Source organism: Catellatospora sichuanensis (assembly GCF_007483665.1).
GTDB classification, from domain to species: domain Bacteria; phylum Actinomycetota; class Actinomycetes; order Mycobacteriales; family Micromonosporaceae; genus Catellatospora; species Catellatospora sichuanensis.
In genome coordinates this window covers 1-57,671 of sequence record NZ_VIQO01000031.1, presented here as the reverse complement: position 1 = coordinate 57,671, position 57,671 = coordinate 1, and the positions used below count along the sequence as shown (strand labels likewise).

Here is a 57,671-nt window from a genome sequence, read left to right as displayed (position 1 = left end):
CCTGCCGAACTTCCTCGGCTTCGCCGTGCTCACGCTCGTGCCGGTGATCGCGGCCTTCGCCCTGTCGTTCATGGAGTGGGACTCCTACAACCCACCCGAGTGGGTCGGCCTGGACAACTTCCAGCGGCTGCTCAACGACGAATCCACCAAGATCGCGCTGCGTAACACGGCCTTCTACGCCCTCGGGCACGTGCCGCTGACCATGCTCGCCGCGCTCGGCCTGGCACTGCTGCTCAACCGCAAGATCGCCGGCGTCGGCTTCTTCCGCGCCGCGGCGTTCTTCCCGTACATCACCTCCATGGTCGCGGTCGCCGTCGTCTGGAACATGCTGTTCCACCCGCAGTTCGGGCCGGTCAACCAGTTCCTGCAGTTCGTCGGCGTCGACAGCCCGCCTGGCTGGACGACCAGCACCACGTGGGCCATGCCCGCGATCATCCTCACCAGCGTGTGGCGCGACATGGGCTACTACATGGTGCTGTTCCTGGCCGGGCTGCAAGCCATTCCGGTCGAGCAGTACGAAGCCGCCAAGGTCGACGGCGCCGGCACCTGGCAGCGCTTCCGCGCCGTCACCCTGCCCGGGCTGCGGCCGGTCACCTTCCTCGTGCTCATCCTGCTGACCGTGCAGAGCTTCAAGGTCTTCGACCTCGTCGTCGTCATGACCGACGGCGGCCCGGGCCGCGCCACCCTGGTGCTGTCCCAGCAGATCTACCGCCGGGGCATCATCGAGGGCGAGTTCGGCTACGCCTCGGCGATCTCGCTGGTGCTGTTCCTGCTCGTGCTGGTCTTCACCCTCGTCCAGTTCTGGTTCAACAACCGCAGGGAGCGCCGATGACCACCGTTGACACGGCCGCAGCCCCGCGCGCACGCGGCCCGCTCGCCCTGCTCCGCCGGGTCGCGCTGTACGCGTTGCTCACGGCGGCCGCGCTGCTGATCCTGGTCCCGTTCCTGTGGATGGTCAGCGCGTCGCTCAAGCGCAACAACGACGTCTTCACCATCCCGATCCAGTGGATCCCCAGGGACTTCCAATGGGCCAACTTCACCGAGATCTGGACTCGGGTGCCGCTGGCGACCTACCTCGGCAACACCGTTTTCCTCAGCCTCGTCATCACGTTCCTGCAGGTGCTGACCGGCAGCTTCGCCGCGTACGGGTTCGCCAAGGTGCGCTTCCGCGGCCGTGACACGCTGTTCATGATGTACGTCGCGACCATCGCCGTGCCGTGGCAGGCGTACATGATCCCGCAGTACATCATGATGCAGAAGGCCGAGCTGACCGACACGTTCTGGTCGCTGATCCTGCTGCAGGCGTTCGGCGCGTTCGGCGTCTTCCTGATGCGCCAGTACTACCTGACCATCCCCGACGAACTGTGCGAAGCGGCCCGCGTCGACGGCCTCAGCGAGTACGGCATCTGGGCGCGGATCATGCTGCCGCTGTCGAAACCGGCGCTGGCTAGCCTGGCCCTGCTCACCTTCGTCAACACCTGGAACGACTACATGGGGCCGTTCATCTACCTGACCAGCAACGACCTGTGGACGATCCAGCTCGGCCTGCGCTCGTTCGTCGGCCAGTTCGACGCCGACTACGCGATGATCATGACGGGTTCGGTGCTGTCCGTCCTGCCTATCACGATCATCTTCCTGCTCGGCCAGCGCCACTTCATCCAGGGCATCGCCTCCTCCGGCATGAAGGGGTGAACTGACATGCGACTGCTCGCCCGGCTGCCCTACGACACCGTCTTCGGCACGGTGTACGCCGGGCTGAAGATCAACCTCTGCCTGGTCGCCGCCGGCCTGCCGCTGCTGGCGGCATTCGCCCTCACCGGCAGCCCCCTGCAGGCCTGGCCGTTCTACACCGCGCTGTCAGCGGTCTGTGGTCCGGCCGTCGCCGCCGCGTTCGCCGCGTTCCGGGGCCTGTCCGAGGGCGAATACAGCGTCGGCCGGGCATTCTGGGCGGCCTACCGGGCGACATTCGGCCGGGCGCTGGCCGTCGCCGGGGCCGCAGCCGCCGCAGTAATCGTGCTCGCCGCGGACTTTCAGCTCGCCCTCGGCGGTCCGTTCGGCGCGGTGACCCCGATGCTCGCGCTGCTCATCGCGCTCGTCGTCGCAACGGCCACCGCACTGCTGGCCGCAAACGCCAAACTGACCTGGAAAACCACGCTGGCCTGCGCCTACCTGTCGATCCGCTACTGGTATCTCAGCCTGGCCAACCTCGCCATCCTGGGCATCCTGGCCGCCGCAGTCGTCGCCAAACCGGCGATCGGGCTGTTCCTGCTGCCCGCCCCCGCCCTCTACGCGGTCTGGGCCAACGCCCGCCACCTCACCGCGACGGTCACCGCCCGGTAGAGCCGCCGCGGCGCGAGACACCCACCCGCGGGGGCTCGCGCCGCGCACCGGCGTTCGCGGGCCGCAGCCGTCGGGGCTCAGGTTTCCGGATTCGACCGCAGGTACGCGAGTACGGCCAGGACCCGCCGGTTCGTGTCGTCGGTCGGTGCGAGCCCGAGTTTGGCGAGGATGTTGCCGACGTGCTTGCCCACCGCCGCCTCGGTGACCGTCAGCCGCCGGGCGATCGCGGCGTTCGAGTGGCCCTCGGCGACCAGCGCCAGCACCTCCCGTTCGCGCGGGGACAGCTCGGCGACCGGGTCGCGGCGATGGCGCAGCAGACGGCGTACCACGTCCGGGTCGATCACGGTGCCGCCGTCCACGACGGCGCGCAGCGCCCCGACGAAGTCGGCGACGTCGACGACCCGGTCCTTGAGCAGGTAGCCGACGCGCCGCCCGTCGCCGCTGTCGAGCAACTGCGCGGCGTATTCGGCCTGCACGTACTGGCTGAGCACGACGACCGCCCGGTTCGGATCCGCGGCACGCAGCTCCAACGCGGCACGCAGTCCCTCGTCGGTGAAGCCGGGCGGCATCCGGATGTCGGTGATCACGAGGTCCGGGTCCTCGGCCGTCACGGCGTCGAGCAGCGCGGCGGCATCGCCGACCGCGGCCACCACCGTGAACCCGAAGCGCGCCAGCACCCCGGTCAGCCCTTCGCGCAGCAGGACCCCGTCCTCGGCCAGCACGACCCTGGTCACGGCAGGCACGGCAGCTCCACGCGTACGAGCGTAGGGCCTCCGGCCGGGCTGGACAGCAGCAGCCGCCCGCCGACCGCCGCGACCCGGTCGGCCAGGCCGGTCAGACCGGTGCCACGGGCCGGGTCGGCGCCGCCCTCGCCCCCGTCGCGGACCTCGACGACCAGTGTGTCGCCGTGGCGGGCGAGCCGGACCGCCGCCGTCGCGGTCCGGGCGTGCTTGGCGACGTTGCCGAGCGCCTCGGAGGCGGCGAAGTACGCGGTGTTCTCGACCCGCGACGGGTAGCGGTCGGCGACCCCGGGTTCGACGGTCACCGTGACGTCGAGCGGGCTGCGCTCGGCCAGGTCGCGCAGCGCGGCGGGCAGGCCGAGGTCGGCCAGCGCCTGCGGGCTGATTCCGTGCACGAGGTCGCGCAGCAGCACCATCAGGTCCTTGGCCTCGGCGTGCGCCCGGTCCAGGGCCGCCGCGGCGGGGGTGTCGTCGGGCAGGTCCAGCCGCGCGACGCCGAGCTGCAGCGTGAGGCTGGTGAGACGGTGCTGCGCGCCGTCGTGCAGGTCGCGTTCGATGCGGCGGCGTTCGGCGTCGAACGCGTCGACGAGCCTGGTCCGGGAGCGGGCCACGTCCCGCAGTTCGGCCTGCCCGCCACCGCCGAGCAGCACCCGGGCGCAGGCGGCGTGGCCGGCGGCGAGCAGCCCGGTCAGGTAGGCCAGTACGGGCAGCAGGGCCAGTCCGAGCAGCACGTACGGGATCGTCTGCGCGGGGGTGGTGATCTGCCACGGGCCGAGGGTGACCGTGTCGCCGATGCCGTCGATGCCTTTGCCGTCCTTGAGCACCAGCAACGGGCTGATGACCAGGATGCCGACGACGAACGTGGCGAAGGCCAGCAATCCGTACGCGAGCGGCGCGACCGTCGCCAGCAGCAGCAGATACAGCAGCTCGCGCCAGGAGGCGGGCTCGGCGTAGCGGGCCCCGAGCCAGGACGTCGCGGTGCTGACCCGGGGTGCCGGTTCGACCGGGCGCGGGTCGGCGATGCCCAGGCGGCGACGTTCCAGCGCGGCGAACGGGGCCGCGAGCAGCGTGCCGACCGCGGTCAGCCCGCTCGTCGCGAGCGCGGCCACCACCAGCAGCATCGGGGTGTGCAGCCCGCCCTCGGTGGTTTGCACGACCACAGCCGCCCAGGGCAGCGTGACCGGCGACAGCAGCAGCGCCGCGACGCCGACGACGGGCAGCGCGGTCAGGACGTAGAGCAGAGCGCGCCAGGGCCATTCCGAGATCAGGAAGCGGCGCGAGATGAGGGCGTCGAGGAGATGATGTGGCTGCTCAGTGGGCATGTGGACACGCTAGCCAGCGTGGGCGGCTCGGCCCAGCCGTCCAGGGGGCGGATCCGAGGTAGTGCCAGCCATACCTCCGGTGACTGCCGTCACGGGCAGTCTGGTCGGCGGCCTCGGCGCAGATCATGGTGGGCGTTCGGGCTAGCGGCCGGAATCCGTCGGAGCCGACCGCCAGAATGTGCGGATGCCGGAGCACACGGGGACCCGTCTCGCACGCATCGCCGAGAAACTCGCCGCCGTCGCCGACAGCGACAGGCCACTTTCCCTACCGGAGGAGGAGCACGGTTACAGGCTCGGCGCATGCCTACCGGAGGAAGAGGTCGCGGCCTTCGAGGCGGCACACGGGGTCGACCTTCCTGAGGAGTACCGCCGGTTCCTGATCGAGGTCGGTGACGGCGGAGCCGGCCCAAGCTACGGGCTGGCCCCGCTCGCTGATGCGTGCAGTCCCGGCAGGTGCGGCACCGGCCACCTCGCAAGGCCGAGCGCCTACCGGCCCGGCGTTCGCTACCGGCAGTACTGGGACGGCTGGGACTTCTACGACATGGCGCGGGCCGGCCACGACTTCGTCGCCGACGGAACGCTGACGGTGGTCAACCACGGCTGCACCCTGACCACCCAGCTGATCGTGTCCGGTCCGTCCCGCGGTCGCCTGTTCAACGTGGACACCGACGGGATCGGGCCGTATGTACTCGAGGACGAGGACTTCCTCGCGTGGTACGAACGGTGGCTCGATGAGCTGACCGCAGGGTACAGGCTGGACTGGTTCGGCGAATATCTCCCCGGTGACGAACCCGTCCTCGTGACGATCCTCACCGAGGACCCGTCGCCCGACCGCCGCACCCGAGCGGCCCGTTCGTTGATCAAGCTGCCTTATGCGTGCGACGCCACGAACCGGATCGTGCTGTCGGAGGCCGCGGTCGAAGCGTTCGTCCAAGCGCTGCGGGCCGATCCCGATCCGATGGTCCGGCGCGAGATCCTGCGCTTCGGGCGGGACCACGGGGTCCTCGAACTCGCCGAAGCCGCCCGAGACGTTTTGAGCGCGCCCGAGCCCGCCGTCCGAAACGCGGCGATCCGCACCCTCACCGCGTTGGGGCACGCCGACCTGGTCGGCCTGGCGACGTCGCTGCTGTCGGATCCGGTGGCAGAGGTACGCAGGGCGGCGGTCGAGGCGCTCGGACAGAGCGGCGGAGCCGACCTGCGGCCGATGCTCGCCGACGAATCGCACCTGGTCCACGGGCCATCGCTCCAGACGGTGACCGCATCCGACGCCCTCATGCTCGCAGACCAGCCGGACGACGGGGTATGTCACGCCGCTGCCGATACTGCGCGGCCCAGAACCGGCGAGCCGACCCCGGAGCCGTTCACCAGATGGCCCGCTGACCCGTGGGTCGTCGTCCCTTGAGGATGATGAGCCGGCCACGCTCGGGCGGTCCGGCTGGTGACGCGGTCGATGGTGGTGCCGATCAGCGCCGAGAACGCCAGACCCAGCACGCCCGATCGCGATGCCGATACGCATGGTCGCCATGTCGGCTCCGCGCAGGAGGTCGACCGGCAGCGGGGCCACCCGCGGTTCACCCCGCCCGTAGGGCGTGATCGGCCCGCGCTATCCGGTGAGGAGGTTCCCGTCGAGGGTGATGGTCTCGGCGATGCGGATCAGGTCCTCGAACCGCAGCGGTACCAGCCGCATGTCGTGCTCGATGATCACCATCCGGGTGTCGTCGAGGAACACCCGCAGCGCCGGGCGCTCGTCGGTGCCGGTGCGCTGCGCGGAAAGCCAGCCGACGGTGAACTCCGGCGCCCCGACGATGTGCTCGGCCTGCTGGAGACCGGCGCACAGGGTGTCGAAGGCCGATGCCGGGTCGGTGGCCGGCGCCGTACCTGCCCGCACACAGATCCAGTCGGGGTTCATCGACCAGAGCTGGTATCCGGCCGGCGCGAGGCCCAGCCGCAGGCGTGAGGTCACAGGTTGCGCGCCCGGTCGCAGCCCCTCGGCGAAGGCCTGCGCCTGTGCCACGGTGAGCAGACTGTTGCTGGTCAGCTGCAACCAGCGGCCGTCGCGCTGCCACCACAGGTCGAGCTGCAGCCCTTGGTCCCAGGCGGTGCCGCGCATCAGGAAAGCCGACGTGCCCCCGATCGTGATCGTCTCCGTTGCCTGCGGCATGTGCGGGCGCGCGTCGGTCGCCCGAAGCTCCAAGCTGTTCCACAGCCGCGTCGGGTCGGCGAACGTGAGCACCAGCGCGGAGTCCGTCACCGCGGGCGTGCTGGGCATCCCGGCCAGCGGGCCCGGTAGCACGGTCGGCACGTACGGAAAGGCTGCCGGTGCGGCCGTGAACGGGGCCAGCGGCAGCACGCTGGGCGACGGCGACGGCGTGACGACCGGCGGCGGGGTGTGCGGGAGCAGCAGCGGCACCAGCAGCGCGAGCACGATCAGCACCAGCGCGGCCGCGCCCGCGGCGATCCCGCGGTGACGCCGCTGCGCGGCCCGCCGCCGCACCGCGGCGACCGGCACCGACGGCGGCGTCTGCGCCGCACCGGGGACGGGGACCGCCAGCCGCAAGCGCAGCTGCGCCAGCCCGCGGTGCGCGTGCACCCGCACCGTGGCAGGCGAGCAGCCCATGAGTTCGGCGATCTGCCGGTCGTCGAGGTCCTCGAAGAACCGCAGTGCCAGCACCGTGCGCGGGCCTCGGGGCAGCGTGGCCAGCAGATGCCACAGCTCGGAGCGTTCCGCGTGCCGCTGCGCGAAGTCCGCCCCGCAGGCCGTGTCGGGCGGCTGCTCGACCGCCGCCTCGCGGCTGGAACGCCGCCGCCACCAGGTCGAGTTGGCCCAGATCAGCCCGCGGCGCAGGTAGAGGTCCGGGTCACCGTCGGCGATGCGCCGCCAGCGCGGGTACGCCTTGGCGAGCACGTCCTGCACCAGGTCCTCGGCCAGGTGGAGGTCACCGCACAGCACGTGCGCGAAGCGCACCAGGTGCCCGGACCGGGCCTGGACGTACTCCTCGAAGTCGGTGTGCACGGCTCTCCTCGGCTCGCGTCGGCTGCTGTGCAGTACGACTACGCGAGACCCGCCGGATGTTTACCAGATCCCGGGGTGCCGCGGCGCGTCCACCGCGGACAGGCCGCGCCGGGGAAGCGGGGCGCCGCCACGATGCTGCGGCGCCCCGCGTCTCGGCCGGGTCAGACCCGGGTGATGCGGATGGCGTCGGCGATGACCAGGCCCGTGCCGTTGGTCCACCGGCTGACGCCGACCTTGTTCTCGTCCCCGGCGGTCAGCGTGAACGTGCCCAGCGTGCGCCACGCGCCGCCGTTGAACCGCTGGTCGACGTTGACCGTCTGGTTCCCGCTCGCGGTGACGATCACATACGGGGCCTTGGTGCTGTACCCCGACAGCGACGGCCACCACGCGTCGACGCGGTAGGTGCCGGTCTCCGGGATCGCGAACTTGTACCAGGCCGCGTCGCTGGCCGACACCGGGTCGGCGAACCGGTAGTCGGCCCCGTACCGCTGCACCGAGTACGACGACAGGCCCCAGTTCGCGCTCGCGGTGAACCGCCCCTCGGTGGTGTTGTCGACGATCGCCGACCACGCCGTGGACGGGTTGTCCGGATCACCCGACGGCGGCGTCAACGCCGTGCCCACCGCGTACGGGCGGCCGAAGTTCGGGGTGCCGTCACCGTTCCAGCTGATCTTCTGCGCGCGGGTGGTGCGGCCCGCGTACGTGTACGCCGAGGTGGTCTTGCCGTGGTAGATGATCCAGTCCTCGGTGCCGTCCGGCGACTTGAAGAACCCGTTGTGGCCCGGCCCGAACACGCCCGCGGCGTCGTTGCGCCAGAACACCGGACCCGCGTGCTGGACCCAGTTGCCCGGCACCAGCGGGTCGGCGCCGTCGGCGATCGACTTCATCCACAGCTGGTAGTCGGGCTTGCCGGTGTCGCAGGTGGAGTAGACCAGGAACAGCCGCCCGCTGCCGCGCAGCCCGACCGCGCCTTCGCGCACCTCCGTGCAGCCGCCGCTGGCCGGCAGCGCCATCCGCGAACCCGTCGTCGACCAGGGCGAGTCCATGCGCTGCAGGTAGATCTGCGCCGGGCCGCCCATGCCGCGGCCGGGACCGCTCCACGCGAAGTACATCTGCCCGTTGTGCACGAACGGCTCACCGTCGATCGCGTACTCGCCGTGGTCGGCGATGCGCGCCTTGAAGTGATACGGCCCCAGCGGGTCGTCGCCGTCGGACTCGATCACATACGTGCGGTGGTTGGCGTCGACGCCGTTGCTGGCCGTGTAGTAGACGTACCAGCGCTGCCCGAACCGGTACAGGCCCGGCGCCCACATCTGCTGGTTGCGGCTCGGGTCGCTGTCGCGCCAGACCGTGTGCTCACCGGCCGTCGCCAGCCCCTTGAGCGTCGGCGACTTCCAGATCCCGATCCGGTCCCCGAGCGTGGTCGCCAGGTAGTAGTTGCCGTTGACGTAGGTCAGCGTCGGGTCCGCGCTGCCGTTGAGGGGGTTGGTGAACGTGCCGGCCGCCAGCGCGGGCGCAGCGGGTATGAGCAGCACGAGCGTCATGAACAGCAAAGCCAGGCGTCGCATCGGGTCAACTCCCGTCTCGGGATGGTGGAGCTCGGATGCGACAGAGCATGCGACCCGTCCATCGAGCCGTGCCACTCGCTTCGGGCAGGACCGAAGCGTGCCGCGACCACCCGTACATCGCCGCATCGCCATCGCTGATTGCCCGTATTGCCGGTCTCGGGTAGAGTCCGCGCAGCGGAGGCCTGACCATGCTGCGTTTACACTTCACCGCCGCAGACCTGGGCTCGCTGCGGCTCGCCTCGGGTGCCGACCCGCTGTGGGAAACCCTGCTCAGCCAGCATGCGTTGACCAGCGGGCACGGCCCGCCGGCCCTCGGCCCATGGCGTCGGCATGCGATGACCCGCCTCACCCCTGCGATGCGCGCCCTGCTGAGCCTGGCCCCGCCCACCGGCTACTCGCCCGACTTCCTGACCCCGACCCGCGGGCTCCACGACGTCGACGAAAGCCTCGATGCGGGCCTGGCCGAAGTGCTGGCCACGCCGATCGACCACCTGCGTACGGATCTGCGGCGGGTCCTGCCGCGGCACTGCCCGCGCGCGCGGACCGAACGGCTGGCCGACGGCGACCGCGCCGCGATGGCCGCACTGGCCGCCGCGATGCGCTCCTACTTCGAAGCGGTGCTCGCCGGCCACTGGGAGCTGATCTCGGGGCAGGTGGCCGGCGCACGGGCGCGCGGGGCACGGTTCATGGTCGACGGGGGTGTCGACCGGCTGCTGACGACGCTGCATCCGACTATCCGGTGGGACCCGCCGACGCTGCACGTCGCCTATCCCGAGGACCGCGACATCCATCTCGCCGGCCGCGGGCTGGTGCTGCTGCCGTCGTACTTCTGCCGGGGCACGCCGGTGACGCTGCGGGCCACCGACCGGCCGCCGGTGCTGGTGTACCCGATCGACCACGACCCCGACTGGGACGCCGAACGGACCCCGCCGCCCGGCGGCGAGCTGGTCGCGCTGCTGGGCAACACCCGTGCCGCGGTGCTGCGCGCGGCCCAGCTGCACCCGCACGGCTGCACCACCACCGAACTCGCCCGCCGGGTCCGCATCTCGCTGTCCAGCGCCAGCGAGCACGCCACCACGCTGCGCCGGGCGGGACTGCTGCGGACCCGCCCGTACGGCAGGCACATGCTGCACGTCGTGACCCCGCTGGGCCGCGCGCTGCTCACCGGACGTCCCGGCCCGCCGCAGTCGTGGTGAGCGGGCTCGCAGCAGTGCCGGCCGCTGCTCGCGGTGCCCCGACGGCCGGCCCGGCGCATCACTCGACGGTGATCACCACCTTGCCGCGGGCGCGTCCTGTCTCGACGTAACGGACCGCTTCGGGCAGCTCCGCGAACGAGTACCGGCGGTCGACGGCGGTGGTGACGGCGCCGCTGTCGAAGTGCGCGGTCAGCTCCACCAGGTCGCGGCCGCTGGCCGGGCCGATCGGGGTTGCGGTGATGACCGCCCGCTGCGAGGCCAGCTTGCCCATCGCCGTGACGGCGAGCATGTGGTCGACCGGCCTGAACCAGCGTCCCGCGTCGCCGCCGACGACGACATAGACGCCCGCCGGGAGCAGCACGCGCCGGGCGGCCCAGGCGGACGGGCTGCCGGCGATGTCCACGAGCGCGTCGAAGCCGCGGGCGACCCGGGTGAAGTCCTGCGCGGTGTAGTCGATCACGTGGTTCGCGCCGAGGGATCGGACGAGGTCCGCGTTGCGGGTGCTGCACACGGCGGTGACCTCCGCGCCCGCTGCTCGGGCCAGCTGCAAGGCGAACGTCCCGACGCCGCCGGAGGCCCCGTTGACGAGGACCCGCTGCCCTGATCGGACCTTGGCGTCGTCGCGGATCGCGACGAGCGCGGTCACGGCCGCCATCGGCACCGCGGCGGCCTGCTCGAAGGAGAGGCTGCGAGGTTTGGGTGCCAGCTGGTCCTCGGGAACGCAGGTGTACTGGGCGAAGCCGCCGCCTTTCACGAGGGCGTAGACCTCGTCGCCGGGCCGGAACCGGGTGACTCCGGTGCCGACCGCGGCCACCTCACCCGCGACGTCGCAGCCCAGGATCGGGCGGGTCGGTCGACGTCTGCCGAGGCCGCCGTCCATGAACCGGGCGACGACCGGCTCGCCGCGCAGGTGGTGCCAGTCGTAGGGGTTGATCGAGGTGGCGCGGATCCGGACGAGCACCTCGCCGGCCCCGGGCGCAGGCTCGTCGATGTCGGTGAGGTGCAGATTCTCGGGCGGCCCGAAGGAGTGGAGCACGTACGCCTTCATCGAGGTCTCCTGACCTTACGTTGTAAGTCTTACGTTGTAAGGTAGCCTTACGCCGTAAGGCGGTCAATAAGGGGAGACCCCTAGGTCCTATCGACGTCGATTCGTCGGGCAACGACACCGGCGCGGTGCCTGCTCAGGCGCCGATGTGCCCTCCGTCGCCCGTACCGAGCAGCGGCTCGGCGAGCCGGCGCGCGAGATCGTCCGGCACCGGCCACAACCGGCGACGCCGGGCATGGTCCTCCTCGCCCTGACGCTGCGCACGGCCTATCCCGGGCACCGCCGCGGCGAGGGCGATCAGCGCCACGACAAGCCCGCAGCCGAGCAGCACCGCGTCGAGAACCGCACCGGCGCCGGCCGCGAACGGCAGAGCGACGCCGAGGCAGAGCGCGGCGAGCCCGGCCAGGATGGCGACCATCCACCACAGGGGAGTGAAGGGATGCTCGTCGCGAAGATGATCGAGCATCTGCCGGTCGGTGGGACGGCGACGGCGGTACGCGTCGGCTGCGGCGAACAGCTCCGTCCGGCCCCGCAGCGCCCAAACCGCACGAGCGCCGACCCAGACGACGGGCAGCACCAACACGGCCGCCGCAATGAGGCTTGCGACCAAGGCACGGGACACCTCGAACCAGTCGGTGGCGGCCGCCACCACCACGACCAGCGTCACCGTCGCGAGCACGGCGCACACCGCACCCGCCGTCAGCAGCCACCGACGGCCGCGGCGCACGCGCTCACTGAGGGGGAACTCGACCTCGTCCAACACCTTCTCCGTTCAGATCGCCGCAGCAGGTCACGGCCGGGCACATTGTGCCCGACGATCTCCACCGGCTCACGGCGAGCAGGTGTCAGCGCCGCCGGTCGAGGCCGTCGAGGAGCAGGTCCAGCCCGAACTCGAACTCCGACTGGTCGTCGCACCAGCCCAGCGTCGAGTCGGGGTCGTCGTGCATGACCTCGGCCAGCATGCCGACGAGATTCGGCAGCCGGACGGCCATGCTCGCCAGCACCGGATCAGGTTCACCCGTCGTCGGCCCACCGCTCGGGGTGAACAGCTCCTGGCTGAATCCCAGCGCCCGGCTGCCGAACGCGTGCATCGCGTGATGGGCCAGGTCGTTGGAGAACCCGCCGTCACGCATGATGCCGACCAGGCCGTCGTAGTACAGCAGCACCGCAGGGCTGGTCGTGGTCCGCGACTCGAACACCGCAGGCGCCCACGGATGCCGCAGCAGCACCTGCCGGGCCGTCAGGATGCGCTCGCGGGCCGCGCTCTTCCACGCCGCGCCGCGGGTCGGCACCGCGATCCGGCCGACGGCCTCGTTGATCTCAGCCGCGATGACGTCGACGACGCCGTCGAGGACCTGGTCCTTGTTGGCCACGTGATGGTAGAGCGACATCGCCTCGGCCCCGAGGCTCTCGGCCAGTCGGCGCATCGTCACGGCGGCGATGCCGCCCTCGTCGGCGAGCTCGATCGCCGCCCGCAGCACGCGTTCCCGGCTCAACGCAGGCCGTGACTCGGTGCGCCTGCTTCGGGTAGCCAACGACATCAAGCCCTTCACTCGCAGCTCATCGTACAGGCAAGGCTACGGGCACCCGGTCGCGCGAGGTTCCGCCGACCGCCTGCCCCCGCCGGGGAACCGACACGCGCCGCCGACCGCCGATGATGCGTTACGGCAGGTCTGTAATTCCCGGTGCGCGGCTCGACAAGTACCCGTCGACAGCGCGACTCACGGAGGTGCCATGCGAGAACGGGAAGAACGACTGACGGAGCTGTTCCGCCGACATGCCGACGACATCCATGCCTACGCGTCCTGGCGCGTCGGCCGCCAGGACGCCCCGGACGTGGTCGGTGAAGTGTTCCTGGCCGCCTGGCGGTCCCTGGACCGGATCAGGGCCGGCGAGGAACGCGGCTGGCTGTTCGGCGCGGCCCGCAACGTCGTGCTGGCCCGCCGCCGCCACGGGGCCGCGTCGGCCGCACTGGACCGGCGCATGCTCACGCTGGCCGTCGACGAGTCCGAGCGGGACGGCGTCGCCGACGATGTCGCACAACGCGACCAGGTGTGCCGAGCGCTGGACACGCTGGGGGAGCGCGACCGCGAAGTGCTGGTCACCGCGACCTGGTTCGACCTGACCCCGGCCGAGGCCGCCCGGGTCCTGGACATCTCCCGGCCGACCTACCTGGTCCGGCTGCACCGCGCCCGCAACCGCTTCCGCTCGGCGTACCAGCAGGTCGCCGAAGCGGAAGGCAACCACCCGTCGGCCGCCCGCAATCCGTTGGCAGTGTGAGGAGCACCATGAACATCGACGAACTGATTCGCACCGCTAGGCCGCACACCTCCGCCGGCTGGGCCGGCAGCGACCGGGGACAGCAGGTGCTCGAAGGCGTCGTCGCCGCTACGCCGGCCGATCGCACCGCACGGGCCACGACGGGCCGGACACGGCGGCCCGCGCTGCGGATCGCCATGGCCGCAGCACTGCCCGCGGCCGCCCTGACCGCCGCGGCCGCGGTCTTCCTGGCCGGTGGCACCGGCACGACACCGCCTCGGGCCGAGGGCACGACATCGCCACGGGTCGACGCCACGGCACCGGCCACCGCAGCTCCGGCGCCGCAGACAGCTCGACAGTTCTTCCTGGTCGCCGCGGCACGGACCGAGGCCGGCGCCGCGACCCGCGGCCGCTACTGGGTGCTGTCCAAGGAGCACGCGGAACCGATCCAGGTCGGCCCGGCGACCCGCCCCTACGACATCCTGTACCCGCTGGGGATCGAGTACTGGGACGCGATGAGCCCCGCGTACGCCAGCACGGCCCGCAGGCGCAACGGCGCGGCCGGACCGATCACGGCCGAAGACATCGCGGCCTGGAAAGCAGACGGCTCCCCGACACGGTGGACACTGGCCGACGGAAAGCTCGTCATCACCACCGAGCCCGGACCGTGGATGCCGATGGCCGGCCGCCCCGCGCCCCGCGGTTCCCGGGAGCAGGCACACCAGCTGCCGACCTATGAGCTGGCCGGCGGTCAGGTCACCCTCGCCCAGCTGAACGCGCTGCCCACCGAACCGCGGACGCTGCGGCGCAAGCTGTCCGACATGCTCGGCCGCAGCGAGGTGCAGCTTGCCAACGACCACACCCTGTTCGTGGCCGTGAAGCAGCTCGTCTCCGACCTGCCGGTGTCCCCGCAGGTGAGGGCAGCCGCCTACCGGACGCTCGCCGAGGTCAAGGGCGCCACCATGCTGGGCACCGTCCAGGACCGGAACGGGCGTACCGGCACCGCGGTCGGTTTCGTCCGCAAGGACGACGGGGGCAGGTGGTACCAGACCCGCCTGATCGTCGACCTGGCCACCGGGCAGGCACTCGCGGAGGAGATCTGGGACCTCGGCTCGGGCCGCAAGCCGGCCGCCACCGGCACGCTGCGCAGCAGCGATCTCGTGGTGCGGGCCGAGTTCACCGACGACGCTCCGCCGACGACGGAGAAGTAGCAGCACCGGCCTGGCGGTGATGCGAGCGGGGGAGCTCGCCGCCCGGCCGGTCACGGCCGCGGCGTCCACGGGGCGCCGCGGCCCTGACGTGGGCGGGGCGGCGGGCTCAGCGGCCGCTGTCCTGAAGCGTGATCTCGGCGCCGGCCAGGACGCGGCCGTTGACCTGGATGTCGATGCGGTGCGGTCCCGGGTACAGGCGGCGCACGCTGACGTGCTGGAACGTGTGGCGGCGGGTGACCTGCCGGGGGAGGCCGGGTTCGATGTCGGCCGTGGTCAGCTTGAACACCTTCGGTGCGCGGGGTCCGCGTGCTCCGGCGTGGTGCACGACGTAGTCGACGGCGACCCGCACGCTGGTGTCTGCGGCGAGCGTGAACGCGATGGTGACCTGCCCGCCGATGGCCAGTGTGCCCGGCGTGACGGTGAGGTCGGTGACCGTGACGTCCGCGCCGTGGTCGAAACCGAGCAGTCCCAGCGCCTCCGGGTGGCCCTGCTTGATCAGGGAGCGCAGCGCGTGGCGGATCACCCACGCGGTGCCCTCGCCGCCGGTGGCGGCCCAGCGCCGGGCCGTGGCCAGGGCGACGTCGGGATGGTCCTTGGTGATGTCGTTGAGGTGGTTGGCGACCGAGCGCCGTACGTAGAGCTCGGGGTCGTCATGCAGCCGGTCGAGCACCGGGATGGTGACCTGCGGGTCGGCCAGCACCGGCACCCGCGACGCCCACGGCAGCCGGGGCCGGGAGCCTTCCGAGGCCAGCCGGCGCAGGTGCTGGTCGGGGTCGGCGGCCCAGGCGTGCAGCTGGGCGAGGGCGCGTTGCGGGTGCGCGGCCAGGTAGGGGCGGATCGCGAACTCGGCGGTGGCGTACGGGGTCAGCGCGGCGAGGGTGGCCAGCGCGTCGTCGGGGTGGTCCAGACCGTGTACGGCGACGTAGTCGGTGGCGGGCCAGCCGCTCCACATGTCCAGCGGGGTTGCGGTGACGGCTTCGCGCAGGACGCGTGCGGCGTGCGGGAACGGCTGCGGCAGGAACGCGGCCAGCTGCGCGGACACGGCCGACACGCGCTGCTTGAGCGCGAGTGGCGCCAGCCCGCTGCCCGCGGCGGCCAGGAAGTCCGCGCCGGCGAACGCGGGGTGGACGCGGGTGACGGCCGTGGCCAGCCGGGTGATGCTGGCGTCGTTGACGTGGTCCTTCAGATCGGCCATGCCTGTTCCCCTAAGTGCCCTGCTCGGTCCGGCGCCCTGTTCGCGCCGGTGGGAACAGTAGACACGACCCCTCTGACATGCTCGAATGCGGCGGCGCGGTCAGCGCGGGCTGAAGCGGGCCCAGAGCCGGTCGAGGGTACGGGCGGCGACGTCGCCGATCGTGTCGGTGGCGAGGTTCAGCAGTGAGTAAGGCTGGAACCCTGGCCCTTCAGGGCCGGGAGGAAAGCCGTCACCCAGCGGGACGTTTCTGGTTTTCGATGTATTCCTTGACCACGGCCAGTGGGGCTCCGCCGCAGGAGCCAGCGAAGTACGACGGCGACCACAGGTGTCCGCCCCACAGGTAGCGGGCCAGGTGGATACGGAACTCCTGGCGCAGATAGCGGGCCGAGACGCCTTTGAGGCTGTTGACCAGTTTCGAGATCGGCACGGCAGGTGGGTAGTGCACGAGCAGGTGGACGTGGTCGGTTTCGCCGTTGAACTCACGTAACTCCGCGCCGAAGTCGGCGCACACCGCACGCATGATCTCCTCGCAGCGGCTGAGGATCGGGGCGGTCAACGCCCCACGTCGGTACTTGGTAGTGAAGACCAAGTGCGCATGCAGGTTGGAGACAACGCTACGGCCACGCCGCACGTCCGGGTCGGGTGTCCATCTTGGTGACACAGACCAAATGTTACAGTGACCCGGTGAAGCTGGTTGTCCAGATTAAACTCCAGCCCACGTCGGAGCAGGAGTCGGCGCTGGCGGCGACACTGCGCGCGTGCAACACCGCGGCGTCCCAGGTAGCCGTTGTGGCCCGCCAGAGCGGCGCCTACCGCAACTACGACCTCCGCAAGCACGTCTACCAGGCCATCAAGGACCAGCATCGGCTCGGCGCGCAAGCGGCCCAGCACGTCATCAAGAAGGTCAGCGACTCGTACAAGACGTTGAAGGCCAACATCCGGGCCGGCAACCTCGGCAAGCCGGGCTCGAAACGCCGGGCGAACGCCGAAACCAAGCCGATCTCGTTCCGGTGGGATGCCGCGCAGCCCTACGACGCGCGGATGCTGTCCTGGCGGCCAGACGCTCGCACCGTGTCGATCTGGACCGTCGACGGCAGGCTCAAGACCGTGGCGTACACCGGGTCACCGCAGCAGCTCAAAGCCGTCGCCACCCTGCCGATCGGAGAGTCCGACCTCGTCCACCGTGACGGCATGTGGCTCCTCTACGCGAGCGTCGAGGTGGCCGAGCCGGAACTGATCGACCCGTGCGGGTTCCTCGGCGTGGACCTGGGCATCGCGAACATCGCCTACGACTGCGACGGTACCCGCTACGCCGGAACCAGGCTCAACGGTTACCGGCGGCGGCAGCTGCGGCTACGCAAGCGGCTGCAGGCAAAGGGCACCAAATCGGCCCGCCGGCTGCTCGCCCGGCGCCGCCGCAAGGAAACACGGCACGCCGCGAACGTCAACCACGCCATTGCCAAGACCATCGTGACCGAGGCTGTACGCACCGGCCGCGGGATCGCCGTCGAGAACCTGACGGGGATCCGCGACCGGGTCCGGCTCCGAAAGCCCCAACGGGTCACCCTGTCGTCATGGTCGTTCGGCCAGCTCGGCGTATTCCTGACCTACAAGGCACGCCGGGCCGGTGTGCCGCTGGTCCAAGTCGACCCCCGCTACACCTCGCAGACCTGCAACCGGTGCGGGCACCGCGACAAACGCAACCGCCCCGACCAGGAAACCTTCACCTGTAGGTCGTGCGGGGTCGTTGCCCACGCCGATCACAATGCAGCCCTCAACATCGCCCAGCGCGGTGTCGAGCGCTGGGGCGCAGTCAACCGCCCACACGCGGCCTAACCTCGCAGCCAGCGAGGGAAGAGACCTGCAAGCCTGGCCCTTCAGGGCCGGATAGTTGACAACAGGGTCAGTGGTTCGGCTGGCGCGGGCTGGGGCAGCGGCCGCAGGTCCGGCACCTGGGCACGCACCTGGTCGTGGAAGCGGCGGGCGAGTTCGGGCGCGTCGGCGTTGTCTGGGGTGTGGATGAACACGGTCGGCGAGCGGCCTTCGCGCAGCCAGCCGGTGACCGTTTCGACCCAGGGCTGCCAGCCCTCGACGGTCGCGGCGGTGTCGTCGCGGCCCAGGTAGCGGATGATCGGCCGGTCGGTGAGCGCGCGGGAGCGGTGCGGCATGCGTGGTTTCTTGGTCCACGCGTCACGTTCGGCGTCGCTGGTCGGCGGGGACCGGAAGAACGCCACGGTGTCGAACGGGACCCATTCGGCGTCCGCCGCGGCGAGCACGTCCTCGAGCTGCCGTATGGCGCGGGCGTCGTCGAAGAACTCGCGGTGGCGGACCTCGACGGCATACCGGTGGTCGGCGGGCAGGCGGCGCAGGAACGCGGCCAGTACGGGCACGTCGGCGGGGGTGAACGAGCCGGGCAGCTGCAGCCAGACGGCGTGGGTGCGCGGGCCCAGCGGCTCGATCGCGTCCAGGAAGGCGCGCAGTTCGGCGTCGGCGTCGGTGAGGCGGCGTTCGTGGGTGATCGGCTTGGGCAGTTTGACCACGAACCGGAAGTCCGGGTCGGTCTGCTGCGCCCAGGAGACCACGGTGCCGCGTGCCGGGGTGGCGTAGAAGGTCGTGTTGCCTTCGACGGCGTTGCACCACCCGGCGTACGCACGCAGGCGCTCGTCGGCCGGGAGCGGGTGCGGCAGGAATCGTCCCTGCCAGGCCTTGAGGCTCCACATCGCGCAGCCGACGTGCAGGCGTGGGGTGTCCGTGCCGGTCACTTGTCGTCCGGGGTGGCGGGTGCGGCCTGGGGCAGGCGGGCCTTGCCGCGCCGGGTGGCCGGTGCGGACGGCGGCGGCACGACCGGGCCGATGTCGCCGTCCGGGGCTTCGTCGAGGTCGACGATGACGGGGGCGTGGTCGCTGGGGCCGGTGCCTTTGCGGGCATGCCGGTCCACCCAGGCGGCCTTGACCCGGTCGGCGACCGGCGTGCCGGCGAGCACCAGGTCGATGCGCATGCCGAGGTCCTGGTGGAACATGCCCGCGCGGTAGTCCCAGTAGGAGAAGACCCGTTTGTCGGGCCAGTGGTCGCGGACGACGTCGTGCAGCCCGGCGGCTTGCAGGTCGGCCAGTGCGGCGCGTTCCGGGGCCGTGACGTGGGTCTGGCCGACGAACGCGTCCGGGTCGAACACGTCGGCGTCGGTCGGGGCGATGTTGATGTCGCCGGCCACGATCACGGCGTCGGGTCCGGCGGCGACGGTGTCGCGCAGCGCGGCGAGCCAGGCGAGTTTGTACTGGTAGTGGTCGGAGTCCGGGGTGCGGCCGTTGGGGACGTACACCGAGTGCACGCGGATCCCGCCGCAGGTCGCCGACAGGGCCCGTGCCTCGGGATGGGGGAAGCCGGGGCCGTCGGGGATGCCGACCACGACGTCGTCGAGTCCCACCCGGGACAGGATCGCCACACCGTTCCAGCGCGCCTCGCCGTGCACCGCGTACTCGTACCCGCGGTCGGCGAGTTCCTTGCTCAGCAGTTCGGTGAAGGCGGCGTCGCCGAGTTTGGTCTCCTGCAGGCAGAGCACGTCGGGTCGCCGCTGGTCCAGCCACGGCAGGAGCCGGGGCAGTCGCTGCTTGACCGAGTTCACGTTCCAGGTCGTCACCCGCATTTGATCCACGATATACGCGCCGCGGCGGTGGTGGAGCCGGTGGTGGCACACGTGAACGCGGCGGGGACCAGCCCCGCCGCGTTCGCGCTGTGGTGCTTCAGCAGGCGTTGGTGCGGAAGTCCGACACCGCCGTGCCGCCGTAGCCGCAGGTGAACGGCGTGAAGCGGGCGTCCTGGTTGAGGTATCGCTTGAACCACGAGACCAGGGCACGCGACAGGGTCGAGTTGGTCGACTGCGGGAAGAAGTGGCTGGCGCCGTTCAGTTCGACGTAGCTCTTGGGCCCGCTGACGGAGTTGTAGAACGGGATGGAGTGGGAGCCGACCGAGGCGATCGTGTCGCTCTCGCCGCCGACGATCTGCACGGCCTCGTTGATCCCGCTCCAGGTCTTGTCGCTGTTCCACGGCGCGATCGGCACGCCGGCCTTGACGTTGCCGGTGGTGTCGGCAGCCAGGGCCTCCAGGGTGCCGCCGCCGCCCATGGAGTGGCCGGCCACGCCGCGGCGGCTCCCGTCGGCCCGGGAGGTGATGGCGCTCGGGGCCGAGTTCACGGCCCAGTTCAGCGCGGCGAGCAGCTGGCTGCCCCGACTGGCCGGCTGGTCGTAGAGGCCGTTGGTCTCGATGCCGACGACGACGAAGCCCCACGAGGCCAGGCGCGGGCCGATCCAGCTGATGCTGGACCAGCGGGCGGTGAAGCCGGGGGACACGGCGACGACCGGGTAGCGGCCGGAGGTGGTCGGGTAGTACGCCACGCCGCCGCCGAAGCCGGAGACGAGGCTGGAGATGTTGTACGTGGAGACGGAGAAGCTGCCGTTGCCGGTGATGTTGGACGAGGTCGGCGCTTGGCCGATCTCGTCGGCGAACGCGGGCGAGGCAGTGCCGAGGGCGGTTCCGCCGGCCAGAGCGGTGGCGACGAAGGCGGTGGCGATCAGGCGGGTGAGCCGCCGGCGGGGGGACGAGATGGATAGCTGCACTGTTCCACTCCTGACGGTGAGGAACCAGCTGCCCAGCAGCGGTGCTGCGGGGGACGGGCGGCTGGTCGATCGAGCAGTGGAGTCAGTTTCATCGATGTTAACGGAACGGGCATCGGCAGAATCACCGGTCGAACCGGTGGCAGCCCGGCGATGCGGGTAAAGCGGGAGATGGGCGCAATTACCGGCTGGCGCCGTGCCGGGGCGGCGGGGCGGTGCTGGTGCGCACTTCAAGGCGGGTCGGTACCAGCGCGGTGCCGTGTTCGGTCTCGCCGCGTTCGATCTGGCGCAGGATGCCCTCGACGCAGCGGCGGCCGACCTCGGCGAAGTCCTGGTGCACGGTGGTCAGCGGCGGGATGAAGCTGCTCGCGTCCGGGATGTCGTCGAAGCCGACGACGCTGACGTCGGCGGGCACGGAGCGGCCCCGCTCGTGCAGGGCGCGCAGGACGCCGAGGGCCATCTGGTCGTTGGCGGCGAAGACGGCGGTGCAGCCGGGTTCGTCGGCCAGGGCGAGACCGGCGCGGTAGCCCGATTCGGCGGACCAGTCGCCGCGCAGCGGCGGGGGGATCTCGCGCCCGGCGGCGGCGAGGGTGTCGCGCCAGGCCTGGGCGCGCCGTCCGCTGGCGAACGACTCTTCGGGTCCGGCGACGTGCCACACCGTGCGGTGGCCCAGTTCGAGCAGGTGTGCGACCGCCTGGCGGGCGCCGTCGGCCTGGTCGGTGTCCACGACGGTGTAACGGTCCCCGGCGTCGGAGTCGACGACGACCACCTGCACGTTCGGCGGCAGCGTCACGGTCGCCGCGTCGAGCAGGTGCACTTCCATGATCACGATGACGCCGTCGACGGCGAGTTCGCCGAGCCGCGTGAACGCGCCGAGCACGCTGTCCTGGGTGGGCATCGCGACGGGGATGAGCGTGATGGCGTATCCCTGCAGTGCCGCGTGCGTGGCGATGGCCTCCAGCGTGCGGCTGTTGCCGGTGCTGGACAGGGTGAACAGGATCACGCCGATGGTGCGGAACTGGCCGCTCTTGAGCGCGCGGGCGGCGCTGTTGGGCCGGTAGTCCAGCTGTTTCATCGCCGCGAGGACCTGCTGGCGGGTGGTGCCGACCACGCTGGGGTGCCCGTTGGCCACGCGGGAGACGGTCTGCGAGGAGACGCCGGCGAGCTTGGCCACGTCGGCCATCGACACCCGGGGCGCCTTCGGCCGGCTCATCGTGTGCTCCCTTCGTGCGGCGTGTCCGGGGGGTCAGGTGCTTCGTGTAACGAATCCGAAACCGCTTCTTGACGCCCCTTCGGCGTCGGTGACACTATCACCGAGCTGATGTTTACGTAAACATTACGCATCGTTACAGAACCTTACCCTTTCGTGCATGCGCGGAGTGGTGGTGGCGACAGCGCTATGTTTGCGTAAACATCTGGTCTGACCAGCCATTCTTGAGACCTGTCGGAAGGAGGAGACATGACGGTGCTTGCCCCTCCGACCATCTCGCGCACCGGTCAAGCCGACCGGGGGAGACCGCGCCGCCGCCGGTCCTGGACCGGCTGGGCGTTCGTCGGCCCGTTCATGGCGGTGTTCGCCTTCGTCTTCGTCGCGCCCATCGCCTACGCGATCTACCTGAGCGTCTTCCGGACCCGGCTGATCGGCGGCACCAGCTTCGTCGGCCTGGACAACTACCAGCAGGTGTTCACCGACCCGCAGTTCTGGTCGGGGACCTGGCGGGTGACGCTGTTCCTGCTGGTCCAGGTGCCGATCATGCTGTTCCTGGCGCTGCTGGTCGCCCTTGCCATCGACAGCGGCAGGCTCTACGGCAAGGCCTTCTTCCGGGTCGCCGTGTTCATGCCGTACGCCGTGCCCGCCGTGGTCGCGACGCTGATGTGGGGCTTCATGTACGGCTCCCGGTTCGGGCTGATCGGCAACATCAACGACGCGTTCGGGGTCTCGCTGCCCGACCCGCTCTCCCCGGACCTGGTGCTCGCCTCCATCGGCAACATCGTCACCTGGGAGTTCGTCGGCTACAACATGCTGATCTTCTACAGCGCGCTGCAGGTCGTGCCGAGGTCGCTGTACGAGGCCGCCGAACTCGACGGCGCGAGCCAACTGCAGGTCATCCGGTCGATCAAACTCCCGGCGATCCGCGGCGCGCTGCTCATCGCGACGATCTTCTCGATCATCGGCAGCTTCCAGCTGTTCTGCGAGCCCGTGATCCTGCAGAGCCTCGCGCCCAACGCGATCACCACGTACTTCACCCCGAACATGTACGCGTACTCGCTGTCGTTCTCCGGCCAGCAGTACAACTACTCCGCGACCGTCGCGATCGTCATGGGCATCCTCACCATGATCGTCGCCTACGCCGTCCAACTGCGTGGCACGCGGAAGGACCGGTAGCCATGACGACGCACCCCCACCCCACGACCGCGGCCGCCCCCAAGCCGGCGCCGACCACCCGCACCCCCCGCAAGGCCGTACGCCGCGCTCACCAGCGGCGCAGCCCGCTGCTGACCGCGCTCACCGCGCTCATGCTGATCTACAGCCTGGTGCCGCTGGTCTGGCTGGTCATCAACGCCAGCAAGACGCAGGAGGGCCTGTTCAGCTCGTTCGGGCTGTGGTTCGCCGGCGACTTCTCGCTGTTCCAGAACATCCGCGACACGCTCACCTACGACAACGGCGTCTTCGTCCGCTGGCTGCTCAACACCGTGCTCTACGTGGTGCTGGGCGCGGGCGGCGCGACCGCGCTGGCGACCCTCGGCGGGTACGCCCTGGCGAAGTTCGACTTCCCCGGCAAGCGCGGCGTCTTCGCCGTCGTCATCGGCGCGGTCGCGGTGCCGAGCACCGCCCTGGCCGTGCCCACCTTCCTGATGTTCTCCAAGCTCGGGCTGACCAACACGCCCTGGGCCGTGATCATCCCCTCGCTCATCTCGCCGTTCGGGCTCTACCTCATGTGGACCTTCGCGGCCTCGGCCATCCCCGGCGAGCTCCTGGAGGCCGCGAGAGTGGACGGCGCGGGCGAGCTGCGCACCTTCATCCGCATCTGCGTGCCGCTGCTCGCCCCCGGCATCGTCACGGTCTCGCTGTTCACCATGGTCGCGACCTGGAACAACTACTTCCTGCCGCTGATCATGCTCAAGGACCCGGACTGGTATCCGCTGACCCTGGGCCTCAACGCGTGGAACGACCAGGCCGCCACCGCCGGCGGGCAGGCCATCTTCCACCTCGTGATCACCGGCTCGCTGCTGACCATCCTGCCGCTGCTGGCCGCCTTCCTGTTCCTGCAGCGCTACTGGCAGTCCGGCCTGGCGGCCGGCGGCGTCAAGGACTGAACCACCGACCTCACCGCTCAAGAAATGCGCCACACCCCCGTTTGAGAGGACACCGATGTTCACCAACCGACGCGCGTTCCTGCGCACAGCGGCGCTCGCCACGGCCGCGATCACGACCGCGGCCCTGGCGGCCTGCGGCACCGACGAAGGCGGCGACACGACCACCCCGGTCACCGCCGACCAGGTGCAGGCCGCGCTCGACAAGGGCGGCTCGATCACCGTCTGGGCCTGGGAGCCGACCCTCAAGCAGGTCGTCACCGCCTTCGAGGCCAAGTACCCCAAGGTCAAGGTCAACCTGGTCAACGCCGGCACCGGCAACGACCAGTACACCGCCCTGCAGAACGCCATCGCGGCCGGCTCCGGCGTCCCGGACGTCGCGCAGGTCGAGTACTACGCCCTGCCCCAGTTCGCCCTCGGCAAGTCGCTGACCGACCTGGCCGCCTTCGGCTCCGGCGAGCTCGACGGCACCTTCACCCCCGGCCCGTGGTCGTCGGTGAAGACCGGCGGCGGCACCTTCGGCCTGCCGATGGACTCCGGCCCGATGGCGCTGTTCTACAACAAGGAGGTCTTCGACAAGCACAAGATCGAAGTACCGACCACGTGGGACGAGTACGCCGCAGCCGCCAAGAAGCTGCACGCCGCCGACCCGAAGGCCTACATCACCAACGACACCGGTGACGCCGGCTTCACCACCAGCCTCATCTGGCAGGCCGGCGGCAAGCCCTTCGCCGTCGACGGCACCAACGTCAAGCTCAACCTCGCCGACGAGGGCTCCACCAAGTTCGCCACCACCTGGCAGACGATGATCAGCAACAAGCTGCTCGCGCCGGTCGGCTCCTGGAGCGACGGCTGGTACAAGGGCCTCGGCGACGGCAGCATCGCCACCCTCGTCATCGGCGCCTGGATGCCCGCCAACCTCGAGTCCGGCGTGCCCGGCGGCAAGGGCAAGTGGCGCGTCGCGCCCATGCCGCAGTGGACCGCCGGCGCCAACGCCGCCGCCGAGAACGGCGGCAGCTCGCTGGCCATCCCGAAGGCCGGCGCCAACAACGCGCTGGGCTACGCGTTCCTCAAGTACGCCACCGCCGGCGAAGGCGTGAAGATCCGCGTCGACGCCGGGGCGTTCCCCGCCACCAACGCCGAGCTCAAGTCCGCGGCGTTCCTCGGCAAGGAGTTCCCGTACTTCGGCGGCCAGAAGGCCAACGAGATCTTCGCGAAGTCGGCCGCCGACGTCGTGCCCGGCTGGTCGTACCTGCCCTTCCAGGTGTACGCCAACAGCATCTTCAACGACACGGTCGGACAGGCCTACGTGACGGACAAGCCCCTCGCCGACGGCCTCAAGGCCTGGCAGGAGGCGTCCGCCAAGTACGGCAAGGAGCAGGGCTTCACGGTCGGCTGACCGTAGCCCGCGTCGCGGGCGGGCCACCAACCCGCCCGCGACGTACCCCCGCGCCGCGGGCGGCACACCCCGACCGCCCGCGGCGCGGCCCCTGGCCCGACCGAAACCGTGCGGACGGCACACCCCGACCGCCCGCGGCGCGGCCCCTGGCCCGACCGAAACCGTGCGGACGGCACACCCCGACCGCCCGCGGCGCGGCCCCTGGCCCGACCGCACGACCTCGCAAGGAGCATCTCCGTGACCCACCCTGCCCGCCCGCAGTGGCTGCGCCGGCCCGACAACGTGGCGCCCGGCATCGCCTACGGCGCCGACTACAACCCTGACCAGTGGCCCCGCGCGGTGTGGCGCGACGACGTACGCCTCATGCGCGAAGCCGGGGTCAACATCGTCTCGCTGGGCATCTTCTCCTGGGCGCGGCTGCAGCCCAGCGAACACACCTGGCGCTTCGACTGGCTCGACGAGGTCATGGGCCTGCTGTACGACAACGGCATCGCGGTCGACCTGGCCACCGCCACCGCCTCGCCGCCACCGTGGCTGACCGCGAAACACCCCGAGATCCTGCCGGTCAACGAGCGCGGCGAGACCCTCTGGCCGGGCGGCCGCCAGCACTGGCGACCCACCTCGCCGGTCTTCCGCGAGCACTCCCTGACGCTGGTCGAGAAGATGGCAGGCCGCTACGCCGGCCACCCGGCGCTCACCGCCTGGCACGTGTCCAACGAGCTGGGCTGCCACAACATCTACGACTACTCCGACGACGCGGCACGCGCCTTCCGCACCTGGCTGCAGGGGCGATACGACACCCTGGACGCGCTCAACGCGGCCTGGGCCACGGCGTTCTGGTCGCAGGAGTACAGCGACTGGGCGCAGATCCTGCCGCCGCGCCTGGCCACCACCCACCCCAACCCGACCCAGCAGCTGGACTTCAAGCGCTTCTCCTCCGACGCGCTGCGCGACTACCTGCGGGCCGAACGCGACATCCTGCACCGGCGCACCCCCGACATCCCCGTCACCACCAACTTCATGATCATGGGTGGGACGAAGGGCATGGACTACGCCGCCTGGGCCGCCGAGATCGACTTCGTGTCCAACGACCACTACCTCGAGCCGGGCCCGCAGGCGTTCGACGAGCTGTCGTTCTCGGCCAACCTGACCGGCAACATCGCCGGCGGCCGGCCGTGGTTCCTCATGGAGCACGCCACCAGCGCCGTCAACTGGCAGCCGATCAACCTCGCCAAGAAGCCCGGCGAAATGGCCCGCGATTCGCTCACCCACGTCGCGCACGGCGCGGACGCGGTCTGCTACTTCCAGTGGCGGCAGTCCGCGGCCGGCGCCGAGAAGTACCACTCGGCGATGGTCCCGCACGCCGGACCCGACAGCGACGTGTTCCGGTCCGTGACCGCCCTGGGCGCCACACTGCGCGAACTCGCGCCGGTCGCCGGGGCGACCCGGGAGCAGGCACCCGCCGCGATCGTCTTCCACTGGGACTCGTGGTGGGCCGCCGAGGCCGACTCGCACCCCACCGACCGCCTGCGCTACCGCCAGGAGGCTCTGGACTGGTACACCGCGTTCCTGAACCTCGGCATCCGCGCCGACGTGGTCCCGCTGGGCACAGCGCTGGACGGCTACTCCCTCGTCGTCGCCCCGATGCTGCACATGGTCGGCGAACCGGTCGCCAAGGAGCTGCAGGGCTACGTCGAATCCGGCGGACACCTGGTCACGACCTACTTCTCCGGCATCGTCGACGAAAACGACCACGTCTGGCTCGGCGGCCACCCCGGCGCGCTGCGCGACCTGCTCGGCATCCGGGTCGAGGAGTTCGCGCCGCTGCTCGACACCGAGACCGTGACGGTCGACGAGGCACTGCCCGCGACCCTGTGGACCGAGCGGGTCCAGGTCACCGGCCCGGACGTGACCGTGCTGTCGCGCTACACGACCGGCGAGCACGCCGGGCACCCCGCCGTCACCCGCCGCACCGTCGGCGAAGGCTCGGCGGCGTACGTGTCGACCCGGCTGGGACCCCGGGGCGTCACCGCGGTGATGGACGGGCTGGCCGCGGCCGCGGGCCTGACCAGTGAGCTGCCAGCAAGTCTGCGCGGCGCCGTCGAGCTGGCGGTCCGCCACTGCGGCGAGGAGCGCTTCGCATTCCTCGTCAACCGCACCGACCAGCCCGTCACCGTCACCGACCTGCCCGGCGATCCGCTCATCGGAGCCCGGGGACCGCACGGCGAGCTGCCTCTGGCGCCTCGGGGAGTGGCCGTCCTGCGCCTGAGATGAGCGCCCCACCACGAGCCGGAAGACGGCCCGCCCTCACGCTCCGGCGGTCGAGGGCGGGCCGCTGCCGTGGCGTCGCGTGTCAGGCGAGTCGGGGAAGCGACCGGCATACTGACCTGGCTGTTAGCGCTAGCCCGGAGTTCACATGCCGCTGCACTTGTCACACCCTGTCGTGCGCCCCGCTCCCCTCGAGGACCTCGTGGCCCTTCAAGAGCTCGCCCGCCGCACGATCGACGCGAGCTACCGTCCGTTTCTGGGCGATGAGGCCGTTGACTGGTTCATCCACTCGGGCGCGTCGGACGATCACATCGAGAGCTGCCTGCGTCAGGGGCACGTCTACTGCATGGAGGCGGATAGGCAGATCGTGGGCCTGATGATTCTCGACGGGCTGACCATCGACCTGATGATGATCGACGTCCGTCGCCATCGCCAGGGCCTGGGCAAGGTGCTGCTCTCACAGGCCGAGGAGATGCTGTTCGCCCAGTACAGGGACATCCGTCTCGAAACCTTCGTCGGCAACGAGGCGGCCATCGCCTTCTACGAAGCGTGCGGCTGGCTGGCTGCGGGCCAGCTGGACTCGGTCGCCGATCTGCCCGCCAAGATCGAATTTGTCAAGCACCGCCGGGAGGAAAGCGCCGCATAGCGGTCAGCCTGCCGCGAGCACGTCACGCAGCAGGCTCGACGGCCGTCGCGACGCTCAATGGCGGTACTCCCGGTGCCGCCACAGCATGGCGGCGAGCATCGCGGGCAGCATCAGCAGGTGCCCGCCCATCATCAGCGCCTCGCCGGAGACCGCGCCGTACGCATAGGGCACCAGCAGGACCAAGAACGGCACGTACATCGCGGCGGACATCTCGGCAATGCGGGCCCAGCCGTGCCGCCGGAACCGCATCCACAGCGCCATGCCGATGGTCATGTTCGTCGCCATCACCAGCACGCTCAGGACCGTCAGATCGGACAGACCCGGCCAGGCCAGCGACCACAGCGGACCAAGGGCGAGCATCCCGACGAACATGGCGACGACCATCTCGGCGAAGTGCAGGGCGAACCGGAGGTTCTTGCGGGTGGCCGACCGGGCGGGTGCCTGGTCGGCAGGGGTGGTCGAGCCGGGCGAGGAGGTTGTCATGCAGTCATCCTGAACCGGCAGGTCCGTGCGCGCAGGTGCCGGAAGTCACGGTCACCGGTCACGACCGGTCATGACCGAGCGAGGTGGCCGCCGGTCGGGCGTTCGGCACGACCCGGACAAGGTCACCGCCCGGTGCCCTGGCGCGGCCGGGCCACGGCTCACAGCAGGCCGAGCGCGCGGGCCCGCAGCGCCGCCTGGGTGCGGTCGCGGGCGTCGAGCTTGGCCAGCACGCCGCTGACATGGTTCTTGACCGTCCCCTCGGCCAGGAACAGCGCGGCCGCGATCTCCCGGTTGGACCGCCCGTCGGCGAGCAGCCGCAGCACGTCCAGCTCGCGTTCGGACAGCGGCACCACCAGCGGCTGCGGCCGAACCGCCGCAGGCTCGTCGGGCAGCCGGGCGAACCGGGCCACCACCTTCGCCGCCACCGACGGCTGCAGCACCGCCTCGTCTCGGGCGGCGGCGAGGATCGCCTCCACCAGCTGCGCCGACGACGCGTCCTTGAGCAGGTAGCCCAGCGCCCCGGCCCGCAGCGCCGCGAACACGTCCTCGTCGTCGTCGAACGTCGTCAGCGCGATGACCCGCACACCCGGGTGCTCGACCCGCATCCGCCGGGTCGCCGCCACCCCGTCCAGGACCGGCATGCGCAGATCCATCAGCACCACGTCGGGCCGCAGCTCGGCCGCGCGGTCCAGCGCCTGCGCGCCGTCGCCGGCCTCGCCGACCACCACGATGTCGTCCCGGACGCCGAGCAGCACGGCCAGGGCCTCGCGGAACAGCGACTGGTCGTCGGCGAGCAGCACCCGCACCGGCCCGCGGCTCACCCGGGCACCTCGACGCACAGCGTCGCGCCCCGCCCAGGCGCCGATTCGATGCTCATCCGGCCGCCGGCGTGCGCCGCCCGCTCGCGTACTCCCAGCAGGCCGAAGCCCCGTGGGCCGTCCGCCTCGGCAGGGATGCCGGTGCCGTCGTCGCGGACCTCGAGCCGGACGGCGGCCGGGCGCGTGTAGTCGAGAACGAGCTCGGCCCGGGTCGCCCGAGCGTGTTTACGGACGTTGGTCAGCCCCTCCTGGGCCGCCCGGTACAGCGACTCCTGCGCCGCGTTGACCAGCGGCCGGGCCTGCCCCGTGACGTCCAGGCTGGTCGGCACACCCGACGCCGAGGTCTGCTCCGCCAGCACACGCAGCGCCTCGGCCAAAGGGACCTGCGGCCGCGGCTCGCGCATCGCGCCGACCGACCGGCGGACCTCCGCCAGCGCCTCCTCGGCCTGGACCTGCGCCTTGGCGAGCACGGCGTCGGCCCGCGCCGGGTCCGTGCCCAGCACCGCCCGCGCCGCCTTCACCTGCATCTGCACCACGGTCAGCGAATGGCCGAGCCCGTCGTGGATGTCGCGGGCCACCCGGTTGCGCTCCTGCGCCACGGCCAGCCGCTCGACCTGCAGCGCATACTCCCGCAGCTGCTCGTGCGCCCGCGTCAGCTCCTGACGAGCCTGCTGCTCACGCATGATCAAGTGGGTGAGCGCGGCGGCGAACGCGGCCGCGGCGAGCATGCCCAGCCCTTCGCGCAGCCCGGCCCGCCACTGCATACCCGTGTGCGCGAACGGGACCAGGCCGACCACCACCAGCGCGCCGCGCAGCGGCAGCAGCAGCACGCACTGGCTCACCAGCACCAGCAGCAGCAGGATCGCGCCCACCGACGCGCCCGACGCCACGAACACGACGTAGCCCAGCAGCAACTGGGCCGCCACGAACGTGACGTGCAGGGTTCGCCCCGACCGGCGGCGCACCCGGCCGAAACCGGCCGTGGCCGCCCCGGCGTAGACCGCGCCCAGCACCACCGCGGCGACCGGATGGTGCGGCATGGACACCGGATGCTCCGCCACGACGACCCCGGCGACCAGCGTCAGGTACGCGGCCACGGTCAGCGCGTGAAGGGCACGGTGCACGCCCTCCACTGTGGCCGGTCGGGTGCGCCGGGTCAACGAGAAGGTACAGCGCCACGACCACCAGAGGAGTGAACCGGTTAGGCGGACGCCCGCACGGCCGCCGTCTGGTCGTGCGGCGGTGACGCGGTCCACGACGCCAGCAGCTGCGCGACCTCGCCGGTACGCAGATGACCGTCGCTCTGCACCGCCCGCATGTCGGCCAGCACCTCCGTCAGCTCGCCGACCGCGCCCGCCACGTCACCGCCGCGGTGACGCAGCTGCGCGTGCAGCTGCCGGGTCCGCAACGCCCGCGGGTGGGCGTGCCCGAACACCTGCTCGACGACCTGCTGCAACTCGGCCAGCGCCGCCATGCCCGCAGCCGGGTCGGCGGCCAGGCCGGTCCAGTACGCCAGGTTGGTGCGGAACGTCAGCGTCGTCGGGTGCCGCGGCCCGAGCGCCCGCTCGGCGTCCTGCGTGGCCACCCCGAACTCGTCGACCGCAGGCGACGGCTGCCCGGCCAGACCGCGCCAGTAGGCCAGGTTGTGCCGGGCCGTCAGCGTGTCGTGGTGCAGCGGCCCGTGCACCGCCACGAGGCCCTCCACCGCCCGCTGGTACGTCCGCACGGCCAGCTCCGCGTCGCCCGCCTCGCCTATCCACCGCCCCAGGTCGGACAGCGTGCTGAGAGTGTCCGGATGCGACGGCCCCCGCCGCTGCGCCAACTCGTCCGCCAGGGCGGCGAACCCCTCCCGAGCCCCGGCCGGGTCACCGGACATGCCCCGGCACAGCGCGACATACCGCCGCGCCGACAGCGTCAGCGGATGCTCGCCACCGAGCACCGCCGTGGCCTGCGCGAGCAGCGGCACCATGTCGGCCAGCGTCACCGCGGGCGCGCCGAGTTCGAACGGCTGCAGCGCCTCGTGCAAGCGAATCCACAGCGTGTCCGGGTCGTCCGGGCCGAGCAGCCGTTCGGCGTCGCGCCGCAGGCGGGTCAGCTCCGCGTGCGCGGCGGCGGGGTCGCCGAGTTCGCCGATGGACTGGGCCCGCTGCGCCGCCAGGAAGATGGCGTCACGGTGCCCGTCGCCGAGCCTCGCACGGGCATGTCGGAGCAGCTCGTCCAGGCTGTCGCGGGCCGCGGCGGTCCGGCCCAGCGCCATCAGGTGCTCGCCGAGCCTGCGCAGCACCGGGTGCATAACCCCGTGCCACAGGTGCTCGCCGGCCGCCCGGCGCAGCGCCAGCAGGCTGTCGTAGAGCGCGGCCACCGGCAGATCGGGATCAGGCCGCGTCCACGCCTCGTCGAGCGCGTCCGCGGCGGCACGCACCAGGGCGGGCAGCTCGGCGTCCGGGACGGACTCCCGGACCGCCCGCTGCACCAGGGCGTGCATCGCCACCGTCGACGCGTCGTGCGTGATCAGGCTGAGCCGGTGCAGCGCGCGCAGCGCCGCCAGCGCCTCCCGCCGGTCCGTGCCGACCCGGGCCCGGGCCGCGTCGGTCAGCAGCAGGTCCTGCGGCACACCCACCGGTGCCAGCAGCGCCACCAGCTCCAGCATCCGCTGCGCGGCACCCGGCTTGGCCAGCGCCGCCGCCCGTTGCGCGGCCAGCTGCCACGTGCTGGCCACCGTACGGTCGTGGCCGTCGGCGGGCGAGGACGGCGGGAATAGATCCGCCAGCCGCTCCCGCTCGTCGTCGAGCAGCCGCCGGTATGCCGCCACGCCGGTGCCCGTGTCGATGAGGAACGCCGCGGCCTGCGACAGCGCGAGCGGGAAGTGGCCCAGCGCAGCCGCCAACTCGGCCAGCTCGCCGTCGGGCGGCGGCTCGCCGTGTCCCGCCGCCGGGTCCAGCGACAGGCGGTTACGCAGGTAGTCCACCGATTCCGCGCCGGTGAACATGCCCACCTGCACGACACGTGCCGAGGGACGCAGCACCATCGCGTCGCGGCGGCGCGTCGTCACGATGGTGCGGCCGTGCTCGCCGATCGGCCACAGCCCGTCCAGGTCGGCCGGATCGTCGGCGTCGTCGAGCACGACGAGCCACTGCTGCGGCGTGGCGCGCAGCCACGCGACCAGCAGGTCGGCCTGGGTCTCCTCGTCGTGGCCGTAGCCGTCCGGGTGCGCCGGGCGCCCGCCCGCAGCGGTGGGCCCGTCGAGGATCCCGGCCGCGACCGCCCGCCACGCTCGGGCGTACCCGGCCAGCAGCGACTGCCGCGACGACGCCGACACCCAAGCGAACAGGCCCCCGCGGCCACGTGCGCGATGGAACGCCGCCGCCGCGAGCTGCGACTTGCCCGACCCGCCCGGCCCGGTCAGCAGCACCTGGCGCACCGCGCCGTCGCGCAGCGCGCCGTCGATCGCCGCGGACAGTTCCGGGCGCTCGCGCAGCGACGCGGCGTCGCTGGGCGGGCGGCCGACCACCAGTTCCGCCGTGGTGGCAGCGACCGGGGGAGTGCGTGCGGCGGTGCGCTGCTCGTGCGCGGCCCGCCACAGCTGCCGCCACCGCTGCAGCGACTGGCCCGTCGCCGTCCCGCCGGCGGCCGACTCGATGGCCTGGACGAGCGCATGCACCTGCTCGAAGTCGCGGGGCACCGAGCGGCCGTTGAGCCATTCGCCGAGCCGGCGGGCGTTGACGGCGACCCGCCGCCCGGACGGCAGCGCGGTCAGGCTCGCCCGGCGGGCCAGCACCTCGTCGGACACGTCCGGCAGGCGGCGGCGTAGCTGCGCCAGCGCGGCCGTGAACGCGGTCCGGGGCGCGGAATCCTCATCGTGCGACCGTTCCGCCATCGTGGCCCGCGACCTCCCCTGTCCGACGTCGAGCTGATTCTAGACGTACCGATGTGGACGGTCCGCCCGTGCCGGTCACCGGTCCGGGCCGCACCGGGGAATCGGCGCAGCCATGTCACGTCCCGCCTGAACAGGTAAAACGCCAGCGCATCGGCTCTGGCGCAGCAGCCGGCGGCACCGATGCCCGGTTAGCGTCGGCGCGCCGGGGGCGTGGCCCGCCACGGCAGCCACCCAGGCAGCTCCACGAGTGGAAGGCATCGGTGACCATGCGCACCTTGAGTCCGAAGGACCTCGACCGGCTGGTCCGGACCCACCGCAACCTGAAGATCTCGGCTCTGGTCACCGTACTGGTGATGTTCGGGGTGATGTTCCTGCTCATCGCGGCCGAGTTGAGCTTCAGCCCGGCGTGCGGCATCGCCGTCGGCGTCGGTCTCGGCGCGCTGCTGCTCGTGCCGCAGCAGCGGCTGCTGGCAGAGCTCGGGATCGACAAGGATGAGGCGAAGGCGATCCTGCAGGCGGAACGCAAGCGCCGCCGCGGTGGCAGCTGACGACCGCGAAAGGCGCCGAGCGGGGCGGCGGGCGACACCGCAGCTCACACCTGGCTTGCCCCGCGTGGGAAGCGATTCCGGAAACCGGGCACGGACCTCGCGACCGTCGCGGTACAGGTCGGGATCAGCCGGGCAGGCGGAGGCTGACGATGCCGAGTTCGGTGCCCACGACCAGGTGGGTCGCATCTCGGACGGCGACGCAGTTCACCGTCGCGGTGAGCCGGATGCGGGTGCCGCCGGCCGACTCGCCGCCAGGCCGGCCGGTCACCGGCCGCACCCACAGCGTGTGGTCGGTCGCGCCGCTGACGACCACGGTGCGGTCGCCGAGCCGGTCGATCGCGACGGCGCGCACCCAGCCGTCATGGCCGGTGAACGCCGGGCCGACCGCAGCGCCGGTGACCGGGTCCCAGGTCCGCACGGTGCCGTCGTTGCCCGCGGACACCACCAGCAGCCGGCCGCCGACCTCACCCGCCGCCACCGCGTTGACGTCGTCGGAGTGGCCGGCCAGTTGCTCGCCGACCTGCTCGCCCGTGGCGGCGTCCCACAGCCGTACGACGTGGTCGTTGCCGCCGGACACGACGATCGGGCGGCCGTGCAGGTGGGCGAACCCGACCGCGCTGACGTAGCCGGCGTGGGCGACGATGGCCGGGCCGCACGGCTCGCGGGTGGCCGCGTCCCAGAGCTGCACGGTGTGGTCGTTGCTGCCCGAAACGATCACCGGGCGCCCGGCCAGCTGTCCGAACGCGACCGTGTTCACCGAACTGCGGTGGCCGGCCAGCGGCGCGCCGACGGGTTCGCCGGTGGCGGCGTTCCAGAAGCGCACGGTGCGGTCGTCACCGGCCGACACGACGACGGCACGGCCGCCGAGCTGCCCGAACGCGACCGAGCGGATCCCGTCGGTGTGGCCTGTGAACGGGGCGGCCAGCGGCCGCCCGGAGGCCGCATCCCACAGCCGTACGGTGTGGTCGGCGCCGCCGGAGACGACGACGAGAGCAGAGTCGAGCCGGCCGAAGGTAATCGCGGTGACCGCGCCACGATGGCCGGCGAACGGCGCCGAGACGCCATGGCCCGTGGTTGCGTCCCAGGCCCGCAGCCTGGCGTCGGTGCCGCCGGCGATGACGACAGGTTGGCGGCCCAACTGCCCGAACGCCACCGACCGCACCCCGCCCGGTGACGCATAGAGCGCGCCGACGGGTTCGCCGGTGGTGGCATCGCTGATCCGCACGTGGGTGTCGCTGCGGCCGGTGACGATGACCGGCTGGCGGCCGAGTTGCCCGAACGCGAGCGAGCGGACCGCGCCGGGTCCGGCAGCCGGCTCGCCGATCAGCTCGCCGCTGGTGGGGTCCCACACCCGCACGGTCTCGTCGTCGCTGCCGGAGGCGACGACAGGCAGCCCGTCGACGGTCCCGAACGCCACTGCGGTGACCGCGTCCGTGTGGCCGGTCAGCGGTTCACCGACAGGCGATCCGGAGGCCGCGTCCCACAGCCGCACCGTACGGTCGTCGCTACCGGAGGCGATCACCGGCCGGCCGTCGAGATCGCCGAAGGCAACCGCGTTCACCTGCGCGCCGTGCCCCACCAGCGGCGGTCCCGCCGGGTGCCCGGACGTCGCGTCCCACACACGCACGGTCTCGTCGCCGCCGCCCGACGCCACGACGGTCCGCCCGTCGACGTTGCCGAGCGCAACCGACCGGACCGCCCCGGGGCCGGCAGCCGGCTCGCCGACCGGCTCGCCGCTGGCGGCCTTCCACACGCGTACGGTCGCGTCGTCGCTGCCCGAGGCCACCACGGGCAGCCTGCCGACGGTCCCGAACGCCACCGTGGTCACCGCGTCGGTGTGCCCGGTCAGCGGCTCGCCTGTCGGCTGCCCGGAGGCCGCATCCCAGAGCCGCACCGTGCGGTCGGTGCCACCGGAGACGATGACAGCCTGCCCGGCCAGATCACCGAACGCCACGGCGCCGACCGTGTCGGTGTGACCGGTGAACGGCTCACCCGCCGGCTCGCCGGATGCGGCGTCCCACAGGCGTATCGTCTCGTCCTCGCCGCCCGACACGATCACCGGCCGGCCCTTGCGAGTGCCGAACGCCACCGACAGCACCCAGTCGATGTGGCCGGTGAGCCGGACGCCTATCCGGCGGCCGGTGACGACGTCGGACATCTGCACGGTCTGATCGTTGCTACCGGACACGACGACGGGTTGTGAGCCGCGGCGACCGAAGGCGACAGAGGTCACGCTGTCGGTGTGGCCGGTGTACGGCGCCGTGACGAGCTTGCGGGTCTCGGCCCACCACACCTGGACGGTCCCGTCGTCGCCCCCGGAGACGACGAGCGTGTCGTCGCCGAGCCGTCCGAACGCGACGGCCCGCACCCGCCCGACATGGCCGGTGAACGGATTGCCCAGGATCCGGCCGGTGGCCGTGTCCCAGAGCCGCACCATGCCGTCGGCGCCGCCCGAGGCCACCACGGGCTGCCCCCGCAGGTCGCCGACCGCGACGGCGTACGTCCCGCGGGGATGACCGGCCAGCGGCCGGCCGAGGACCTGGCCGGAGGCCGCGTCCCAGACGATGATGACCTCGTCGTCGCCACCGGACACCACCACCGGGCGGCCGTCCAGATGACCGAACGCGACCGCGCGCACCGGGCCGCGATGGCGGTTGGTGCCACTCGGCAGGGCGCGGCCCGTCGTGGCGTCCCAGCGTCGCATGGCGCCGTCGGCGCCGCCCGACACGACGACGGTCTGGCCGTTCACCTGTCCGAACGCTACCGACAAGACCCAGTCGGTGTGACCGATGAGCGGCTCGCCGAACGGCCGACCAGTCGCGGCATCCCACAGGCGCAGGCTCCGGTCGACGCTTGCCGAAGCGACGACCGGGCGGCCGGCGAGGTCGCCTAGCGCCACCGCGGTGACCGGGCCCCGGTGCCAGGTCAGGGTCTGGTGGGGCGGATGACTGCGCCACCAGGCCCAGAGCGTGGTCCACGGCAGCGGCAGGCCGCTGGCGGTGATGTCGTCGGCCAGTTGCGGCGCTCGCGCACATCGCGCCGCCAGCTGCAGATACGCGGCACGTTCGGCAGGGTAGGCCTGCATCTGGCCGATCGCCCACCGGTACGCGTCGGCGATCGCCCGCCCCTGCGTCGTCCGGACGCGGGGCAGCGCACCCAGCAGGCCGCCCGCCGGGAGTTCCGTGAGCAGCCGCGGCTCGGCGAGTAGCTGATCAAGGCAGCCGGCCTGCGCGGCGTGACCGGCGATCGCCGCCGCGGTGTACGGGTGCGCGAGGCCCCAGTCCGTAGTGCCATCAGGCCGTCGGGGGACCCGGTCGACGAGCGCGTCGACGATGGCCGCGTGGTCGGCTCTCGCGTCGCGTCCGGCACGCAGATGCTCGGCGAGGGCCGCGTGGTACAGGCGGTAGGCGGAGCTGTTGCCCAGCCGCGTCTCGATGATGTAGAAGCCTGCGTTCTCGAACAGCCAGTCCAGGTCGCGGTTGCCGCACCGGCGGCCGGTCAGCTGGGTGACCAGGCGCGGCCACAGGTTCTCCCAGGGCAGCCCGGACGCCTGCGCGTACGCCAGCGGCAGCAGCAGGTCGCGCGCCCGATCGGCCTGGTCACCGAGTCGGCCGTTGAGGTCCTGGCTCATGGCCTCGGCTGCCTCGCGCGGCAGCGACGCCTGCCACACCGGATCGTACGGATCGACCACCGGCTCGTTGCGCAGCGCGAGGCTGCGGGCGGTGATCAGGGCGACGAGGAAGGAGTCGCCGGCCGCCGCCGCGACGGCGTCCACCACCGCGCCGAGGTACTCGGGCCGCCGGCCCCGGTAGGGCGAGGTGTCGACGAGTTCGGTGAGGCAGGAGCGCACGTACCGGTGCAGGCTGGGCTGGTCGGCATAGCGGGCGCGGTCCAGGTTGACGACCTCGACCGGCATGCCGAGGGGGCCGATCAGATGGCTCCGGGTGCCGACCAGCAGGCGCAGCCGGGTCCCTGGCGCTGCTCTGACCAGTGGTGCGAGGACCTGCTCGACCATCGCGACGCCGGTGAACGTGGTGTCACCGAGTTTGCTAGCCGCCTCGTCGACGCCGTCTATCACGACAGTGATCGGCTCGGTCCGGTCCTGCAGGTGCTCGAGGAGCCTGCCCGGCGAGTCGATGGCGGCGATGTCCTCGATGCCGCAGGCCTCCGCCAGTCCCGCCAGCAGGCCCCGGGGAGTCAGGCCGCGGGCATGGATGAAGCGGGTGATCGACTCCCGCGGCGGGACGGTGTCCGGTGGCAGGAGGTGCGCGTCGGGCACCCGGGCGCTGCGGGTCGGGTCTGCCAACGTGTCCACCCGGGCCAGCAGCGCCGACTTGCCCGACCCCGGATTGCCGGTGACCACCAGCGTCGGTGGTGCGGCGTCGGCGAGCCAGGCCGAGACCCGCCGCAGTGCGGCGTGACGCCCGGTGAACAGCCAGAGGTCGTCGCGGCCGGAGGACTCGTCCAGGCCTTGCGCGGCCAGCGCGGTGGCGTCTCGGTCACGGCGCCTGGCCTCCCGCTGCAGCCGCAGGTCCCGGGTGCGTACGTCGAGGTTGGAGTACCACTCGCTGTACTTGCGGTTCGGGAAGAACTCCCCGGCCCTCTCCCCGACGTAGAGCAGCCGGGCGTGCTGGTCGGCTGCCCCGCCCGTCGCCGCCTCCGCCATGAGCTCGTTGACCTGTGCGATCAGCGGTTCCAGGGGGACGAACCGCACCTCGTGCCCGGCGATCGCCCGTTCGCGCACCGCGCGGGCCAGCGCCTGGGTGAACGTGCCGACACCGGCCGGCTGGTAGTCGCGGGCGGCGACGATCACCGCGATGGCGGGGCTGCCGGCGGTGCGGCGCAGCCGGTTGACGAAACTGACCGCGCCGGCGGCCATCGATCCGCCCGCCGCGCCGCCGTAGCAGGTGTCCAGCACGAACAGCAGCTGCTGGCCGACCATGTCGCCGGGTGCGTCGCTGTCGAGCACGCGGCCGGTCAGGTCACCGGCGTGCAGGAAGCTGAAGGACCGGTCGGCGGTGGCGTCGGCCATCGGCAGCAGCAGGTCGGCGCCGGACGGCGCCACCTCGCCGTGGCCGCTGTAATAGACCACGATCCGATCCTCAGTGGTCCGGTCTTCGCTGCGCAGGAACGCGCGCAGCCGGCCGGTGAACTCCCGCGCGGTCAGGTTCGTCCCGAAGCCGGGCACCGCCTCGTACTCCAGGCCGGTGAACAGCTCGGTGGCGCGTTGCAGCTCGCCGACGAGTTCGGGCAGCGCCACCAGGTTCGTCGACGGTGCGTACTCGGTCGTCGCCGCGCCGATGAAGTATCGCCGCACCACTGACCGGCCCCCGTCCTGGTCGCTCAAGCCCGCGCGGTGAGGATACCGGTGGCCACGGCCGCGCCGGTCTCTGCCGCGGACAGGTAACGGTCCACCTTGTGGGCTTCGGTTCCATTGCGGATCTCGATGTCGCGGACCCGGTGGCCGTACACGTCGCGCAGCACCGGTCGCAGAGCCACGAAGTCGCCCGAGTCGGTGATGTTCGTCCAGCGCTCGACTGCCGGCCAGTCGGCCGTCGGGGGGATGAGCCGGTGCGTCACCAGGTGCGGCACGCCCAGCGGCGACCCGAGGGTCACCAGGTCGGTGACCGGCCATTCGGGATGGGCGCACAGCGCCTCGTAGGCCACCACCGACCCGAGCGAGTGGGCGACCACGACACGGGTGTCGCCGTGCACCGCGGCGGCGAACCGCTCCTGCACGGCCTGGCGCACAGCCGGCTTGGTGAAGTAGTCCGTGACCTGTTTGAGACCCCACACCAGCAGGCGCTCGGTCGTCCGCGCCAGGAACCGGGAACCGGACAGCGCGAGCAGCGCCGCACGCGCCGACTGCCGCGGGCCCAGGGTCCGCGCGTCGGGGGCCGCCACCCCGCTGTCCATCCGCGCCGCCGCGGACCACCATGCCATCAACAGGTCGAGCTCCGGGCCGTCGTCCACATCGTCCGCGTCCAGCGGCGGCACGTCACCGAGGTACTTTCCCGGCGGCCGGAACACGTCGCCGTAGAACACGCAGGCCACGTCCGCGTCCGCGAGATCGACATCGGGGACCAGGCCGGTCAGCGCCGCTATCCTCACGCCGCCCTGCAGCGCGGGGATCCACTGCGCGGCCATCTGCGGCGGGCTGCCGTACGTGTTGTGGATGCCGTGTACCGCTACCACCCGCGCCATACGGCAAACCTATCGGCCGGGCGCCACCCCGGCCGGGGCCGGGAACTGTCGGCAACACGACGCCCGTGCGGCGCGCGGTCACCCGGCCGCGGGGCGCGGTCGGGGACGGTGCGTGTCGATGGCGCGAGCCGGTCGTGCGTCGATATGCTCGCCGGGGGCCCGCCCGGCGTCTCCGTGTTCCGCCTACCGTCAGTTCCGCCACCGTCAACCCTCGGCTGGCCGTCATCCGCGCGGAGCCGCCACGTGCAGATCAGCAGACCCAGTTTGGACGCGGTGCCGCTGGGATCGTTCCGTGACCTGGTCGACGCGCTGCATGACCTCTACCGGCTCGCCGGCTGCCCCTCCGCACGGGTCGTCAGCGGCAGCATCTACGACGACCGGTCGCTGGAGGTCGTGTCACACGAGACCTACCGGCACGCGTTGCGCGGCACGTACTTGCTCTCGTGGATGAAGTATCACTCGATTATCGTCGATCTCAACAGACGCACGCGCGACCCACGGGACGAGGCCGGGCTGACCACCGAGTTCCTGGCCCTGTGGAATCGCGCGCGGGAAGGCCATCGCCCAACTCGCGCGGGGGAGACGACCACGGTGCCGATTTCACGCGCCGGGCGCGGCGCACCGTCGCCGCCCCGACCGGATGCGGAGGTCACCTGGCCGGTGCTGAGCCTGCCGGACCGCAACTCCTTGTTCACCGGGCGGCGCCCCGCGCTGGGCCGCATCCGCAAGGCGTTCGAGCAGCGCGCGCACACCACCGTGGTGCTGCACGGCGTCAACGGGGCCGGCAAGACCCAGCTAGCCGCCGAGTACGCGCACCGCTACGGAGCCGCCTACCCGATCGTGTGGTGGATCCGCTGCAACGACCTCGAGAAGGCGCAGGCGGGCCTGGCCGAGCTCGCGGGGCGGCTGGGGCTGGGCAACGGATCGCCGGGCGACCGTTCGCTGGCCGAACTGCGCCGCTACCTGGGCTCTCCCGACGTCCCGAACCTGCTGATCTTCGACGGGGTGGAGGGCCGGGCGATCCGCGGGCTCATCCCGACCGGCGGCGGGCACGTCATCCTGACCACCACCGACCGGGAACTGGCCTACGACACCACGATGATCGAGGTCGAGGTGCTGGACTTCGCGCCCGACGAGGCACACGAGTTCCTCGGCCGGCGCCTGCCCGACATCACCGAAGCGCAGCGGATCGACGTCATCGACCGGGTCGGCCGGCTGCCCCTCGACCTGGACCTCGGCGCGCGGCAGTGCGACCCGGCCGCGCCGCACGTTCAGTACGCCCCGTCCGATGGGATGGTCACCGCGCTGGCGGGCGTGCGGCTCGGGCTCAGCGCCGAGCACCGCGAGGTGTGCGACCTGTTCGGCTGGTTCGGACCCGCGCCCGTGCCGATCGCTCTGCTGCAGGGCGCGGGGGCCACCATGCCGGCGCCGCTGGGCCAGACTCTGCGCAACCCGTTCGAGCTGCGCAGGGCCCTGCGCGAGCTGGCCAACTACGGCTTCATCCGGGTCGGCGAGGACCAGGCCGAGATGACACAGCTGGCCCGGCAGGCCTTACGCCGGATCCTGTCGGGCGACGCCGACACGCGGGCCCGCCACCACGTGCACGAGATCCTCGCCCGGGCCGCGCTGGACCCGCCGGGGATCGCCCCGGCCGGCGCCTACCGCGAGATCGGCGTACACGTGCAACCGGCGCAGCTCGTAGAGTCCCGCAACCCGGACGCGCAGCGGCTGGTCGCCGACCAGATCCGGTTCCGCGTCCTGGACGGCGACCTGACCGGAGCCGCAGGCCTGGCCCGCCAGGCCGTGACGGCGTGGCGGCAGCCCGGATTCCTCGCCTCCGACCACGACCTGGTGCTGCGGGTGCAGGTCGAGCTGGCCGACACGCTACGAGGCCTGGGCGAGTACACCCCGGCCCGCGACCTCTCCCGCACCGTCCTGCGGCACCTGCAGACCAGCCCGGCGCACGGACCCGATCACGAGCTGACCTTCGCCGCCGTCGCGGGCACGGCCGCCGACCTGCTCGTGGCCGGCGAATACGCCCAGGCCGTGACCACCGGACGGGACAACCACAGCCGTTGCGTGGCCGTGCTCGGCGCATACCACGCCCGCACCGTGGCGTGCCGGCGGCAGCTCGCCACGGGCCTGCGCCACGTCGGCGCGTACGCCGAGGCCGTCACGCTGGACCTGCCGGACTACGAGCGGCTGCTCGCGGCCGACAACGCCCTGGAGGCGGCCTGGGCCGCGTTCGCCCTGGCCGAAGATCACATCGGGCTCGGCCGCTACGACCAGGCGCTGACCCTGCTGGACGACCACGTGCCGGTCGCCCGCGGGCTGCTCGGCGACGCCGACCCCGGCGTGCTGGCCGCCTGCCGCACCGCCGCCGTGGCCAGGCGCCGCCTCGGCCGCCCGCAGGCCCTCGCCGAACTCCGAGAGCTGCACAAACGCTGCACCGAGATCCTCGACCGGGCCGATGCACAACTGCTCGCCGGGGTGAAGGTCAGCTACGCCAACGCACTTCGCGACGCCGGCGGCACCGTTCTCGCCGAGCAGCTCATCACACAAGCCGCCGAGGGCTACCGGACCAGGCTCACCGACCGGCACCCGCTGACCATGGTCGCGCAGGTCAACCTCGCCGCGGTGCAGCGGGCCCGCGGCCGCTGGCAGGCCGCCCGCGACACCGGCCGGCAGGCCGCCGAACAACTCGACGGGATGCTGGGCGCGAGCCATCCCTACGCGATCTCCGCGGCGGTCAACCATGCCACCGACCTGGCCCTGACCGGTGACCGGACCGGCGCGGTCGAGGCCTCCCGGGCCGTGTACGCGACGGCCGTCGACGCGCTGGGGCCCGGCCACCCGACGAGCCTCGCGGCCGGCACGAACCTGGCGCTGGACCTGGTGGCCGTCGGCGCGCCCGACGACGAGCTGCGCGAACGCACGCTGGCGGGCTGGCAGGACCTGCTGGGCGAGCACGAGTTCGTCGCCCGGTGGGCGCGCGGCTCGCGGGTCGAGTGCGACCTGGACCCGATACCGATCTGACCTGTCTGACCTGCTGGCACCGATTTGACCCCGATCCGGCCCGTGCCGCAACCATGTTGATCGCCAAGTTTTGCCAAACCCTGCTCGTGGCGTGGAACCGGCCCGCCCGAGCGATCTATCTTGAGTCGCCCGGGCACGGTGCCCGGCAGCCGACTCGACCGGACGGCATGGCACGCCGTACCGCGCCGTATACCCGATGGGGAGCAATGGTGGACGTTGCAACAACGCCGGAGCAGTCAGCCGGCTCGTGGTCGCCGCTGGTGGACCTGACCGACCGTCCACTGCTCGAGGTGATCCAGGGCGGGGACGACGCCCTGGCCAGGGCGGCCCGCCGGGTGATCCGGGCGCTGGACGACCCGGACGGGATCATCTCGGCGTTCCAGTCCGCCGTCTCATGACCACACCGCCGGCCGGCGGCGCTGTGGCGACATTGCGGCAGGCGCAGCGGGCGGCCGCGCCGTGGCCGTACGCCGAGCTCGACCCGCAGCGGCTGCGCGCCGCCGGCTGGCGGCCCACCCCGATCCGCGAACTGGTGCTCAAGGTCCACCAGCGGTGCAATCTCGCCTGCGACTACTGCTACGTCTACGAGTCGAGCGATCAGACCTGGCGCGATCGCCCGGCTGTCATGGCCGACGGGATCTGGCAGGCTGCGGTCGGCAACCTGGCCCGGCACGCGGCCACCCACGGCCTGCGCCGGGTCCGGGTGGTCCTGCACGGCGGCGAGCCGCTGCTGTTCCGGCTCGACCGCATCGAAGCCCTGGTCGGCTACCTGCACGCCCGGCTGCCTCAGGCCACCGAAGCCCAAGTCAACATGCAGACCAACGGCGTGCTGCTGACCCGACCTGCCGTCGCCCGGCTGGCCGCACTCGGGGTCACCGTCGGGGTCAGCGTGGACGGCGCGGCCGACGACCACGACCGGCACCGCCGCACGCATGCCGGGCGGGGCAGCTTCGCTGCCGTCGCCCGTGCGCTGGATCTGCTGCGCGAGCCCGCCCACCGGCCCGCCTACGCCGGGATCCTGACGACCGTGGCGCCGGACACCGACCCGGTGCGCACCTTCGAGGCGCTGTCCGCGTTCGAACCGCCGGTGATCGACTTCCTGCTGCCGCACGCCAACTGGGGCGAGCCGCCGACCCACGCCCGACCGGGCGCGACCCCGTACGCCGATTGGCTGATCGCGGTGTTCGACCGCTGGTACGGCCGCAGCGAGCCGGTCCGGGTCCGGCTGTTCGACGACATCCTGGCCCTGCTGCTGGGCGGCGCGAGCGGCTCCGAACAGGTCGGCCTCAGCCCTGCGGGCATGCTGGTCGTGGAGTCCGACGGCGCGCTGGAGCAGGTCGACGCGCTCAAGTCCGCCTATCCCGGCGCCGCGGCCACCGGCCTGGACGTGCGCCGCGACGAACTCGACACGGTGTTCGACGACCCCGGCGTGACCGCCCGCCAGCTCGGCGCCGACGCGCTGTCGGAGACCTGCGGGTCCTGCCCCGTGCGCCGGGTCTGCGGCGGCGGCCACTACGCCCACCGCTACCGCCCCGGCGCGGGCTTTCGCAACCCGTCGGTGTACTGCGAGGACATGCGCCGGCTGATCGACCACATGTCCGCGCGCGTGACCGCGGACCTGCACCGTGCCGCGGTACCGGAGAAGCGATGACGACATTCCACGAGTTCGACCCCGACCAGTTCGCCGGGCTCGCCCGCGGTGACGGCGGGCCGCCGGCCGTCGCCGCGCTTCGGGCCGCGCAGCTGAGCCGTCACCTGCTGCTCGTCGGGCACCTGCTGCGGCACTGGCCCGGCGGTCCCGCCGAGCGAGACGCGGTCGCCGACACCCTGGACCGGGTCCGCCGGGCCGCACCGGACCGGTACGCCGACGTCCTGGGCGCGCCGCTGGTCGGCTCGTGGACCGGCATCGTGGTCCGCGCCGTCGAACGCGGCGTCGCGGCCGCCTCCGACTTCGGGCAGCTGTGCGGCATCGCCGCGGTCGCCGCCGCGGCCGCGGGCGAGCCCGCCGACCTGGCCGTGCCCGTGCGCGACGGGGTGGTGTCCGTGCCGGGCCTCGGCGCGCTGGTGGTCGGCGACGCGGCGTCGGCGCGGCTGATCGCCGACGGCGGGCGCCTCACCGTGGTCGCGGGCGGGCGCAGCGTGCCGCTGTCCCGTGATCCCGGCGAGGCGACCGTGCCCGGATGGCTGCCGGTCCACCGGCTGCGGGCACCCGGCGGGCCCGGTGTCGCCCTCGACGACGTCGACCCGTACCGCCACGGGCACCACGCGCCGCCGGCGAACCGGCTCGACGACACCGAGGTCGCCCACTGGCAGGCCGTGTTCGCGCAGGCGTGGGGCATGCTCGAACGCCGTATGCCGGGCCGGGCCGGGGAGCTGGCCACCGGTCTGCAGACCCTGGTGCCGCTGGCCCAGACCGACCCGCACTCGGCGCGCAGCGCCACGATCAAGTACGCGTTCGGCGCGTTCGGGCTGACCCGCCCCGGGTCGGCGGCCGACCTCGTGGTCACCATGGTGCACGAGTTCCAGCACTCGAAGCTGAGCGGCATGCTCGACCTCGCGCCGATGAGCGACCCGGCCGACACCCGCCGGTTCTTCGCGCCGTGGCGCACCGACCCGCGCCCGCTCGCGGGCCTGCTGCAGGGCGTCTACGCCTTCGTCGGGGTCGCCGACGCCTGGCGGGCACTGCGCGATGAGGACGGCCTCGAAGCGCTGGCGAGCGACCGGTTCGCGCAGGCGCGCCTGCAGGTGGAGCGCGGGCTCGGCGCGGTGGAGGCGTCCGGCGCGCTGACCGGTGCGGGCGAGCGGCTCGTCGCCGGCCTGCGCGCACGCACCGACGAGCTGCTGGCCGAACCACTGGACCCGCAGGTGGTCCAGGCGGCCGAACAGGCGCTCAGCGCCTCGCACCGCCAGTGGATCGACCGCAACAAGACGCTGGTCGCCGGCTGACCGGCGGCTCAGGTCGGGGGCGGCTCGATGTCGCCCTCGGTGCGCTCATCGCGCTCGATCGCCTGGACCTCGGGGTGGGCGGCGCCGAGTGAGGTGCGCAGCGCCTGCAGTGACGTGCGCCGCAACTTGTCCGCCTCGGCGGTGCGGCCGACGGCCCGCAGGTCATGCGACAGGTTGATGGCGCGCATCAGCAGGTAGGGGTGCTCCCTGCCGTTGCGGGCGTCGTGGCCGCCAGCAGAATGCTCCTGGCTCACCTGGTACATCTGCTCGGACAGCCGGCACGCCTCGTCGTGGTCGCCGTGCAGCGCCAGGTCGGTCGCGTACGACACGCCGGCGCACAGCGTGTAGGGGTGGGTCGGGCCGAGCACCTCGCCGAAATCGGCGTAGCAGGTCTCATTGAGCAAGCGTGCCTGGTCCAGGTCGCCCATCGCGCGCAGCAGGATGGCCTGGTTGACCTTGGCAGCCAGGGTGAGCGGGTTCCGCTCGCCGAAGAACTCGCCGTAGCGTGCCATCGCGTCCTCGATCAACTGCGCCGCCTCGCCCATCGCACCCACCTGGCGCAGCACGTTGGCGTAGCTGACCGCGGCGGCGTTGGTGAACTCGTGGGTCTCACCGAACCGGGCCATGGTGCTGTCGAAGTGAACCCGCAGGATCTCCCGCGCCTCGAACAGTTTGCCGAGCTTGCGGAGCAGGATCGCGTGGGTGCGCTGGGCCAGCAGCACCTGGCTGCTGCCGGCGCCCAGGGCCGCGCTGAGCGGGCCGCGCCACTGCTCGATCCAGGCCAGACCGGCCTCGTAGGCGCCCATGCCGTAGAAGTTGCGTGCCTGGTTGATGTAGGCCGCCAGGGCGCGCGGGTCGGAGTCGCCGACGTCCTCCCAGTGGCGGGCGATCTCGCTGTCCTGCTCGAAGGCCTTCGAGAAGTCGCCCATCATCCGCAGGTCCACCGCGAGGTTGGCCTGCGCCCGCAGGGTGTAGGCGTCGGTCGCGCTGAAGACCAGCCGGTGGCGCTCGAGCGATGCCGTGTCGAACTGCAGGGCCTCGGTGTAGTGGCCGGCGATCCGCAGGTCCGCGGCGACCTGGTTGGCGTGGATGAGGGTGAACTCGTGCAGTTCACCCAGGCGGAGGCTGGCGCACATGCGGTCGTAGGTGTCCTTGGCGAGTGCCTGCGCCTCCTTGGCTTTGCCCAGCACGCGCAGCGCGTTGGCCATCAGGCTGCGCGCCCGCAGCGTCGAGTCGCCGTTCGGGCCGAGCACTGGATCGTCGCTCGGCTTTGCCCAGTGCTTCTCCGCGTCGGTGGCCAGCTTGAGGCTGTTCTCGTAGTCGCCGATGAGGTAGAGGTAGCGCGCGTGGTCCAGGACCACCTCGCGGGCGCTCTCGTCCTCGGCGTAGATCATCCTGGCGCGGTCGAGGTGCGGGCCCAGCTCGGCCTGGCTGGCGTGCTGGTCGGCCCGCTCGTCCGGGTCGCCGGGATTGGCCGCGGCGAGCAGGCGCTGGGTGTTGAGCAGCGTCTGGCGGCCCAGCTCGGGCGGCAGGATGTCGCGCAGGATGTCCTGGACCAGGCGGTGCACCTGGATGTGCTGCCCCGGGTACACCTTGGCCAGGCCGCGGTTGTTGAGGTCGCGCACGACGCGGCTGAGCGCGACGGAGTCGTTGAGGGTGCTCCGCAGCGGCTCGGTGACCTCGGCGGACTTGCCGCGGCTGAGCAGGCTCTGCGAGACCGGCTCGCCGGACAGGAACGCCAGCAGCTCGAACAGCTGCGCGCCGGCCGGCGCGGTCTCGCGCAGCGCCTTGCTGGCCAGCGTCACGAAGGCCGTCATGGTCTCCGGATAGTTGTACGGTTTGGACTCCGACAGCAGGTCCGGCCGGCTGTGGCTGTCCAGCAGCTCGATGTACTCGCTCACCGGCATCGCCGTGGACCGGCACCACAGCGCGGCCTGCTCCAGCGCCAGCGGAAGGTCACCGAGCTTGTCGGCCAGCACGTCCGCCTCACCCGGCTGCATGTGCAGCCCGCGGCCCTCCAGCATCTGGATGCTCTCCGCGCGAGGGAACACGTTGACCTCGATGGGCCGGCCGACCGAACCCCACTCGGGGTTGCGGGTCGTCACGATGACGTGCCCGCCGGTCGCCGGCAACAGCGGCTTGAGGGTATCCGGGTTGTCGGCGTTGTCGTAGACGAGCAGCCACGGCACGCGCAGGCCGGCCAGCGCCTCGAGCACGGTGCGGGCGGTCTGCTGCCGGTCCTCGGTGACCGTCAGGCGCAGCGTCTCGGCGAGCTGGGTCAGCGCGGCCAGCACGGTGGTGGTGTGCTCGGCGGGAATCCACCACACCAGCTCGTAGTCGTCCAGGTGGCGGTGCAGGTACTCGACCACGAGCTGGGTCTTGCCGACACCGCCGAGGCCGTGGATGGTGGGCGGCAGCACGGCCGCCTGCTCGCCCCTGCTGAGCACCTCCGCCAGCTGGTCCAGCAGCTCACTGCGGCCGGTGAAGTTGCGGTTGCGGATCGGCACGCCGCCGCCGACGATGCGGGTGTCCGAGCGCAGCGAGTTCGGGGTCCGCGGTGAGGGCGGGGTGAACGCCGACGAGGTGGCGGCCAGCGGGCCCGGCCCGCCGCGCATCTGCACCAGCGCCGCGAGGTCCACGTTCAGGCCGCCTGCCACGGTGTCCACCCAGGTCCGCAAGCCGTCCGCCACGGGGCCGGTGAGCAGCTCGGACAGCCGGCTGGCGAAGGCAAGCACCTGCGGCACGCCGTCGTCCGGGATCGGCAGGCCCTCCATGATGCCGATGGCGGCCGAGGTGTCACGCCAGGTGCGCATCGAGTACAGCTGCTCGGCGCCACCGAGGCCGTCGACGGCCTCGGCGACCTGATGCGCGGGCAGGTTCGACAGCAGGCCGCTCAGGTGGTTGCGGTCCGGTCCGGACAGCAGACCGGGGCTGAGGTCGGCGACCACCGACCGGATCGCGGAGATGTCGCCGGCGTGCTGCTCGGCCACGATCGAGGCGAGCGCATGCAGCCCACCGGAGCAGGCCGCGGTCGCGTTGACCAGGCTGGACAGCTCGGGACGGATGTCGTTGAAGCGCTTGACCAGCAACGGCCGCCGCAGTTGCCGGCGCACCCGCTCGACCAGCTGATCGCGGGTGCCGACATCGGCCAACTCGGGCACGCGGACGAGCATCTCCACGAGGTTTTCGAGCGTGCCTCGGGTTCCCACCGTTTCGGCCATGGCACTCATTTCAGCTGTGAACCGACACCCGTAGCGGATCCTATCTGACCACGGTCGGCCGACAAAACATCGGAACCGGTGAATCGACTCCTGGCGAGCGGCCCGCGCGAGCAGCGCAGAAGCGATGGACGTGGATGCTTTAATCGAAGATACGACACATCGGGGAGGCCGTACTTGCACCACGGCGCCGAGGCACGACGCGGTGAGATCGTCACGTTCTACTCCTTCAAAGGCGGCACCGGGCGCACCATGGCGGTGGCCAATGTGGCCTGGCTACTGGGTGCGGCAGGCAAACGCGTGCTCGCGGCCGACTGGGACCTCGAATCACCCGGCCTGCACCGCTTCTTCCACCCGTTCCTCGACGTGAGCCGCCTGTCCGCGACCGGCGGAGTCATCGACCTGATCCGCGAGTTCGACCACGCCACCACCGCCGACGAGCCCCGCGAGCCGTCCTGGTACGCCCACTACGCCCAAATCGAACGCTACGCCCTGCCGCTGAACTGGACCTTCGCCCGCGGCGGCAGCGTCCACCTGCTGTCCGCGGGCCGGCAGAACCGCGACTACGCCACCCAGCTCGGCGACCTGAACTGGGAGGAATTCTACGAACGCCGCCACGGCGGCCGGTTCTTCGACGCCCTGCGCGAGGACATGCGACGCCACTACGACTACGTCCTGATCGACAGCCGCACCGGGCTGAGCGAGCTGGCCGACATCTGCACCGCCCACCTGCCCGACACCCTGGTGAACTGCTTCACCTTCGCCGAACAGGCGATCAACGGGGCAGCCGTGCTCGCCCGGGAGATCACCACCCGCTACCGCAACCGGGCCATCCGGATCCTGCCGGTCCCCATGCACGTCGACACCACCCAGCCCGCGCAGGCCCAGGCCGGCCGGACCGTGGCCATGCGCCGCCTGGCCGGGCTGCCCGCGGACATGACCGAGGCCCAGCGCCGCCGCTACTGGGCCGCCGTCGAGGTGCCCTACCAGCCGGCGTACGCGTTCGAGGAGATCCTCGCGGCCGTCGCCGACCCGCCCGGCCTGCCCGGCACGCTGCTCGCCGCGTACCAGGAGCTGGTCACGCACGTCACCCGCGGTGCGGTGACCGGCACCCCGTTCATGGACGAAGGGCTGCGGCGGCGGACCGCGGCGCGATTCGTGCGCACCCCCGACCCCGCGGTCACCGAGGTGATCCTGCACTACGACACCGCCGACGCAGTCTGGGCGGAGTGGGTCGCCGCGATCTGCCGGGGAGCCGGTCTGACCGTCGCCGACCTGCCGTCCGGGAGTCAGCCACCGGCCCGCGGACACGGCCGGCGACTGACCGTCGTCTCCGCCGCCAACGCGGCCGCGCTGAGCCGCCTGACCCGCGACGAGCGCGCCCCGGACGGCAGCCCGCCGATGGCCGTGTACGTCGCCGACGTCGCGGCTGTGCCCGCCTTCGACGCCTCGCACAGCGTCCGCGTCACCGGCGGCGACGTCGTCGCCGCCAGTACTGGCCTGCTGACGCTGCTCGGCCACGCCGGGACGGTCCTGGACGGACCGGACCTGCCCGTGCGCTTCCCCGGCGTCGCCCCCATGGTGTTCCGGGCGCCGCCCCGCAACCCCCGCTTCACCGGCCGCGACGACGAGCTGCGCCGACTGCGCGCCCGCCTGCGCGACCGCGACGACGCGGCCCTGCTGCCCGCCGGGACCAGGGTGGCCGTGCAGGGCATGGGCGGCATCGGCAAGACCGAGCTCGCCGCCGAGTACGCCCACCGCTACGCCGCCGCCTACGACCTCGTCTGGTGGATCGACGCCACCGCCGACGTCACCGGCCAGCTCACCACCCTCGCGCAGCACCTGGCCGTCGCAGCCCGCGGCAGCCCGGCGGCCACCGCCCGCGCGGCGCTGGCCGCCCTCGACCGCGGCCGGATGTACCGGCACTGGCTCATCGTCATCGACGGGGCCGACGACATCGACACGCTGGTCGGCCTGCTGCCGCGCGGCGCAGGCCACGTAGTGGTCACCTCACGCAACCCCGGCTGGGCCGAGCACGCCGACCTGCTGGAGGTCGGCCTGTTCGACCGGGTCGAGAGCATCGCGCACCTGCGCCGCCGGCTGCCGACCATCCGCGACTCCGAAGCCGTGCAGCTCGCGGCCTCCCTCGCGGACCTACCGGTCGCGGTCGCCGCGGCCGGCACGTGGCTGGCCGACACCGGCCGCCCTCCCGCCGACCTCCTGGTGGAACCGGGCCGGCTCGGACCCGGCCTGCAGGTCACCTGGGACGCCTCGCTGCACCTGCTGCGCGAGCAGACACCGGCGGCATACCGCCTGCTCGAGATCTGCGCCGTGCTGGCCCCCGAGATACCGCTGCCCATCGTGTACAGCGACGCGCTCGCCGGCGCCCTCGCCGAGGTCGACCCGGCCGTCACCGACCGGTGGATGCGCGGCAAGCTGCTGCAGGCCGTCAACCGGCTCGCCCTGCTCCGGCTCGACGTGCGCAGCCAGGACGCCGACGGGGCACGTGTGCTGATGCACCCTGTCCTGCAGCGGGTGATCCGGTCCCGGATGAGCGACACCGACCTGGCGTCGATCCGCCACCACGCCCACCTGGTGCTCGCCGCGACCCGGCCGGGGGCCGAAGTCGACGACCCCCGCTCGTGGCCCGCGTACGGCGCGCTGTGGCCGCACCTGGACGCCTCCGGAGCCGCCGAGTGCAGCGACCACTCCGTGCGGCAGCTCCTCCTGCACCGGCTGCGTTACCTGCGGCTGCGCGGCGACACCGGCGAGAGCCGGACGTTGGGCCGCCGGCTCGACGAGGTGTGGACCCGGGCGCTGGACACCCCCGCCGACCCGGCCGTCCACGACGCGCTGCGCCGCCAGCTCAGGCACCTGCGCGATCACACCGGCGCCTTCCAGCACGACCCGAACGCCCGCTGACCGCCCGCGCCGAGGCCGGCCGGCACCGTCCGGTCACGGCCGGCCGTCACGGTCCGGCGGTCACCCATGCCAGGGCCCACGGCAGGATCTCCAGCGAGCCGAAATGAGCCGTGTCCGCCTGGATCTGGACCCGCGCACCGGCGATCCGCGACGCGAGCCACTCGGTATGCCCGACCGGTGAGAAAGCGTCGTCGGCCCCGTGCCACAGCAGCACCTCGCCAGACACGTCGGCCAGCCGGAACCCCCATTCCCGGCGGAACGCCAGCGCGTCGTCCACCCAGCCGTGGCCGCCGAACCGCATCGCCTCGGCGTACGTGTCGGTGATCTGCCGCCGCATCGCCGCGTCGTCGACGACCCGCAGATCCGCCGGAGTCAGCTCCGCACGCAGGCCGTCCATCAGGCTCTGCGGGTCGCGGCGGGCCTGATCCGCGCGGGCCAGCAGCCGCTCGGTGAACAGCGCGACGTCGCGGTCGGCCATGTCGTAGTCCTTGGTGTTGTTCTGCGCCATGCCGTCGAACCAGGCCAGGCCGGGAGCATCGGGCGGGGCGATGCTGACCAGCGCCGCGGACCTGGTCACCCGGTCGGCCAGCAGCGCCGCGCAGGCAAGCGCGTGCGGGCCGCCCCCGGAGCGGCCGATGACGGCGAACCGGTCCAGCCCCAGCGCGTCGGCTATGGCGGCCACGTCGGCCGCGGCGTCACCGACGCGACGCCCCGGCACCCGGGTCGATCCACCGTAACCAGGGCGGTCGTAGGAGACCAGCAGCACGCCCATCCGGTAGAGCACGATGCTGCGGGGACGTGGTCCGCTGCGACTGCCGGGCGTGCCGTGCATGAGGAAGACCGGCAGGCCGTCGGGCGCGCCGCAGACCTCCACCGACAGCACTCCGCCGTGCGGCGACGGCACCAGCCGCGGTGACGTTCGGCGCGAGTCCGGCACATCTCCTCCCGCGTCGAGCGTACGACATCGCGATGTCGACGATCGACGATGGACACCCGGCAACCTGACCGGCATCCAAGATCGGATTCGGAGCGATGCGCCCGTCAGGCGCGATGCGTCTGACGGGCGGTGCCTCCGTCAGCACGCGTCGCGAATGGGGCGGCGCCCCACGGCGCGACGCCCGCCCCGGGCGTGGCCGAGTCGGTCAGCAGCCGGTCTCGGGCAGCGTGAACCGCCAGTGCCGGGACTTCAGCACCGGGATGACGCGCTCGACGGCGTCGACGGTCTGGCTGCGGTCGCCGCCGCCGTCGTGCATGAGCACGACCGCCCCTGGCGTGACGCCCTGCTCCAGGCGGCGGACCAGTTCGTCGGTGCCGGGGGTCTCCCAGTCGGCGATGGCCAGCCGCCAGCCCAGCGGCTGCATGCCCAGCGAGGCCGCCACGGCCGGGCTCTGCCCCCAGGCCCCGAAAGGCGCGCGGAAGTACGGGATGCGGGCGTGCGGCAGGGCCCGGCGGATGGCGGCGCTGGTCTCGCGCAGATCCGCGGCGATCTGCGCGGGCGTCCAGGCGCTCATGTCGTCGTGGTGCATGCTGTGGTTGCACAGTGTGTGCCCGGCGGCGGCGATGCTGCGCACCACCTCGGGGTGCTGCTCGACCTGGTCGCCCTGCAGGCAGAACACGGCTTTGACACGGTGGCGGCGCAGCACGTCGAGCAGCCGCGGGGTGTCGGCGGGGTTGGGGCCGTCGTCGAAGGTGAAGCTGACGACGTTGCCGTCGCCGCGGGCGGTGTCGATGATGGCGGTGCTCACTCCGGGTCGGGCCTGGGCGGTGCCGGCGGTGCCGAGGGCCAGCGCGAGGGCGCTGAGGGCGACGGTCAGCCGCAGCAGGCGGCGGCTGTTCGCTGACGAGAACATACAGGTGTCCTTCTCAGGTCGGGGGGAAGAGATGTCCGGGACGATGCGCCGAGGGATGCTCCTCACTGGTGCGGAAACTGTTCGGGCTGGTCGTAGAAACGTTTCGGCCAACGGGTCGGAAAAGCCGTGCGGCGCTGTGATCCGGGTGGATCGCAGCTCCGCACGGCCCGGTGCTGTGTCGTGGTGCGGATGTTCCAGCCGACGCGACGGGGGGAGCCGTTCGCGGATCTCATTCTCGGCAGGCTGATTCCACAGCGTCAACAACTTCCGGAAAACTATCGGCGAATGTGGATGCGCGCTGCACGGTGACGGCCACGATGCCTGCATGACCACCGGGCGATGTGGAATACGGCTCCGATACTTTCCGAAAGTCATTGACGACGATCGGTGTCACCGAAAATACTGCGGATGCTGTGGCCAGCGTGTCGGCCGTTTGCCGCTGTCCCGGCGCGATGGAGGAGACGCCGTGACCGGCGGTGGCGACCGCACGGGGTTGCGCCGGAGGTGTCTCCGGTCGCGACCGGGGCGGCAGGCCGGCGGCCTGGCCGCGGGCCGGGCCGTTCCGAGGGGCCCGGTGTGGCCGGGCGGTGCGAGGACACGACGGCGGCGGGCGGTGTAGGGCCGCCCGCCTGCGTCGCACCGCCCGGCTCCATCCTTCGTACCGCCGGGAAATGCAGCGGGGCCCGGACGGCCTGGAATCCAGACCGCCGGGCCCCACCGGTGGTGCGCCGCCGCTACCTGCGCGGCTTCTGCGGGATGCGGGGCAGCACGTACGGCGGGCCGGTGTAGATCAGGTCCGCCTTCATCAGGTTGTACGCCCGCTTGGGCTGGTAGTTCTCGTCGTAGATGTTGGCCAGGCCCTCGTTGCCGAACCAGTTCGGCACCCACGAGTACTTGTCGGTGAAACCCCAGACCGTGAACGACAGGCAGTGCCGGTCGGCGAGGCAGGCCTGCAGCAGCACGCTGTAGTTCGCCGCCGACGCCTGCAGCCGCGGGTTGATCTCGTTGGAGTCGCCGTTCTGCACCGCCTCGGTCATCTGGCTGCGCACGTCGACCTCGGTGAACGCGGTCGCCAGCCCGAGACCGGCGAACTTCTTCAGCGCCGCGGCGACCTGCAGGGTGTCGTAGTTGCCGTACTGGGTGCCCAGGTGGCCCTGGCTGCCCACACCGTCGATCGGCACCCGCTGCGCCAGCAGATCCTTGGCCATGTTGTACACGAACTGGGTCTTGTCGTTGGCCGGGTCACCGGAGCCGAAGGCCTCGATGTTGTAGTCGTTGTAGAACAGCAGCGCCTTCGGGTCGGCGGCGCGCGCCCAGCGGAACGCGTCGGCGATGTAGTCCGGGCCCAGGTGCTGCGCCCAGAAACCCTTGTAGTGCAGGGCCGGCGGGTTGTCCCACGGGTCGCTGACAGCCTCGTTGACGACGTCCCACTGCCAGATCTTGCCCTTGAAGTGCGTCACCACGTTGGTGATGTGGTTGCGCAGGATCTCGCGCAGCTGCTCGGTGCTGATCGAGCCGTCGTTCACGCCGGTGGTCAGCCAGCCGGGCAGCTGGTTCTGCCACACCAGCACGTGCCCGCGCACCCGCTGGTTGTTCTGCTTGGCGAAGGCGATGAGCTCGTCGGCGGGACCCCAGTTGTAGGTGCCGCGGGTGGGCTCCAGGCTCTCCCACTTCATCACGTTCTCCGCGGTCACCGTCGAGAACTGCGAGGCGACGAGCTCGCGGTAGCGCGGGTCGGCGGCGTCGTTCAGCGCTGCCATGTCGACCGCGGTGCCGATGTACAGGTCGTGGCGCAGCCCGAGGTTGCGCAGGCTCTGGTCGGCGGGGTTGTACGGATGCCCGGCCGAGGCCGGCAGGGTGTTGAGTGCACCGACGGTCGCGATGGCGACGGCGCCGGTGGCGATCCACCGTCTGAGTTTCATGGGCGTTCCTTCCGTGGTGAGCGGTCGACGGGGTCGACGAAAGAGGCACGGGAGTTTGCGTTGGTGCGGATGGCGCCGTGAGCGGCGAGCGCGGGCAGTGGGGCGGAGAGAGCCCACGCGCGAGCGTCGCGGTAGTTGCGGCTCAAGTTCCGTTACTACGCCGAAACATTACGATGGCCTATCTGGACCGTCAACCATCAGAACTTCCGGAAATACCTTGATGTAGCTTTGATTCCACGCCCATCGACTCCGAAAGTTTCGATCAGCAGGTATACGACACCATCGCCGACCGGTCACGTGGAGATGGCGCGGCCGGGGCCGGGCAACGCGACGGCCCGGCTCCCGATCGCGATGCGGGATCAGCGCTCCAGGTAGGTGGCGTGGTCGTAGTCGGCGTGCACGCCGTCGTTGCCGAGGTCCTGGACCCACAGGCCGAGGAACGCGCCGGTGAAGCCCCACGCGGCCGGCTCGCCGTCGATGATCAGAGCGGCGTGCTCGTCGGACAGGATCGTCGCGTCCAGTTCGACGGGCAGCTGCCGCCAGCCGTCGCCGAGGTCGTAGGAGAACCGCACCGCGGGCCCGTCGAACTCCGCGCGCAGGCCGACCCGGCCGGCGGCGCTGACGTCCACGGTGAGGTCCGGGTACACCGCGCGCCGGCCGCTGTCGGAGCTGAGCAGCTCCAGCACGGCCCGCCCGTCGTCGGCCCGGGTGAGGTAGAGGTAGTACCAGTTCAGGGTGTTGTAGTAGGCGGTGATGCCGGCGAGGTGCCGGTGGTCGGCGGGGTCGAACTCGACGACGGTCTCCAGCGAGCACTGGGTCGCGCCGACGCGACGGGCGACCAGACTGGGGGTCTGCTTGCCGACCGGGGACTGCCCGCCGCGGATGCGCAGGTGCGAGGGTCGGGAGCGCAGGTCGATCCAGTCGGGTCCGGCCGGGCGGCGCAGGGTCGACCACGAGGTGGACAGCTGGGGTGCGTCGAAGTGGTCGGTGGCGGGTTCGGCGGGCCACGGGTGATCGGGCAGGCCGGGTGCGGCGATCTCGTCGGCGGGGATGCCGCCGGGGATGCTGGGCCAGCCGCCGGGTGTCCAGTCGACCTTCTGGATGGCGGTTTCGCGGCCGAGCACGCAGTTGCCCAGCGGGGTGTAGGGGCGGGCCACGAGGTGGGCGAGGTACCAGTCGCCGTGCTGGGTCTGCACGAGGCTGCCGTGCCCGGCCTTCTGCAACGTCAGATCGGGACGTCCGACCGAGGTCAGCAGCGGTCCGATCGGGTCGACCTCGTACGGCCCGTGCAGGTTGCGTGACCGGGCGACGGTGACCTGGTGTTCCCAGCTGGTGCCGCCCTCGGCGGTGACCAGCCAGTACCAGCCGTCGTGGCGGTACAGGTGCGGCCCCTCGGTCAGGCCGGCCTCGGTGCCGGTGAAGATGATCTGGGCGTTGCCGACGAGCCGGCGCTGGGCCCGGTCGTAGCGCTGGATCTCGATGCCACCGAACCGGTCGCGTCCCGGCCGCCAGTCGGCGCTCATCGCCAGCAGCCAGGTGGTGCCGTCGTCGTCGTGGAACAGCGACGCGTCGAAGCCGTGCGAGTGCAGCGGCACGGGGTCGGACCAGGGGCCGGTGATGTCGGGTGCGGTGATGAGGTAGTTCTGGGGGTCCCAGTAGCCGCTGGCGAAGCTGGCGACGTCGCTGTAGACGAGGTGGAACTGGCCGTCGTGCCAGGTGA

43 protein-coding genes (1 of these 43 running past the window's edge) are annotated in these 57,671 nt (G+C 71.9%); 19 read left to right on the top strand and 24 right to left on the bottom strand.

Translation table 11 applies throughout. From position 1 onward, the window contains the following. The 3 genes in view from FLL47_RS34830 to FLL47_RS34820 are tightly spaced (at most 6 nt apart) and all read left to right on the top strand, a layout consistent with a single transcriptional unit that may run on beyond the window. A protein-coding gene (locus tag FLL47_RS34830; protein ID WP_144126915.1) for a carbohydrate ABC transporter permease crosses the window boundary here: on the top strand, nt 1-832 show its 3' portion. 110 nt of this gene lie to the left of the window's left edge; 832 of the gene's 942 nt are visible here — the last part of the coding sequence; its start codon lies off the left edge, out of view; it ends in the stop codon at nt 830-832. Then, a complete protein-coding gene (locus FLL47_RS34825; RefSeq protein WP_144126914.1) occupies nt 829-1,692 on the top strand; it encodes a carbohydrate ABC transporter permease in 864 nt (287 codons plus the stop codon). Before FLL47_RS34830 ends, FLL47_RS34825 begins: the two co-directional genes overlap by 4 nt. A 6-nt stretch (nt 1,693-1,698) precedes the next feature. Continuing rightward, nucleotides 1,699-2,340: a DUF624 domain-containing protein gene (locus FLL47_RS34820; RefSeq protein WP_144126913.1), complete on the top strand. Its 642-nt coding sequence runs from the start codon at nt 1,699-1,701 to the stop codon at nt 2,338-2,340. Between the two features lie 77 nt (nt 2,341-2,417). On the opposite strand, the gene FLL47_RS34815 is transcribed toward FLL47_RS34820, so the two are convergent. After that, nucleotides 2,418-3,083, bottom strand: a complete 666-nt coding sequence (locus FLL47_RS34815; protein ID WP_144126912.1) for a response regulator transcription factor — start codon at nt 3,081-3,083, stop codon at nt 2,418-2,420. Next, nucleotides 3,071-4,402, bottom strand: a complete 1,332-nt coding sequence (locus tag FLL47_RS34810) for a sensor histidine kinase (RefSeq protein ID WP_144126911.1) — start codon at nt 4,400-4,402, stop codon at nt 3,071-3,073. Before FLL47_RS34810 ends, FLL47_RS34815 begins: the two co-directional genes overlap by 13 nt. 184 nt (nt 4,403-4,586) lie before the next feature. On the opposite strand from FLL47_RS34810, the gene FLL47_RS34805 reads away from it, so the two are divergent. Then, nucleotides 4,587-5,804 carry a HEAT repeat domain-containing protein gene (locus FLL47_RS34805; RefSeq protein WP_144126910.1) on the top strand — a complete coding sequence of 406 codons (1,218 nt, stop codon included), beginning with the start codon at nt 4,587-4,589 and terminating at the stop codon, nt 5,802-5,804. A gap of 201 nt (nt 5,805-6,005) precedes the next feature. Here the strand turns inward: FLL47_RS34805 and FLL47_RS45040 are convergent, their stop codons facing one another. Both FLL47_RS45040 and FLL47_RS34795 read right to left on the bottom strand, forming a co-directional pair. After that, nucleotides 6,006-7,415, bottom strand: a complete 1,410-nt coding sequence (locus FLL47_RS45040; RefSeq protein WP_144126909.1) for a SigE family RNA polymerase sigma factor — start codon at nt 7,413-7,415, stop codon at nt 6,006-6,008. Between the two features lie 161 nt (nt 7,416-7,576). Next, complete coding sequence (locus tag FLL47_RS34795; protein WP_144126908.1) at nt 7,577-8,983, bottom strand: family 43 glycosylhydrolase; 1,407 nt, start codon at nt 8,981-8,983, stop codon at nt 7,577-7,579. Nucleotides 8,984-9,171: 188 nt separating this feature from the next. On the opposite strand from FLL47_RS34795, the gene FLL47_RS34790 reads away from it, so the two are divergent. Further along, nucleotides 9,172-10,179 carry a winged helix-turn-helix domain-containing protein gene (locus FLL47_RS34790; RefSeq protein ID WP_144126907.1) on the top strand — a complete coding sequence of 336 codons (1,008 nt, stop codon included), beginning with the start codon at nt 9,172-9,174 and terminating at the stop codon, nt 10,177-10,179. Between the two features lie 58 nt (nt 10,180-10,237). On the opposite strand, the gene FLL47_RS34785 is transcribed toward FLL47_RS34790, so the two are convergent. From FLL47_RS34785 to FLL47_RS34775, 3 genes are all read right to left on the bottom strand, one after another. Next, nucleotides 10,238-11,227 (bottom strand): NAD(P)-dependent alcohol dehydrogenase, encoded by a 990-nt coding sequence (locus FLL47_RS34785; RefSeq protein ID WP_144126906.1) that lies wholly within the window; start codon nt 11,225-11,227, stop codon nt 10,238-10,240. Between the two features lie 133 nt (nt 11,228-11,360). Continuing rightward, a complete protein-coding gene (locus FLL47_RS34780) occupies nt 11,361-11,984 on the bottom strand; it encodes a hypothetical protein (RefSeq protein ID WP_144126905.1) in 624 nt (207 codons plus the stop codon). Between the two features lie 85 nt (nt 11,985-12,069). After that, complete coding sequence (locus FLL47_RS34775; protein WP_342780385.1) at nt 12,070-12,720, bottom strand: TetR/AcrR family transcriptional regulator C-terminal domain-containing protein; 651 nt, start codon at nt 12,718-12,720, stop codon at nt 12,070-12,072. 238 nt (nt 12,721-12,958) lie between these two features. On the opposite strand from FLL47_RS34775, the gene FLL47_RS34770 reads away from it, so the two are divergent. Both FLL47_RS34770 and FLL47_RS34765 read left to right on the top strand, forming a co-directional pair. Continuing rightward, nucleotides 12,959-13,504 (top strand): RNA polymerase sigma factor, encoded by a 546-nt coding sequence (locus tag FLL47_RS34770; RefSeq protein WP_186316082.1) that lies wholly within the window; start codon nt 12,959-12,961, stop codon nt 13,502-13,504. Between the two features lie 8 nt (nt 13,505-13,512). Continuing rightward, entirely contained in the window at nt 13,513-14,694 is a 1,182-nt protein-coding gene (locus FLL47_RS34765; protein WP_144126902.1) for a hypothetical protein, read from the top strand. A 106-nt stretch (nt 14,695-14,800) separates the two neighbouring features. Here the strand turns inward: FLL47_RS34765 and FLL47_RS34760 are convergent, their stop codons facing one another. Next, nucleotides 14,801-15,889 carry a DNA alkylation repair protein gene (locus tag FLL47_RS34760; protein WP_144126901.1) on the bottom strand — a complete coding sequence of 363 codons (1,089 nt, stop codon included), beginning with the start codon at nt 15,887-15,889 and terminating at the stop codon, nt 14,801-14,803. A 229-nt stretch (nt 15,890-16,118) separates the two neighbouring features. Further along, on the bottom strand, nt 16,119-16,550 hold the full coding sequence (gene tnpA, locus FLL47_RS34755; RefSeq protein ID WP_144126900.1) for an IS200/IS605 family transposase: 432 nt from the start codon (nt 16,548-16,550) through the stop codon (nt 16,119-16,121). A gap of 23 nt (nt 16,551-16,573) precedes the next feature. On the opposite strand from tnpA, the gene FLL47_RS34750 reads away from it, so the two are divergent. Further along, nucleotides 16,574-17,725 (top strand): RNA-guided endonuclease InsQ/TnpB family protein, encoded by a 1,152-nt coding sequence (locus tag FLL47_RS34750; protein ID WP_144126899.1) that lies wholly within the window; start codon nt 16,574-16,576, stop codon nt 17,723-17,725. A 41-nt stretch (nt 17,726-17,766) separates the two neighbouring features. Here the strand turns inward: FLL47_RS34750 and FLL47_RS34745 are convergent, their stop codons facing one another. From FLL47_RS34745 to FLL47_RS34730, 4 genes are all read right to left on the bottom strand, one after another. After that, entirely contained in the window at nt 17,767-18,609 is an 843-nt protein-coding gene (locus FLL47_RS34745; protein WP_144126987.1) for a DUF72 domain-containing protein, read from the bottom strand. A 38-nt stretch (nt 18,610-18,647) separates the two neighbouring features. Further along, entirely contained in the window at nt 18,648-19,532 is an 885-nt protein-coding gene (locus FLL47_RS34740) for an exodeoxyribonuclease III (protein WP_144126898.1), read from the bottom strand. Between the two features lie 97 nt (nt 19,533-19,629). After that, nucleotides 19,630-20,502 carry an alpha/beta hydrolase family protein gene (locus FLL47_RS34735; RefSeq protein ID WP_222106336.1) on the bottom strand — a complete coding sequence of 291 codons (873 nt, stop codon included), beginning with the start codon at nt 20,500-20,502 and terminating at the stop codon, nt 19,630-19,632. Between the two features lie 178 nt (nt 20,503-20,680). Then, entirely contained in the window at nt 20,681-21,712 is a 1,032-nt protein-coding gene (locus FLL47_RS34730; protein WP_144126897.1) for a LacI family DNA-binding transcriptional regulator, read from the bottom strand. A gap of 246 nt (nt 21,713-21,958) precedes the next feature. On the opposite strand from FLL47_RS34730, the gene FLL47_RS34725 reads away from it, so the two are divergent. From FLL47_RS34725 to FLL47_RS34705, 5 genes are all read left to right on the top strand, one after another. Further along, nucleotides 21,959-22,885 carry a carbohydrate ABC transporter permease gene (locus FLL47_RS34725; protein WP_144126896.1) on the top strand — a complete coding sequence of 309 codons (927 nt, stop codon included), beginning with the start codon at nt 21,959-21,961 and terminating at the stop codon, nt 22,883-22,885. 2 nt (nt 22,886-22,887) lie between these two features. Then, entirely contained in the window at nt 22,888-23,817 is a 930-nt protein-coding gene (locus FLL47_RS34720) for a carbohydrate ABC transporter permease (protein WP_144126895.1), read from the top strand. A 55-nt stretch (nt 23,818-23,872) separates the two neighbouring features. Beyond that, nucleotides 23,873-25,213 carry an extracellular solute-binding protein gene (locus FLL47_RS34715; protein WP_144126894.1) on the top strand — a complete coding sequence of 447 codons (1,341 nt, stop codon included), beginning with the start codon at nt 23,873-23,875 and terminating at the stop codon, nt 25,211-25,213. Nucleotides 25,214-25,444: 231 nt separating this feature from the next. Further along, the gene (locus tag FLL47_RS34710) at nt 25,445-27,487 is read left to right on the top strand and encodes a beta-galactosidase (protein WP_425457787.1); all 2,043 of its coding nucleotides are present in this window, start codon (nt 25,445-25,447) and stop codon (nt 27,485-27,487) included. A 142-nt stretch (nt 27,488-27,629) separates the two neighbouring features. Further along, nucleotides 27,630-28,127, top strand: coding sequence for a GNAT family N-acetyltransferase (locus FLL47_RS34705; RefSeq protein WP_222106334.1), 498 nt, complete (start codon nt 27,630-27,632; stop codon nt 28,125-28,127). Between the two features lie 54 nt (nt 28,128-28,181). On the opposite strand, the gene FLL47_RS34700 is transcribed toward FLL47_RS34705, so the two are convergent. The 4 genes from FLL47_RS34700 to FLL47_RS34685 form a co-directional block, all read right to left on the bottom strand. Next, a complete protein-coding gene (locus FLL47_RS34700) occupies nt 28,182-28,610 on the bottom strand; it encodes a hypothetical protein (protein WP_144126893.1) in 429 nt (142 codons plus the stop codon). A 158-nt stretch (nt 28,611-28,768) separates the two neighbouring features. Then, nucleotides 28,769-29,431, bottom strand: coding sequence for a response regulator (locus tag FLL47_RS34695; protein ID WP_144126892.1), 663 nt, complete (start codon nt 29,429-29,431; stop codon nt 28,769-28,771). Further along, nucleotides 29,428-30,552, bottom strand: a complete 1,125-nt coding sequence (locus tag FLL47_RS34690; protein WP_186316081.1) for a sensor histidine kinase — start codon at nt 30,550-30,552, stop codon at nt 29,428-29,430. Before FLL47_RS34690 ends, FLL47_RS34695 begins: the two co-directional genes overlap by 4 nt. Nucleotides 30,553-30,629: 77 nt before the next feature. Beyond that, nucleotides 30,630-33,305, bottom strand: a complete 2,676-nt coding sequence (locus tag FLL47_RS34685) for a tetratricopeptide repeat protein (protein WP_144126891.1) — start codon at nt 33,303-33,305, stop codon at nt 30,630-30,632. A gap of 68 nt (nt 33,306-33,373) precedes the next feature. Here FLL47_RS34685 and FLL47_RS34680 point away from each other — a divergent pair, with 68 nt between their 5' ends. Continuing rightward, entirely contained in the window at nt 33,374-33,853 is a 480-nt protein-coding gene (locus tag FLL47_RS34680; protein WP_144126890.1) for a hypothetical protein, read from the top strand. Nucleotides 33,854-33,977: 124 nt separating this feature from the next. Here FLL47_RS34680 and FLL47_RS34675 read toward each other — a convergent pair whose 3' ends face one another. After that, nucleotides 33,978-39,200 carry a caspase family protein gene (locus tag FLL47_RS34675; RefSeq protein ID WP_144126889.1) on the bottom strand — a complete coding sequence of 1,741 codons (5,223 nt, stop codon included), beginning with the start codon at nt 39,198-39,200 and terminating at the stop codon, nt 33,978-33,980. Continuing rightward, complete coding sequence (locus FLL47_RS34670) at nt 39,197-40,057, bottom strand: hypothetical protein (RefSeq protein ID WP_144126888.1); 861 nt, start codon at nt 40,055-40,057, stop codon at nt 39,197-39,199. Before FLL47_RS34670 ends, FLL47_RS34675 begins: the two co-directional genes overlap by 4 nt. A gap of 243 nt (nt 40,058-40,300) precedes the next feature. On the opposite strand from FLL47_RS34670, the gene fxsT (FLL47_RS34665) reads away from it, so the two are divergent. The 4 genes from fxsT (FLL47_RS34665) (at nt 40,301) to FLL47_RS34650 (ending at nt 46,039) form a co-directional block, all read left to right on the top strand. Further along, nucleotides 40,301-43,093, top strand: a complete 2,793-nt coding sequence (fxsT, locus tag FLL47_RS34665; RefSeq protein WP_144126887.1) for an FxSxx-COOH system tetratricopeptide repeat protein — start codon at nt 40,301-40,303, stop codon at nt 43,091-43,093. Between the two features lie 209 nt (nt 43,094-43,302). Further along, on the top strand, nt 43,303-43,491 hold the full coding sequence (locus tag FLL47_RS34660; protein WP_144126886.1) for a hypothetical protein: 189 nt from the start codon (nt 43,303-43,305) through the stop codon (nt 43,489-43,491). After that, on the top strand, nt 43,488-44,744 hold the full coding sequence (locus FLL47_RS34655) for an FxsB family cyclophane-forming radical SAM/SPASM peptide maturase (protein ID WP_144126885.1): 1,257 nt from the start codon (nt 43,488-43,490) through the stop codon (nt 44,742-44,744). Before FLL47_RS34660 ends, FLL47_RS34655 begins: the two co-directional genes overlap by 4 nt. Next, the gene (locus tag FLL47_RS34650; RefSeq protein ID WP_144126884.1) at nt 44,741-46,039 is read left to right on the top strand and encodes an HEXXH motif domain-containing protein; all 1,299 of its coding nucleotides are present in this window, start codon (nt 44,741-44,743) and stop codon (nt 46,037-46,039) included. The genes FLL47_RS34655 and FLL47_RS34650 overlap by 4 nt, the downstream gene beginning before the upstream one ends. Nucleotides 46,040-46,047: 8 nt before the next feature. Here the strand turns inward: FLL47_RS34650 and fxsT (FLL47_RS34645) are convergent, their stop codons facing one another. After that, a complete protein-coding gene (gene fxsT / locus FLL47_RS34645; protein WP_144126883.1) occupies nt 46,048-49,260 on the bottom strand; it encodes an FxSxx-COOH system tetratricopeptide repeat protein in 3,213 nt (1,070 codons plus the stop codon). A 174-nt stretch (nt 49,261-49,434) separates the two neighbouring features. Between fxsT (FLL47_RS34645) and fxsT (FLL47_RS34640) the strand changes: the two genes are divergently transcribed. Continuing rightward, nucleotides 49,435-52,179 carry an FxSxx-COOH system tetratricopeptide repeat protein gene (gene fxsT, locus FLL47_RS34640; RefSeq protein ID WP_144126882.1) on the top strand — a complete coding sequence of 915 codons (2,745 nt, stop codon included), beginning with the start codon at nt 49,435-49,437 and terminating at the stop codon, nt 52,177-52,179. 46 nt (nt 52,180-52,225) lie between these two features. Here the strand turns inward: fxsT (FLL47_RS34640) and FLL47_RS34635 are convergent, their stop codons facing one another. From FLL47_RS34635 to FLL47_RS34620, 4 genes are all read right to left on the bottom strand, one after another. Then, entirely contained in the window at nt 52,226-53,116 is an 891-nt protein-coding gene (locus tag FLL47_RS34635) for an alpha/beta fold hydrolase (protein WP_246159053.1), read from the bottom strand. 205 nt (nt 53,117-53,321) lie between these two features. Further along, nucleotides 53,322-54,029 (bottom strand): polysaccharide deacetylase family protein, encoded by a 708-nt coding sequence (locus tag FLL47_RS34630; protein ID WP_144126880.1) that lies wholly within the window; start codon nt 54,027-54,029, stop codon nt 53,322-53,324. Between the two features lie 734 nt (nt 54,030-54,763). Next, complete coding sequence (locus FLL47_RS34625) at nt 54,764-55,951, bottom strand: endo-1,4-beta-xylanase (protein ID WP_144126879.1); 1,188 nt, start codon at nt 55,949-55,951, stop codon at nt 54,764-54,766. Nucleotides 55,952-56,310: 359 nt separating this feature from the next. Next, nucleotides 56,311-57,671 (bottom strand): glycoside hydrolase family 43 protein (locus tag FLL47_RS34620; protein ID WP_144126878.1); only part of this gene is annotated, 1,361 nt, incomplete at its 5' end.

Coding starts and splice junctions, on each gene's coding strand:
- FLL47_RS34825 (WP_144126914.1), top strand. CDS start 829: ATGACCACCGTTGACACGGCCGCAGCCCCGCGCGCACGCGGCCCGCTC.
- FLL47_RS34820 (WP_144126913.1), top strand. CDS start 1,699: ATGCGACTGCTCGCCCGGCTGCCCTACGACACCGTCTTCGGCACGGTG.
- FLL47_RS34810 (WP_144126911.1), bottom strand. CDS start 4,402: ATGCCCACTGAGCAGCCACATCATCTCCTCGACGCCCTCATCTCGCGC.
- FLL47_RS34805 (WP_144126910.1), top strand. CDS start 4,587: ATGCCGGAGCACACGGGGACCCGTCTCGCACGCATCGCCGAGAAACTC.
- FLL47_RS34795 (WP_144126908.1), bottom strand. CDS start 8,983: ATGCGACGCCTGGCTTTGCTGTTCATGACGCTCGTGCTGCTCATACCC.
- FLL47_RS34790 (WP_144126907.1), top strand. CDS start 9,172: ATGCTGCGTTTACACTTCACCGCCGCAGACCTGGGCTCGCTGCGGCTC.
- FLL47_RS34785 (WP_144126906.1), bottom strand. CDS start 11,227: ATGAAGGCGTACGTGCTCCACTCCTTCGGGCCGCCCGAGAATCTGCAC.
- FLL47_RS34770 (WP_186316082.1), top strand. CDS start 12,959: ATGCGAGAACGGGAAGAACGACTGACGGAGCTGTTCCGCCGACATGCC.
- FLL47_RS34765 (WP_144126902.1), top strand. CDS start 13,513: ATGAACATCGACGAACTGATTCGCACCGCTAGGCCGCACACCTCCGCC.
- FLL47_RS34760 (WP_144126901.1), bottom strand. CDS start 15,889: ATGGCCGATCTGAAGGACCACGTCAACGACGCCAGCATCACCCGGCTG.
- FLL47_RS34745 (WP_144126987.1), bottom strand. CDS start 18,609: ATGTGGAGCCTCAAGGCCTGGCAGGGACGATTCCTGCCGCACCCGCTC.
- FLL47_RS34740 (WP_144126898.1), bottom strand. CDS start 19,532: ATGCGGGTGACGACCTGGAACGTGAACTCGGTCAAGCAGCGACTGCCC.
- FLL47_RS34730 (WP_144126897.1), bottom strand. CDS start 21,712: ATGAGCCGGCCGAAGGCGCCCCGGGTGTCGATGGCCGACGTGGCCAAG.
- FLL47_RS34725 (WP_144126896.1), top strand. CDS start 21,959: ATGACGGTGCTTGCCCCTCCGACCATCTCGCGCACCGGTCAAGCCGAC.
- FLL47_RS34720 (WP_144126895.1), top strand. CDS start 22,888: ATGACGACGCACCCCCACCCCACGACCGCGGCCGCCCCCAAGCCGGCG.
- FLL47_RS34715 (WP_144126894.1), top strand. CDS start 23,873: ATGTTCACCAACCGACGCGCGTTCCTGCGCACAGCGGCGCTCGCCACG.
- FLL47_RS34705 (WP_222106334.1), top strand. CDS start 27,630: ATGCCGCTGCACTTGTCACACCCTGTCGTGCGCCCCGCTCCCCTCGAG.
- FLL47_RS34700 (WP_144126893.1), bottom strand. CDS start 28,610: ATGACAACCTCCTCGCCCGGCTCGACCACCCCTGCCGACCAGGCACCC.
- FLL47_RS34685 (WP_144126891.1), bottom strand. CDS start 33,305: ATGGCGGAACGGTCGCACGATGAGGATTCCGCGCCCCGGACCGCGTTC.
- FLL47_RS34670 (WP_144126888.1), bottom strand. CDS start 40,057: ATGGCGCGGGTGGTAGCGGTACACGGCATCCACAACACGTACGGCAGC.
- FLL47_RS34655 (WP_144126885.1), top strand. CDS start 43,488: ATGACCACACCGCCGGCCGGCGGCGCTGTGGCGACATTGCGGCAGGCG.
- FLL47_RS34650 (WP_144126884.1), top strand. CDS start 44,741: ATGACGACATTCCACGAGTTCGACCCCGACCAGTTCGCCGGGCTCGCC.
- fxsT (WP_144126883.1), bottom strand. CDS start 49,260: ATGGCCGAAACGGTGGGAACCCGAGGCACGCTCGAAAACCTCGTGGAG.
- FLL47_RS34630 (WP_144126880.1), bottom strand. CDS start 54,029: ATGTTCTCGTCAGCGAACAGCCGCCGCCTGCTGCGGCTGACCGTCGCC.
- FLL47_RS34625 (WP_144126879.1), bottom strand. CDS start 55,951: ATGAAACTCAGACGGTGGATCGCCACCGGCGCCGTCGCCATCGCGACC.